We start from the raw sequence: 56,814 nt of genomic DNA on the forward strand, positions 1-56,814 counted from the left end.
AGCCGGACTTCGTGCACGTCTTCGTCGACGGCCGCATCGCCGAACAGGGCGGCCCCGAACTCGCCGACCGCCTCGAAGACGAGGGCTACGATCGCTTCCAGAGCGCCGTGGTCGCCCGATGAGCCTCGGGACAACTGCACTGCAACCGGCGGAATCGACCCTGGGCGCGGCGCGGTTCGATGCCATCCAGGAGGCCCTCAAGGATGTGATCGACCCGGAACTCGGCATCAACATCGTCGACCTCGGCCTGATCTACGACCTGGGCTGGGACGATGAGAACGACGCCCTGATCATCCACATGACCCTGACCTCGGCCGGCTGCCCGCTGACCGAGATGCTCGAGCAGGAGATCGGCGTCAACCTGGACGGCATCGTCGACCAGTTCCGCATCAACTGGGTCTGGATGCCGCCGTGGGGCATCGACAAGATCACCGACGACGGCCGGGAGATGATGAGCGCCCTTGGATTCAACGTCTAACCAGCCCGTTGCCACCCATCGGCTTCCTCTGACCGAGGTGCGCCGATGACCTATGTGATCGCCCTGCCCTGCGTCGACGTGAAGGACCGCGCCTGCGTAGACGAGTGCCCGGTCGACTGCATCTACGAGGGGGACCGCTCCCTCTATATCCACCCCGACGAGTGCATCGACTGCGGCGCCTGCGAACCCGTTTGCCCGGTCGAGGCCATCTACTACGAGGACGACCTGCCCGAGAAGTGGGCCGACTACTACAAGGCCAATGTCGAGTTCTTCGACGACATCGGCTCGCCCGGCGGGGCCGCGAAGTCCGGCGTGTTCCAGAAGGACCACCCTCTCATCGCCGCCCTGCCCCCGCAAGTGCGGCTCTGACCCTGCCGCGCTCCTCCAGGCCGAATTCGACGCCGAGCCCTGAGCCATGCCGCCCCGCGAACGGGGCGGCATCCTCGTCTGCGGAGAAGACCGTTCCTCCGAGGCCGAAGGCCGTGTTGTTGGCGATCCCGACGGCCTCCTCGACGCTGTCGTAGCGCAAAATCGACAGCACCGACCCGAAGATCTCCTCCCGGGCGATCCGCATGCCGGGCGTCACGTCGGCGAACACGGTCGGCGTGACGTAGAAGCCCCGGTCGAACCCGCTGGGCACGTCGCCGCCGGGCGTGGCGCGGGCACCCTCCGCCAGGCCCGACCGGATAAAGCCGCGCACCGTGTCCCGCTGCGCGGCGGTCGCGCTCGGCCCGAACACGGTCGCCGGATCCATCGGGTCACCTTGGGGCGCGGCCGCGATGGTGGCAGTGACCATGTCCACCAAGTCGTCGTAGCGGCCCCGCGGGGCGAGGATACGGGTCGAGACGCAACAGGTCTGCCCCGTGTTGCGCATGCAGGTGCGGATCAGCACTTTCGCCATCTGTGCCAGGTCGGCGTCGGGCAGCACCAGGGCCGACGACTTGCCGCCGAGCCCCAGGGCTGCCGGGCGCAACAGCTCGCCGCAGGCCGCACCGATCGAACGGCCCACCGGGGTGGCCCCGGTGAACGCCACCTTGTCGATGCCCGGGTGCCGCACGAGGGCGTCCCCGACGGCGCTGTTACCGGTGACAACGTTGACCACGCCCGCCGGAATACCGGCGGCGACGACGGCATCCGCGATCTGGCGGATCGAGAGGGGGGTCGGCGACGCCGGCTGGAAGTTCCACGGCGCGATCAGGGCACAGACCCCGACCGGGTCCTGGCGCACCACGGTCTCGGCGGAGCCGTCGGGGAACGGGCGCACATCGTGCGCCTCCAGGTGTGGCGCGAGGGTGGCGAAGTAGCGGAAGATGGCGGCCGCATTCGAGGCGGCACGGCCGGTCTCGTATACCGGCGACCCGTTCTCCCAGGTGTGGGTGTGCGAGATCGCCTCGCTGCGCTTCTCGACCTCGTCGGCCAGCCGCCTCAGGTAGACCGCTCGTTCGGAGGGGGCCAGGTCGCGCCAGCCGCTACCGGTGAAGGCCCGGCGGGCCGCGCCGTCGATGAACAGGTCGTCCGTGTGGGTGTACGGAACGGTCGCGAACGCCGTCTCCATCAGAGCACCGAAACCTTGAGCAGCGCCTCGGCCCGGTCGAGTTCGACCGTCACCATCTCGAGCCCGGCGGCGGTGATCAGCTCCGGCAGGATCTCCGCGCGCAGCCGGCGGCAGTAGAACGACGGCGTCTGGACGAACCAGCTCGAGGCCAGGGCGATGCCGGCCGGGGTGAAGCGCCAGAGCCGGTCGGCGTCCCGCACCAGCGAGTCTTCGATCGAGTGCGACACCGGGCGGGTGTCGTGCCCATCGATGATGTCGGTCACCCGGGTGATGAACGCGTCGTCGTAGCCGAGGCCGGGCAGCACCTCGCGGGCGATCTCGCAGCCCGTGATCTCGTGTTCGAACCGGATCTGCACCTGGCGCCAGTTCGTGCCGAAGCCCTCCGAGATGATCTTGATCTCGTCGACGCAGGCCCAGCCGGTGTCGTGCAGCAGGATGGCGACCCGCGCCACCAGGGAATCGGCCTCCGGGTAGGCGTCGCAGCGGCGCTCGGCGAAGGCGAACGACATCGGGATGTGGATGTCGTTGCCGCGCGTGCGCATCTCCCGTGCGACGGCCCGCCAGAGCAGGTCGAGGTCGGTCGGGGAGGTGTCGGTGACGCTGATCCGGGAGGTGTCGATCGGGTGTTCGGTCTACAGGATCATGGCGTTGTCACTTTCTCGGAGAGCGCCGGGGCACCGGTGGCGAGCTTTTTGAGGGGGAAGGAGGTATCGGAGGCGGCATCGGCCGGAACGGGCTGGCCCTTGTGCAGGGCGTCCCACACGGCCATGAAGTCGAGCGGGTTGTTGATGCAGTCCGCGGCGATCAGCGTGCCGCCGCGGTAGTAGAGCACGGAGAACTTCTCTGAGCCGGGGTCGCCGCGCAGCACGACCCGTTCATGGCCGCCGGAGAGCCCGGCGATCTGCAGTTCCAGATCGGCCTGGTCGGACCAGAACCACGGCACCGTCTTGTGCTCGGCGGGGATGCCCAGCAGGGTGGCGGCGGCGGCCTTGGCCTGCTCGACGGCGTTCTGCACGCTCTCGAGCCGCAGCCGGCCGTTGCCGAAGTCGACGATGGAGGGGTTGGGCATGTTGGCGCAGTCGCCGGCCGCCACGGTGACCCGTCGCTGGCGAGCGCGCGGGTGTCCACGACGATGCCATTGTCGACCAGGAGGCCAAGCTGCTCGGCGAGATCGGTGCGCGGGATGACGCCGACCCCGACCAGCACCACGTCGGCCGGAACGACGCTGCCGTCGCCGAGTTCCAAGCCAATCACCCGATCGTGTTCGCCGCGGAGGCGCACCCCGGTCGCGTTCAGCACGACGCTCAGGCCGCGTCGGCGGTGCGCCTGGAGGTAGAACGCGCTGGTTTGTTCGGAGACGGCCCGGCCGATCAGCCGCGGGGCGGCTTCCAGCACGGTGACGTTCTTGCCGGAGGCCCGGGCCCCGACTGCCACCTCGAGCCCGATGAACCCGCCGCCGATCACAACGACGTTCCGCGCCTGCCGCTGCTGCTCGAGTATCGCGGCCTCCGTCGCATTCCGCAGGTAGTGCACCCCCTCCAGTTCGGAGCCCTCGAACGGGATCGTGCGCGGCATCGCGCCGCCGGTGAGGGCAAGGCGGGCGAAGGGGAAGGTGCGCCCGGATTCGGCCACAGCCACCCCACCCCGCGCATCGCGGGTTGACTTCACGATGCGTTCCCGGGTGACGAGCTCGATCCGGTGGGTCTGGTAGAAGTCGTGGATACGGAATGCGAGGGAGTCCGCGGTGGCCGCTCCCTTGAGGAACGCTTTCGACAGCGGCGGCCGCTGGTAGGGCGCATGCGGTTCCTCGCCGACCAGGGTGATCGGTCCGGTGTCGCCCAGCTCAATGAGGAGGTCAAGAATGCCTGACGGATACAACGACCACGACGTGACCGCGGAGGATGACTATTGCGTTTCAGGACATCCGGTGCCAACCCCGTCGTCGCATCCATAATGGCCGCGCACGACCCGGCAAAAGTCAAGGACTCGAGCCGACAACTGGATTCGATAGTCCGGTGGTCGAAGTTATGCCACCGGGGAGTGGGCGTCCGCACAATGTGTTGAAACACAGGCGGAGTATGTCAGAAGTTCTGCGAAGGTGGCAGGAGGCGCAATATGACGGGGGCGTCGATGATCGATATGAGGCGCTTCAACAGCGCACGTTGAGCAGTCTGAGGAGCAATGATGCCCGAAAGAACCCCGTTCGTCCGTCGCCGTACCGCCGCCCTTGGGGCGGCCGCTATGGGAGCGGTTGTTGTGGCGAGTTTGCTCGTAGCCTCCCCCACCACCGCTGCTGACCGTGGTCGTGATCCGCTTGTTCAACCCTTCGCGTCGTCATCCATATGGAATACCCCGCTTGGTTCAGACGCCAATTACCAGCCGACATACCTGCAGGTCGAGCCGCGGGTAACGCTGGATCCGAACTACGTCGTGGCGACCGGCACCGATTACGACACGTACGCTCTCGGAAGCCCAGATGGACCTTCGTACACATCGAGCGGCGTGACTTTCGGTGGCCGGTGTTCGGGAACCTCCGATTTCGGCCCTATTCTTTTCCCGACTGATTTCATGTTGGGGGATGCGACCCTTTCGCCGCAGTTCAGTACCCCGAACAATGCAACTGCCGTTGTCTATCCTGATGGGCGGACGATCGCCCAATTGCAACCTGGTGCGAGGTGCCGGGCAGGCTCGAATCCCCACGGCTACCGGGCGACTGAGAGCGACCTTTACGATGATGGTACGTACGGCAGTCACTTCGGCTCCGGGCTGTCGAGCATCGGAGGCCAGATCGGTGTCGGCGAGATTGCCGGACCGGCTCCGATCCGGCATGCATTGCAACTCGAGTTGTGGGGCGCGAAATACTTGACTTATGACGCGGCAGATTCAACGCCGGGATTCCGGTGGCCGGCGGATCGTCATGATTATGTCGCCCCCGACCGCGTTAACGGGTACTGCACGCAGGATCCCTGCTCATCATCACCAGATCCGCAGATGCAGATGGGTGCCCTGCTGGCCATTCCACCGTCTACGACCGCGGCGTCGCTAAACATCACCAATCCAGCGGCGAAGAAGATCTTCCAGGCGTTAAAAGACTTCGGCGGATACATCGTTGACGACACCGCGTGGTCCACCGCGCAGATCGGTATCGACTCGCGTGCAGAATCTGAGGTGGACATCACTGACCCTGCTTGGACGGCCGATGTCACTCGGATCTTTGCCGCATTGAACGTGATTACCAATAGCGACGCGGAGCACATCGGTGGTGGCGGAGAACCGCGGGTTGCGCCCGTAGCCGAACTCGCTAAGCCGACAACCAAAGCAGCGAAGGCCCTGAAGCTGAAGGACGCGCGGGCAAGTGCGTCGGACGGATCGCTTTCCGCGCAACGTGCAAACGACGGCCGTGAGTCGTCGGGGTGGAGCGCCGGTGTTCCGCTGGCAAATGGCCAATGGTTCGCACTCGATCTGCTCAAGCCGCGAGACTTCAACCGCGTCAGTCTGAACTCCGACGCTTTTGCCTTTGGGTACGCGCAGGACTATGACGTTCAGGTTTCCGACGACGGCTCGGCGTGGACCACGATCACGCACGGGTCCGGAGCCCGGACGAGCGTGATCACCTTCCCGGTGCAGCACAAACGGTTTGTTCGTGTGTTTAGTAACGGTTCTGGTATCGACCCTGCTCACCAATCTTGGTCGATCGGTGAGTTTGAACTGTTCAATGCCCCCGGTATATCGTTCGGAACGCCAGCCCCCCTGCCAACACCGACCCCAACCCCCGAACCGGAGCCGGCGGCCTATGACGAAAGTTTCGACGGCGCCGCCCCAGGCTGGGACACCGGGGCTAGCGGCACCATCGCCAGTGGGCGGCTCGAGTTGCTCAACTTCGGGGGTGACGCACGGGCTGTGCTTACCGGTCATGAATTCGGTGGTGCCGGCAACCCCTATGCCCTGCATGCCGAGGTGAGCACCATCGCCGGCGACAACAGCAACAAAGCGCGCATCTTCTTTGCCGCCGCCGCGGATGGGTCCGAGTATGCAGTACAAATCGGTGGAGGGGCCTCGGGCAGCGTGGAGTTGCTGGAGCGCACCCCGGGCGGGGACACCGTAATCGCCACCGCTACGGCACCGTATTCAATCGGCGCATCGACCGAAATCACGATCGCGGTCGCCGCCGACGGACGTACGACGGTTACCGGGACCAGCGGCGGCCTATCCACTGTCCTGATCGAGGCGACACCGACTGCAACCAGGGCCGGACTGATCGGAATGGAGACCTTATACAGTCAGCTCGCCATCTACCGAGTACGCGTCACCATTCCCTGACACACAGGCTCGGGTGCCACTGATTCTGGCGGGGCACCCGAGCTTGCCGTGTTCTACCCACGGTAGTAGCGGCGGTAGCTGCCTGGGGATACCTCGCACGCCTCAGTGAAGCTGGCGTAGAAGCGACTGGTGGATCCGAAGCCTGATAAGGCCGCGACCTCCGAGACCGGCGCGTTGGTGGTCAGCAGCAGGCGCTGGGCCTCCGCGATTCGGCACGCGGTCAGATACGCCCCGATCGTCTGCCCGATCACCCGACGGAATAATGTCATCGCGTAATTCGGACTCAGATGCAGCGCACGCGCGACATCGTCGACGGTGATGGGGTCCCGGGAGTTATCCGCAACGTATTGTGCCATCAGGGTCGCACGCGAGACAGAGATGTGGTCTGCGCCGGTGGATCCTGATGCTGCCGCCAAACCTGAATGAGCTGCAATGGCTTCGCGGTGAGCAAGCCGCCGCATCATCGCTTCCATCTCGAGGACGGCGATCGCCCTCAGCTCAACGTCGTGAACGTCCGTCGCCCACTGGTGGAACATCCGGCTCTCGCGGCCCCCATGCTCGGCCAGGGCGAGGCTGCCATCGAGCTGTTCACCCACCAGGACAGGGCGGCCGTTGAGCAGAAGTTTCACGACGGGAGTGGGGAGCCGCCAGGCTAGCGCTGTACCGATTGGCAGATGCAGCCAGTGCATAGTCGTATTCGGCTCCGCGTTGATGAGCTGGTGCGGGATACTCGCCCAGAAGATTGCCATGGTACCGGCGGGGACATCGAATCTCCGTCCGCCAAGCAGATAGCTGATAGCGCCGCCGGTGGGCAGGTTCACTTCCAGGTGCTCGTGACGGTGTGCAACAGGCATGGGTCGTGGCTTTCCATGCCAGCATTCCAAGCCGAACTCATCATGCCGGGTCGATGTCGTATCCTTCGAACTGACTATCGACGGGCCCGGGACGGGCGCGGTGTGAGCCATGCCCATCAGCTACGTGGGCGGGCGCCCCGGATAACAGCCCGATAGGCAATCGAACTGTCTTTCGGTGTGCGCTCGAGTGTCTGATAGTCAACCCTGACAATGCCGAAACGCCTGCCATACCCCAGGGCCCACTCGAAATTGTCCATAAGCGACCATACAAAGTAGCCGCGCACGTCGGCACCGTCGGCAATGGCATCGGAAACCGCTTGAATGTGATCGAGCACGTATTTCGTGCGCTGCTCGTCGTGGATAGCCCCGTCCAGCGAAACGACGTCGTCGTAGGCGGCACCGTTCTCCGTGACGTAGAGGGGCGGCAGGTTGGGGTACTCCTCGCCGAGCCGCACAAGTAGCGTGCGGAGTCCCTTGGGATTCACCTCCCAGCCCATCGCCGTGCGGGGAAGGTCGCGTAACGGGAAGGTGATGTATTCCGAGCCCACGAACGGCGAGCCAAGCGGCTGGCCGGCGGTGTCGACGAAGAGCGGGTCGTTCGTCCCATCAAGCGGATGACCGCTCACAACGTCATCGTGGTAGTGGTTTACCCCCAGGAATTCGATCGGCTGCGAGATGATCTGAAGATCGTCGGGGCGCACGAGTCCGGTCTCACTTACCTCATCGAGGCCGAACTCAGCGAGATCCTTCCGGACGTCAGCTGGGTATTCGCCGCGCACGATCGGGTCGAGAAACATCCGGTTCTGCAGCCCGTCGAAGCGCCGCGCCGCCTCACGGTCGCTCAAATCGGATGCATCGAGTGGAATCGAGTTGGTGAGGTTGAGCGTGATGCCGAGGTTCTCGGCGCCCAACTCGCGGAGGCGCTGGACGGCGAGACCGTGAGCAAGGTGCTGGTGGTGCACCGCGGCGATGGCGGCAGCCGGCTCCTGACGACCAGGCGCGTGCACGCCTGCCGCATATCCGAGAAGCGACGAGCAGAAGGGCTCATTGAAAGTTGTCCAGTGTCGCACCCGGTCGCCCAGCGCCTGATGGACAATCTCGGCGTAGTCGCGAAAACGGTACGCGGTGTCGCGGTTCGTCCACCCTCCCTTATCCTCTACAGCCTGCGGAAGATCCCAGTGGTAGAGCGTCAGCCACGGCAGAATGTCGGCCCCGAGCAGTTCGTCAACGAGCCGAGAATAGAAGTCCAGTCCGACCGGGTTCACGTCGCGGTCGGCGGGACGGATGCGCGCCCAACTAGTGGAGAACCGGTAGGCCTGTAGGCCCAGCTCTTTCATCAGTGCAACGTCGGCCGGCATCCGGTGGTAATGGTCGACGGCGGTGTCGAGTGTATCGCCGTTGAGTACGGCGTGCGGCGCCCGGGCGAAGGTGTCCCAGATAGATGCTTCTTTACCGTCTTCGAATGCAGCACCTTCGATCTGGGCGGCAGCGGTGGCCGAACCCCAAATGAACGTGGGAGGGAATGAGGTCGTCATGACGGGGACTGCTCCTTGGGTGGTGGTCCTGCGGTACGTATGAATTTGGAGGCTGTCGAAAGTTAGATTGGCCGGCACTTACGGCACTTGATCTACCAAGCACCCGCAGGACGAACGGACTACAAGCTTTGCTGGAAACAAGCTTTGCCCAACGTTGCGCGAGGCGGGATCGAGTGCGGCCGCAACTGCAGCCTTGGCGAGTTCTTCGGTGGGCTGGCGAACAGTGGTGAGTGGGGGCCAGCTGAATTCAGTCTCGATCGTGCCGTCGAAAGACACCACGGCCATATCTCGGGGAACGGATAACCCGTTCTCGTGTATCGCGAGGAGAGCGCCGATCGCTTCGAGGTCGGAGCTGGCGAAGATTGCGGTGGGGCGGGGTGTGCGTTGGAGAAGCCGTTGTGTTGCTTCGTAGCCGCCGCGGCGCGAGTAGTCCGTCAACTCGATTGGGCCGAGTTCAAGGTTGGCCTCACGCAGGGCGTCCTGCCAGCCGAGTTGTCTGGCGTCGAGTGAGCGGCTGCCGCGCCGGCCACCGACCAGCATTCCGATGTTGTGGTGGCCATGTTCGACCAAATGCCGTACGCCGAGCTTTGCGCCGTCGCGGAAGGCCGTGCTGATCGTCGCGACGCCGTGCACGACTGTGGACTGGTCGATGAAAACGCGCGGAATGCCGTTGACACGCTGGGAAGCCAGCTCCTCATCGGCGAGGAGGCTCAGCGTTATGATCGCCTCCACACCCCGGCTAACGAGACTTTCGGTGTTGCGCACTTCACGCGCAGGGTCCGAGCGGGAGTTAGTAATGATGAGGTCGTACCCGTGGGCGCTCGCCGCACGCTCGATTGCGGAGGCCAGTTCGACGAAGTGAGGGTTGGAGGTGTCCGGGACGACGATACCGATCAGTTGGGATATACCGAGCTTCAAAGCCCTCGCAGTGTAGTTGGGTTGATATTGGAGAGTATCGATGGCTTCGCGAACGCGTTTTGCTGTCGCGGGGGCGACCCTCCCGGGAAGTCCATTGATGACATAGCTGACGACCGCCGTACTCACGCCCGCGTATTTGGCGACGTCGCTTCGGGTGACAGATTGTTTAGCCATAGTTCACTCCATTTGAGCCCGTCTTTGTTACTGCTGTAACCGAGTGTAGGGCGGCCCGCGCAACTGGCGGGTAAGGATGACCACAACTGTTTGCACAGTTGTTCGTTACTCGTGTAACATTACCTTACTTGCGGAGAGCACTTTGGCTAGCTGCAGCAATTCAAAGGAGAGTTTGATGAAGTGGACGAAGATGTCTGCCGCAGTAGCGACGGTCGCGATTACCATCGCCGGCCTGACGGCGTGCAGTGGCGCTGAAGGAAACGAAGCCGCCGAGATCGAGGTTCTGACCGGTTCCGCCGTCGGGAGCGCGCAGCACAGCGCACTTGAGTCAGCCGCAGATGCGTTCGAGAAAGATAATCCCGGGGTGAAGATTCGCCTGGTGCCAGGGGGCGGGTCTTTCGAGGGGGACCTCAAGGTGCGACTGGCAGCCAATAACGCGCCGGACGTATTCAATACGCACGGCTGGTCTCTCGACCGGTACAGCCCGTTTCTCGTCCCGCTCTCCGATGAGTCGTGGGCGAGTGATTTCAATCCGGTGCTCGACGCCGCGATGCGGGACGAAGCGGGTAAGTTTTATGCACTTCCGATTGACGTTGCCGTGTCCGGCATCGTCTACAGCGTTCCGGCGCTGGAGAAAGCCGGCGTCGACGCATCGACGATCACGACCTGGGACGCGTTCGAGCAGGCTGCCGACGCCGTCTTGGCAGCTGGCATCGTTCCGATCGCCGTGTCGGGTAAAGACAACTGGACGGCCGGCAACCTGTCTGACTGGGCGGCCCCCGGCTACTACTCCGAGAAAGACCTCACCGACCTGCAAGACGGTAAGTTCGATACGGGTGTGTATGCGGGAATGCTTGAGCGCCAAGCGGGATGGAGTTCCGCCGGATATTTCAATAAGGACTACAGCTCCGCGACGGGCGACGACGTCAACCGCCTGATAGCCACGGGAGAAGCCGCATTCGCATTCCAGGGAAACGGTCTTGCCCAAAACGCCACGGTGCTCAACCCGGATGTTCAGCTGGGATTCTTCCCGGTGCCGTCTGAGGTGTCGGACCCGTACCTGGTCGGCGGCGAGAGCATGGCTTACGGTGTCTCGAAGACTGGAGAACACAAAGAGATTGCTCTGGACTTCCTGGCGTACCTGGCTCAGCCTTCAGTGCTCGGGCCCATCGCGGAATCAATCGGCAATGGGCCGGGCCTCGTCAACGCTGAGTCCAGCCTGGGGATTATGCAGTCCAGCTACAACAAGTACGTGACCGAGGCAGCTACGACCGTGGTGCCATTCTTTGACCGGGTCCACCTGCCTAACGGGATGTGGAACAGCATGGTCATTGCTTCGGATGCGATCATCACCGGCCAGTCTTCATCAGGAGACGCCGCTACTCAGATGAAGACGGCGTTCGACAGTGTCTACGGTCAGGACTAGCACCGAGCGCGGCTCCCGCATGACGAGTCGATCAAGATTCGGCCAGACCGCCGGCGGGACGGCCGCACTGCGGTCGCCCCGCCGGCGCGGCGGCGGCGTGCAGAGCCGGAGCATCAATCTTTTCTATGTGCCAACGCTCCTGGTGCTGATCGTTTTCACGGTGTACCCGCTGGTGTCGGGTATCCAGCTGTCTCTCACCAGCTGGGATGGGTACAGCCCGGAGAAGGCCTTTACCGGCGTCGACAACTACGTACGCATGTTGACCGATTCAACGTTCCACCTCGTATTGCTGAATACCCTCGTTTACGGCGTCGGCAGCACCCTCATCCAACAGGTTCTCGGCCTTGGACTCGCGGTGCTGCTCGATCGACCGGTCCGAGGTCGCGCTGTGCTGCGTGCCATCATCTATCTGCCTGTGCTCGTGTCACCCGTCATTATGGGCACGATGTACTACTTCCTCTTCCAGTACAACAATGGCGCGTTGAACACAGTTGGGGCTGTATTCGGCGTTGAGAAGACGGCGTGGTTCGACGATGCCGGCATCGCCGTGGCAATCATCGTGATCGTCAACTCCGCACAGTTCGTGGGCATCTCCATGATCATTTACCTGGCCGGCCTCCAGTCCATCCCCGAAGACATCAAACAGGCCGCCAGCCTCGACGGCGCATCCGGATGGGCGCATTTCCGACACATCACGCTTCCGCTGCTTCAACCCGCGTTCGCAACCAGTATCGTACTCAACCTGATCGGCGGGCTGAAGCTCTTCGACATGATCAAGGTCCTCACGGGTGGCGGCCCCGGTTATGCCACGAACTCGGTGTCAACCTACATCAGCGTCGCTTACTTCAACAATCAAGCGGCCGGGTATGCGTCCGCGATGGGAGTAGTGCTCTTCGTGCTGATCCTTACGCTCACGCTTGCTCTTAACGCCGGGCTCAATCGCAACAAATTGGAGCTGTGACATGCACGAAAAGCTCGCCTTCCGTTCCAAATTGTTTATCGTTCTGTTTCTTGCCCTGGTCGCGCTGGCGCAGCTGGTGCCATTTTGGATGGCGATCACGACCGCAACGAAACCCGCTGACGACCTATCGTCCGTACTGCTGCCAACCGTCAATGGCATTGAGTGGTCGAACTTCAGCGATGCGCTACGGATCGGCAACATTCTTCGGGCGATTAGTAATACGGCATTCATCACTGTTGTATCGACCACGTTGGTGTGTGTGCTCGGCGCGACAAGTGCCTACCCTCTGGCGCGCAGGCTGACCCGTTTCAATGGGTTCGTCGCCGCCGGCATCCTCAGCCTCATTATGATTCCGCCGCTAAGTATCCTGGTTCCGCTGTACAGCCTTCTCAGTCAGATTGGCGGATTGAATACCTACTGGGGCCAGATCCTCGTGATGGTCGCGGGTGGCCTGCCACTCAGCATCTTCCTCTACACAGCATTCCTGCGCAGCATCCCAGAATCACTGGATGAAGCAGCGCGCATCGACGGGGCGAATATGATCCAGACGTTCTTCCATGTGATATTCCCGCTATTGAAGCCCGTCACTGCGACCGTCGTTATTCTCACGGGCGTGCAGATTTGGAACGACTACGCGATGTCCAACTACATCCTGACCGATCCGGTTAAACAGACGGTGGCTCCAGCAGTCGCCGCCTTCTTCGCCCAACAAGCAAGCAACCGGGGCGCTGGCGCGGCTGCGGCACTCATCTCAGTGGTGCCCATACTTATCGCCTATCTATTTTTACAGCGCTATTTCATGCGCGGGTTGGTCGCTGGAGCAGAGAAATGATTCACATGGATGACGTAATAACAATGGAACACGAAATCGCACAAATTGAAACCGAAGTCGATACCTGCCCGGATGCCACTATCCACCTGACGGCGGGCAGGGTGAGCCTTCTTGTCGATATAAGCAAAGGTCGGTTACCGTCGATTCTGCACTGGGGCGCAGCCCTAGCCGAGGTTGACGCCGAAGTTGCTGCGGTACTCGTCCGCGCGGTCATTCCGGTGATTGGCTCGAATAATGTCTCAGAGCCGCCGCGCCCCGCGATCCTGCCCGAGCATCACACTGGGTGGGTCGGCCGCCCGGGGCTGACCGGATCGTTCGATGGTACTGGCTGGTCTCCCCGCTTCCGTTCCGAGTCAGTCAGCCTGAACGGGGTGCCGGTCTCAGGATTTGTTGAGTCTGAACAGGGGCTGCTCCGTGTTGATGCCCAAGACGACTCCGGTCGGCTACAACTCAGGCTTGAAATTGAACTCGAGCAAAGTGGGCTGGTTCGTGCCCGAAGCACGATCAAAAATCTTGGAGAGGAGAAGTACTCGCTCGATGAACTCTCGCTGACATTTCCTATCCCCGGCGAGGCCACCGAAGTTCTCGACTTCACGGGCGTGCACAATTACGAGCGGGTACCCCAACGCACCACTATGACCACAGGAGTGCACCTTCGCGAGCAGCGCAAGGGGCGCACCGGTGCCGACAGCGCGTACGTGCTGCACGCCGGAACTCCCGGATTCGGATTCGGCCATGGCGAAGTGTGGGCGATCCATACTGCCTGGAGCGGCAACCACCGCCACTATGCCGAACGCGTATCCACCGGCGAACAGGTCTTAGGCGGCGGCGAGGTGCTCCTGCCGGGCGAGGTGAAGCTGTCCTCTGGCGAGAGCTACCAAACTCCGTGGGTATACGCATCCTTCGGGAACGGTCTCGACCAGGTCGCCCGGCGTTTTCATCGCCACCTGCGCGCGCGCGAGCCGTTTGTCGACCCGGATCGACCGGTCACGCTCAACGTGTGGGAGGCGGTGTACTTCCATCAGGATCTCGACCAACTGCTCGACCTCGCGGAGCGTGCCGCTACATTGGGAGTCGAGCGGTACGTACTCGACGATGGCTGGTTTGGCTGCAGGCGCGACGACTTTTCAGGACTTGGCGACTGGACCGTGTCCGCTGATGTATGGCCGGACGGCCTGCACCCTCTGATCAATCGGGTCCGCCAGCTCGGCATGCAGTTCGGTCTCTGGTTTGAGCCGGAAATGGTTAATCTCGATAGTGAACTTGCCCGGGCGCATCCCGCCTGGATCATGGCCGCACGTACGAGCCTACCGATCGAGTCTCGTAACCAGCACGTATTGAACCTGGCCCTTCCAGAAGCATACGAGCACATCAAAGCCCGGATGCTGGCTATTCTGGCCGAGTATCCGATCGACTACATCAAGTGGGATCACAATCGCGACCTCACGGAGGCGGGCGACCAGACCAACGGCGGCCGTCCGGTGGTGCACGCGCAAACCCTCGCGTTCTACCGTCTACTGGCAGAGTTGCGCGCTGCCCACCCGGGTCTGGAGATCGAGTCGTGCTCCTCCGGCGGGGCTCGCGTCGACCTCGGCGTGCTCGAACACGCTGACAGGGTGTGGGTTTCAGACAACATCGACCCGCACGACCGACAGGCGATGCTTCGCTGGACTGCGCAGCTGCTGCCTCCGGAATTCATGGGCTCGCACATCGCGTCTGGACGGTCCTATACGACGGGCCGCCAGCACGACCTGTCCTTCCGCGCGGGCACGGCCATCTTCGGGCACCTCGGTATCGAATGGGATCTCGCACAGGCGACCGTGCAAGAGACCGACGAGCTGCGCTCGTGGGTAGAGTTCTATAAACAGGAACGGCGCCTGCTTCTCGGTGGGGACATGGTTCGCATGGATACCCCACACGACGACATCCTCGTGCACGGCGTGATCAATAATGAAAAGTCGAGAGCGATCTTCGCGTCTGCCTGCACCGACAGCACGTACCCTGACCCAGCCGTGCGGCTCAAGTTCAGGGAACTAGATCCGGCCGCCCGGTATCGAGTGCGTCCAGTCTTTCCCGGGCGAACTCCCTCCGGACTACAGGCCCCTCGGTGGTGGGGTCGGGCGACCGCGAACGGTGTGCACATCGACGAACTGCGCCTGCGGGACCAGCCGCTCACATCGGTTCGTTTCGCCGGGGCGACGCTATCCGGTGAAATGCTCCACACCGTTGGTGTCGCCGCACCGCGGCTGCACCCCGACCAAGTCGTCATCTACGTCCTCGATCGCGTCGAAGCTCCCCACCTGAACCAGCCATCAACCCCTTAGAACCGAAAGAGATTCAATGACGACTCTGAGAGCAATTCCGACAGAACCGGTGCCGCGCGGCGGCATCCCGAAGCCGGAGCATCCGAGGCCGCAGCTGGTTCGTGACGACTGGCGGAACCTCAACGGTGAGTGGCAGTTCGAGATGGACCTGGGGGATAGCGGAGTCGAGCGTGGTTTGGTCGATCGGCCGCTCTCCGGAACGATCCTGGTTCCGTTCGCCCCCGAATCCGAGGCGAGCGGCATCGGCCACGTCGACTACATGACGGCGGTCTGGTACCGCCGCGAGGCCGATATCCCCGCGGAATGGGGCGATAAGAGGGTGCTGCTCCACTTCGGGGCGGTCGACCATGACGCGGTCGTGTGGGTCGACGGCGTGGAAGTCGTCCGCCATCGCGGCGGGTTCACTCCGTTTACCGCAAACCTCGGGCACGGTCACGCAGGAAAGTCCATCTCCATCGTGGTGCAGGCGCGGGACAGTCGGGACGCCGTCCAGGCACGTGGGAAGCAGTCCACCCTGTTCGAGAACAGTGGCTGCTCCTATACCCGCACGACTGGGATCTGGCAGACCGTGTGGCTGGAAGCAGTGCCGGATGTCGCCATCCTGCTGCCAAGGATCACGCCCATGCTGGCATCGCCGAGTTTCGACATCGTCGTTCCCCTCAGCCGCAACCTCCCGGGATCGGTCGTGCGCGTGACGATCTGCGACGCGGACGGCGAGATCGCCGTCCGCGAGGTCCGGGCCGATCTCGACCTGGCGCCGTCGGTGCGGATCCAGCTTCCCGCCGACCGCACGCGGCTATGGTCACCGGAGGATCCACACCTCTATGATCTGGCCATCGAGCTGACCGATTCCAGCGGAGCGATCCTCGACCGCGTTGTGACCTATAGCGGGCTGCGCTCCGTCTCGATCGACGGCAAGCGGATCTTGATCAACGGCCGGCCCGTCTTCCAGCGGCTGGTGCTCGACCAGGGCTATTACCCGGACACGCTGATGACAGCTCCCGACGATGCCGCGATGGTCCGCGACATACAACTGTCTCTGGCGGCCGGTTTCAACGGTGCCCGGCTGCACCAGAAGGTGTTCGAGGAGCGGTTCCTCTATCACGCCGACCGCATGGGCTACCTCGTCTGGGGCGAGTTCGGCGACTGGGCGAATCTGCCCGACCCGCACCCCACCCACAACGCCTCCTTCATCACGCAGTGGATCGAGGCGGTGCAACGCGATTACAACCACCCGTCAATCATCGGCTGGTGCCCCTTGAACGAGACGCGGGTCGTGATCGACGACCGGATCCAGGTGCTCGACGACGTGACGAGGGGCATGTTCCTCGCGACCAAGCTCGCCGACCCCACACGACCGGTGCTCGACGCATCCGGGTACTCGCACCGCGTTCCGGAATCCGATGTGTATGACTCGCACGACTACACGCAGGATCCGGCCGACTTCGCGCGCCTCATGGCCCCGCTCGACCTCGATAAGCCGTTCACGAACGCCGACGAAGCCGGCCACCGCCCCATCTCCATCCCCTACCGCGGCCAGCCATACTTCTGTTCCGAGTTCGGCGGGATCTGGTGGGATCCGGATACACCGGCGGTACGACCGCAAGATGACTCGGTCTCCTGGGGATACGGCGCCCGACCAGCGACGGAGACAGAGTTCCAACAGCGTTTCGCCGGCCTCGTCGGTGTGCTCCTCGACGACCCGGGAATGTTCGGATACTGCTACACGCAGCTCACCGACGTCTTTCAGGAGCAGAACGGCATCTACCGTTTCGACCGATCGGAGAAGCTTGACATCGGCGCCATCCGACAAGCGCAAATGCGCACGGCCGCGATCGAACGCACAGACCCCGTGACGGATGCGCTGGCAGAGCCATCGCGAAGCGATCAGACGCAAAACCGCAACCACCCAGTCGGCGGTGTCACGCCGCACGACCAAGGATTGAGCCGCACCCCATGATTCCAGTAATGTCGCTCCCCGTCAGGCGTGTCAATGATGGTCAAGGAGGAAATGGCGGGAACTGCGATCAAGTACGCGCCGGGATCTGTTGACATGACCGGCTCACTGAAAGCTGCCTGCAGCTCTGAACACCGGATGAACCACCCAACAACATAGTTCACCGGCACTTAGCTCCATCGGTATCTGGCAAGCTACCGCCCAACCGGCAAATACGACCACTATAAAATTTGGTGAGCGAACCGCAAGAAATTGACTCAGCCGATCTAGTGCGTGCTCAGCACCCGCACGGTGTTAAAAAACTCCACCGCTCAGCAGGACGTGACCCGTGAATAAGCTTCGGCATCTTCAAATCGTCGACCTCGTCGTACATCGGCGACTACGGCACAATGTATGTCCGCTGGGGGAAGTCCACGGCCGGCAGCTCCTTCAAGCCGAGTAATGATCTGACCGTATTCGACTGGTCGGCTGAGGTCATGGACGACTGGATCCACAACGGTTTCGCCCGGTTCGGTGAACCGGTCAGTGACCTAAATCCCGATCGGCCCGGAGACCTAGTCACCGAACCGCTACTCTGACGGCGATTGAACGTCTACCTTGACGGGTTGGGTTTTCCGGCGGGTCTGGAGTTGCACTCGTTTCGATGCCGTATCGGCCGCGTAGTTCCTCGCGCATGCGATCCGACGTACGCGCAAAGTCGGCATTAACGGTGCGCCATACGTCGGCCGTCTCGTAAGCCGTTGCGATGTCGTCGACGCCGGCTGTGTTCCACCACTCCTGATTCTTCGGCCATTGTGATGCACCCCGTTGTCTCTCGTGACCCTCGCGAACGCCTTGGAGTCGCGCTGGGCTTCCCACTGGATGGAACTCAGATCGCGACGGGGGGTCGATCACCGGGCTAGTTTGCGGGCGCGGGCCGCGGGCTGCAGCGCCGAGGGGGGAGGTGCGCTATTCCGGCCTGGATGCGCTCGGCCGTGCCGAGCAGGATCGGCAGCTTGGCCCCCCCCCCCCGTTCTGTCGCTCCCTGACGTCCCCCGACGTGCGGCAGATTGCGTTTCGGATAACGTGGAGGGTGTGACCCACACCGCCCGCGACGTCGGAACCTCCGCCACCCCAACCGCACGCCCCGGGCTGCACGCCTGGCGGAACGCCGTGTTCGCACTCTTCTTCATTTCCGGACTCGCACTGGCTACCTGGATGTCCCGCATCCCGGCCGTGCGAGACGGCCTCGAGCTCTCGACCGCGCAGGTGGGCATCGTCATCTTCGGTCTCTCGGCCGGGTCGGTGATCGGCCTGGTGGCGGCGGTCGGGCTGCTCGCCCGCCTCGGCGCCCGGCGCGCCGTGGTTCTCGGCGTAGCGATCTCCTCGGTCGGGCTCATCACGGCCGGGGTCGGCACGAGTCTGCTGGGGTCCACCGAGCTGGTCTTCGCCGGGCTGGCCCTGGTCGGTTTCGGGATGGGCTCGGTCGACGTCATGATGAACGTCGAGGGGGCGGCGGCCGAGCGGGCGATCGGCAAGACGCTGATGCCGCTGATGCACGCCTGCTTCAGCCTCGGCACCGTGGTCGGCGCGCTGGCGGGCGCGGGGGCATCCTTCGCCTCGCTGCCGGTGTTCTGGCACCTGGCCGGGGTTTCGCTTCTCGTGCTCGCCACCGCCGTCGCCGGGGTGCGGCATATCCCGGTGCGAGCGGAGCTCGGCGACAAGCCGGCGACGGCGTCGGCGTCGGGCGCGGAGCCGGGCGTCACGCCGGGAACGGCGGAGGCCGGGCCGCGCCCTGCGCCGCCGTGGCGGGAGCGCCTGCGCGTCGGCCTGTCCGCGTGGGGTGACACGAGGATCCTCCTGATCGGCACGATCGTGCTGGGCATGACCTTCGCCGAGGGCTCGGCCAACGACTGGCTGGCCCTGGCCGCCGTCGACGGGCACGGGCTGAGCAACACGGAGGGCGCCATCATCTTCGGCGTCTTCGTGACGGCGATGACCGTCGGCCGAGTGTTCGGCGGGCCGATCCTGGACCGGTTCGGGCGGGTACCGGTGCTGCGCGCCTGCGCCGCGCTGGGAATCCTGGGCCTGGTGTTGTTCATCCTCGCGCCGAACGAGGGGCTGCTCTACACCGGCACGGTGCTCTGGGGTCTCGGCGCGTCGCTCGGCTTCCCGGTGGGCATGTCGGCCGCCGCCGACGACACGCAGAACGCCGCCGCCCGAGTGAGCGCCGTCGCCATGATCGGCTACTTCGCGTTCCTCGTGGGCCCGCCCGTGCTCGGCCTGCTCGGGGAGGCCTGGGGCATCCTGAACGCCCTGTTCCTGATCCTGGCGCTGATGGTTCTGGCGGGCCTGGCCGCCCCCGCCGCGCGCGAGCGCACCAGCGCCCCCGCCGCCTAACGAATTCGACGGAGATTTTGGCGCTAGAGGCCGGTCTTGGGGCTGTTTCAAGCCGAAACGGCAAAATCTCCGTCGAATTGGTTCGGACCCGGGGCGCGGGAGGTTCGTCGAGGGTGGGCGAACGTATGCCGCGGCGCGGTTAGGCTCAAACCGTGCGCCTTGTGATTGCGAAATGTTCCGTCGACTACGCGGGGAGACTCAGCGCGCATCTGCCGCTGGCCACCCGCCTGCTCATGATCAAGTCGGACGGCAGCGTGCTCGTGCACTCCGACGGCGGCTCCTACAAGCCGCTCAACTGGATGAGCCCGCCGTGCAGCCTGGCGCTGTCCGAGCCCGATGACGACCAGACGGATGCCGGCGTCACGGCCGTGTGGACGGTCACCCACGCCAAGACCGCCGACCAGCTCTTCGTCAGCATCTACGAGGTGCTGCACGACTCCGCCCACGAGCTCGGCATCGACCCCGGACTGATCAAGGACGGCGTCGAGGCCCATCTGCAGAAGCTGCTGGCCGAGCACATCCACCTGCTCGGCGACGGCCATATCCTGGTGCGCCGGGAGTACATGACGGCGATCGGCCCGGTCGACATCCTGGCGCGCGACTCCACGGGCGGATCCGTCGCCGTGGAGCTGAAACGGCGCGGCGACATTGACGGGGTGGAACAGCTCACGCGCTACCTCGAACTCATGAATCGCGACCCGCATCTCGCACCGGTGATCGGGGTTTTCGCTGCACAGATCATCAAGCCGCAAGCGCGCACGCTGGCCGAGGACCGCGGCATCCGTTGCCTCGTTCTCGACTACGACGCCATGCGCGGACTCGACGACACACAATCGAAACTCTTTTAGGGCCTGGCGGCCCGAGTGAAAGCGTATCGTCCTCATGATCTTTGAATTCATGCGATAGATCGACTCCCGACCCCTAGTATTAGCCTGTGATTTCGACATCGACCCGCACGTGGAGTGCCATACTTTTTGACCTTGACGGAACAATCACCGATTCCGCCCCGGCCATTACCAATGCCCTCGCCCGCACCTTCGCCGTCCTGGGCCACCCGGTTCCCGCCGACGCGGAACTTCTGGCCTACGTGGGGCCGCCTCTGCTGGCCGCTTTCCGCGAGTACGCCGGCATGACACCGGAGGAGGCCGCCGAGGCTGTCGCCGTCTACCGCGCCGACGACCAAGGCAAGCATTTGCTGGACACCGCCATCTTCCCGGGCGTCGCCGGGCTCCTCGAGCGCATCCACGCGGCGAGGATCCCGATGGCCGTGGCCACCAGCAAAACCCAGCACAATGCGATCGCGGTGCTCGAGCACTTCGACCTGGCAAAGTACTTCACCGCCATCGTGGGCTCCACCGACAACGAGACGCGCAGTTCCAAGGCCGACGTCGTGGCGGAGGCCCTCGAGCGCCTCGCCGCCGCCGGTGCCGACCTCAGCCAGCCCGTCATGGTCGGCGACCGCCGCTACGACGCGGAAGGTGCGGCCGCCCACGGCGTTCCGGCCATTCTCGTGGAGTGGGGCTACGGCTCCCCGTCCGAGGCCGCCGAGGCGACCGCGACCGTCTACTCCGCTGACACGCTCGGCAAGATGCTCCTCGGCTGACACCCCTCTCCCTGCCCTCGCGAAAAAGCACCCCCGTCTCGAAACGAGGGTGCTTTTTCCGTATCCACGCGGACTCCCGCGGGGACTCCCGCGCGGACTCCGGGGCGGCTAGATGATGGCGCCGCGCAGGGCGGCCGCCGCGGCGGCCGGGTCCTCGGCGCCGTAGATGGCGCCGCCGGCGACGGCGACCCGGGCCCCGGCACGCTGCACGGAGGCAATGGTGGCGACGCTCACGCCGCCGGCCAGGGAGAACGGAACCCGGGCGGTCTCACCCTGGTTGAGTAAAGTCGAGAGCGAGAAGCCGGGCTCCGCCTGCTCGTCCAGGCCGGCGTGCATCTCGACGAAGACGGCGCCGAGCTTTGTCACTTCGCGGGCCCGCGTCACCTTGTCGGCGACGCCGATCAGGTCGACGACGACGCCTTTGCCGTGCTTCGTGGCCGCGGCGACGGCCCCGACGATGGTACTGTCCCCGGCCGTGCCGAGAACAGTCACCAGGTCGGCGCCGGCGGTGAACGCCAGGTCGGCCTCGAGCTCACCGGCATCCATTGTTTTGAGGTCGGCGAAGACCGTCTTGTCGGGGTGAGCGGCCTTGATGGCGGTCACGGCACGCAGGCCCTCCGCCTTGATCAGCGGGGTGCCGAGCTCGATGATGTCCACGTAGGGTGCAACCTTCGCGGCCAGCTCGAGGGCCGCATCCGTGGTGAGTACGTCCATGGCGACTTGCAGTTTCATGATGGTCTTCTTCCCGGTTCTGTGAGGTTCTGGTGAGGCCTGATAGGTCTGAAAGAGTGAAAAGCGTTATTCGAGGTTGGCGTGGCGCGGCCACAGCTCGTCGGCCGTGGCCCCGGATGCCTTCCACAGGCTGTGGAAGATCGCATCGCCGAGCACGACGACGGTCTGTTCGAAGAGCGCGCCCGAGTACTGCAGCGACCGGAGTTCGTCATGGTCCTGCTTCTGGGCGGCCGGCACGACCACTGTCACCGCGGCCAACGCGGCGAGCGGGGAGTCCGGTGCGGTGGTGATCGCGATCAGCCGGGCACCGGACGCCGCGGCGGTTTCGGCCGCGCGCACGACGGTGGCCGTCGCGCCGGACCCGCTCGCTACCAGCAGCACGTCGCCGGCCGCGATCGCCGGGGTGGTGACCTCGCCGACCACGTGCACGTCGAGCCCGAGGTGCATCAGCCGCATCGCGGTCATGCGCAGAGCCAGTCCGGACCGGCCCGCGCCGAACACAAACACGCGCCGGGCTCCCCGCAGGGCGGCCGCGGCCTGGTCGAGGGTCGGGAGGCCGGCCGTGTCGTCAGTGCTGTTCGTGCTGTTCGTGGTCGCCGTCGTCAGGAGCTGGCGCACGATCCCGGCGTTCTCGGCCGCGATGGCGGCGAGCGATTCGGTCACTGTCACGGGGGTGTCGGTGCGAGAAGGCATCCCCTTATGATCCACTCTTTTGGGCGGGCAGGAGGCCCACCGAACGGGCGGCGCACCTACCCGAACGGATGGCTGAACGCACCCCCGGTAGGCTGCTGAGGTGAATAGTCAGCGCCCAGCCCCCTCGATCGAGCCGTTCGACTCCCGTTCGGCCGCCGCCGAGCGCGCCCGGGTCGTCGCCGACCTGACCGACACGCAGGCGACCACGCTCGAGTCCTTGCTCGCCGTGCTCCGCTCCCGGGACACGAGCGACGCCTCGGCCCGGCAAACCGCGATCGACCTGGCCGCGACGGCGATGGTGGCGCTGCGCGCCGTCTCCGACCTCGACCGGTCCCTCACCGAGGAGCCCGTTGCTCAGGCCTTCGAACGCCTGCGCGACGACCTGCGCCCGCTCGTGCGCTTCGGCGACCTCGACGTGCAGTTCATCGAGCCGCCCGTGAACGGCCGGGCCCTGCCCGGCGAGGTGGCCCACGCCGCCCGGGCCATCGTGCGTGGCGCGGTCCTGGCTCTGGTCGAGCAGGCCGGGGTGGCCCGCGTGCGCGTGCACTGGGACTGCGACGGCAGCAACCTCTTGATCCACATCCGCGACGACGGCTCCGGCGACCTCACCCCGGACAGCCCGAGCGTCAGCCGGTTGACGAGCCGGGTGGCCGCACTGAACGGCACGCTGCGGCTGGAGGCGACGACCGGCTGGGGATCCGAAATGACCGTCAGCCTCCCCCTCGACGTGCCACTCGCACCGCTCACGGCCGCCGCCGCGTGGGGTCTCAGCCCGCGCGAGAAGGGCGTGCTCGAGCTGGTCGCCTCCGGCGCCCGCAACCGGGCGATCGCCGAAACGCTCTCGATCAGCGAGAACACGGTCAAGTTCCACGTCGCCAACCTGCTGCGCAAGGTGGGTGCCTCCACTCGGGCCGAGCTGGCAGCGCTCTCCCGCTGAGCCGCCGCTTCCGTGCAAAACTGGCCATCGCGCAGCATCCGTTCACACCGACGGATGCCCGCCGAGAGGACACACCATTGACGCCACCGAATGGGACACCCGCTACCGCCTCGCCCGTGAGGCCCAGGCCGGCCGGGCCGGACGCCTGTGGTCCGCGGTGCCGGCGCAGATCGTGCAGGACACCGTGAGCCCGTTCCCGCCGGGGCGTGCGCTGGACCTGGCCACCGGCGACGGTCGCAACGCGATCTGGCTGGCCGGCCACGGCTGGATGGTCACGGCGGTCGACTTCTCCGCCGAGGCCGTCGGCCAGGCCGAAGCGCACGCCGCCGAGGCAGGCGTGTCGGTGCACTGGCAGGTTGGCGACGCCACGACCTGGGATCCGGCAGGCGCAAGCTTCGACCTGGTCACCGTGATGTACCTGCACCTGCCCGAGCCCGCCTTGCGCGCCGTGCTGGCCCGCGCCGCCGGGTGGCTCTCCCCCGGCGGGCACCTGGTCGCGCTCGGGCACGACCAGGCCAACCTCGAGACCGGGGCTCCCGGACCCGGCGATCCGGCCATCCTCTACTCGCCCGAGCTGCTGCGTTCCTGCATCGACCCCGCAAGCCCGGGTGCCTCCCGGGTCGTGCGCTGCGAGACCATCCGCCGCGACCTCGCCACCGACCCGGAGGCCCCCGGCGACGGCGGCGCCGCCACGTTCGCCCTCGACACCCTGCTCGTCGTCGAAGCCTAATTACCCCCTGGGGTATACTGAAACCCCAGCGCACACGCCACGAGGGAGCCCGATGTCCACCAATTCGGATGCGCCCGCGCCCGTGACCCCGGACGCCCGCCCCATGCCCACGCCCGCCGACCACACGCCGCTGCAGCGCACGGTCGTGCGGGTGCTCATCGCAGGCCAGATCCTCGGTGGCATCGGCATGGGCGCCACGCTCTCCCTCGGCGCTCTGCTGGCCGCGCAGCTCTCCGGCTCCAGCGCCTGGTCGGGCATGGCCGCCACCATGAGCACCCTCGGCGCCGCCCTCGTAGCCGTACCGCTGGCCCGCCTGGCCCAGCGCCGCGGTCGCCGCCGCTCCCTCGCGACCGGCTCGCTCATCGCCGGCTCCGGCGCTGTTCTCGCCATCACCTCGGTCGCGGTCGACATCTTCCCGCTGCTCCTGCTGGCACTGATGCTCCTCGGCGCCGGATCGGCCACGAACCTGCAGGCCCGCTTCGCCGCCACCGACCTCGCGAGCACACAATTCCGGGCGCGCGACCTGTCCATCGTGGTCTGGTCGACGACCATCGGCGCCGTGCTCGGCCCGAACCTGTTCGGCCCCGGCGAGGTCGTGGGTAAGGCCCTCGGCCTGCCCCCGCTGACCGGTGCCTTCGCCTTCTCCCTGATCGCCACGGTCGGCGCGGCCGTCGTCTATACGGTCGGACTCCGCCCCGACCCGCTGCTCACCGCCCTTGCCGCACGCGAGGTCGACCCCGCCGGCGGCACGCGCCGCGGCGGCCTGGCCATCGTGCGCGTCAACCCGCAGGCCCGCTTCGCGGTGATCGTGATCGCCTGCAGCCACGCCACCATGGTCGCCCTGATGTCGATGGCCCCGGTGCACCTGCGCGACCACGGCGCCACCCTGACGCTGGTGGGGCTGACCATCAGCCTCCACGTCGCCGGCATGTACGCGCTCTCGCCCGTCTTCGGCTGGATGGCCGACCGGCTGGGACGGATGCCCGTCATTCTCATCGGTCAGGGCCTGTTGCTGGCCTCGCTGGCGATCTTCTGGCTGGCCGGGGAGTCACAAACGGCCATGACCGTGGGGCTGATCCTGCTCGGACTGGGCTGGTCGGCATCCGTCGTCGCCGGCTCGGCGCTGATCGCTGAGGCGGTGGACGTGCACGACCGCGCCGCCCTGCAGGGTTTCTCCGACCTGTCGATGAACGGGGCCGGTGCCCTCGGGGGAGCCCTGGCCGGCCTGATCCTGAGCGCGATCGGCTACTCCGGGCTCGGACTGGTCACCATGGTGCTCGCGGGCGCCATCGTGCTCTGGTCTGCCGTGCGCGGCACCACGGCCCGACCGGTCGGGCGCTGACCGGGTGAGTCCTGACGATTGGTTGATTCACTCTCGGCAGGTCCGAGTCGACCGCACCGCGTGGACGCTTTCCGCACAGCTGGCTTCAGACTCGGCCGACGCAGGCGCTGGAACACTGGCCGACCACCGCGCTGGCCGACCGGCCAGCTAGCGAACGGATGCCGGCGCGGGCTGCCTCCCCGCGGCGAGCGCGAGCAGCGCCGGAATGCCCACCGGCTCCTCCGCCAGCAGCGGCACCACCGCGAGCCGCGGGGCGCGTTTCTCGTGCACGTGCTCGAGCTCGGGGAGCTCGTTCCGGGCCCGCGCGAGCAGCAGTGGGTTGGTCGGCGCCGCCGCGGCGATCGAGTTGTTCACGATCCACGCCCACGGGGTGATGCCGGCCCGCTCCAGGTCGGCCTGTAGCTCCGCGGCCTCGAGCACGGGCGTGGTTTCGGCGAGGGTGACCAGGATCACCTTCGTCTGCTCCGGGTCCTGCAGCCGCATCATCGGCGTCGTCAGACGGATGCCGTCGCCCAGCTGCCGGGTGACCTCGCGGTGGTACGACCCGGTCGCATCCAGCAGCAGCAGGGTGTGGCCCGTGGGCGCGGTATCCATCACGACGAAGGTACCCTTCGCCTCCCGACTCACGCGGGAGAAGGCCTGGAACACGGCGATCTCCTCCGTGCACGGCGAACGCAGGTCCTCGCGGAGCATGGCTTGGCCCTGCGCGTCGAGGTGCGCGCCCTTCGTGCGCATGACCCGCTCGGTGTAGTTGGCGATTTCGACGGCCGGGTCGATCCGGGACACGGTCAGGTTCGCCAGCCCGCCGGCCAGGGTGTCGTCGAGGTGCGCGGCCGGGTCGGTCGTGGTGAGGTGCACGGGCAGCCCGCGTTCGGCGAGGCTGACGGCGATCGCCGCCGCGAGCGTGGTCTTGCCCACACCGCCCTTGCCCATCAGCATCACGAGGCCGTGGCCGCCGGCCTCGATCTCGTCGACGAGGGCCGAGAGCGGGGCCCCCGGAGCGACCGTGGCGATTCCGGTGCCCGGCGTCGGGACGACTTCAGGCTCGAGCAGGCTGCGGAGCGCGACCAAGCCGACCATGTTGGTGCTCTTCAGGCCCACGTAGTCGGTGGGCGCGGTGCGCAGCCCCGCGGGCATCGCGGCGAGCGCCTGCTGTTCGCGCGCCCGGATGGCGTCGAAGAGCGGGTCGGCCTCGGCGGGCGTGCCCGCATCGGCATCAGAATTCGTTGCCGGGCCGGCAGGCAGGATGCCGTTGACCACCAGGTGCTGACGCTTCATGCCGATGGCGGCGAGTTCTGCCTGGGTGCGGGCGGCCTCCCGCAGGGCGCCGCCCTGGGCGCGCGCCACGAGCACCAGCCGGGTCCGGGCAGGGTCGGCGAGGGCGGCCACGGCGTCGGCATAGACGGCGCGCTGCTTCTCGAGGCCGGAGAGCGGCCCGAGGCAGGACGCGTCGCCCGTGCCCTCGGTGAGGAAGTCGGTCCACGACCCGGGCAGCTGCAGCAGTCGGATGGTGTGCCCGGTGGGGGCCGTGTCGAAGAGGATGTGGTCGTACGCGGCCGTCCACGCGGCATCCGTCAGCAGGTCGGTGAACTCGTTGAACGAGGCGATCTCGGTGGTGCAGGCACCCGAGAGCTGCTCCTCGATCGAGGCCACCTCGGCGGGCGGCAGCAGGCCGCGCACCGGGCCGACGATGCGTTCGCGGTACTGCTCGGCCGCCTGCTCGGGGTCGATCTCAAGGGCCGACAGGCCGGGCACCGCCGCGATCGGCGTGACCGTGTTGCCGATGGTCACCCCGAAGACCTGGCCCACATTGGAGGCCGGATCGGTGCTGACCAGCAGCACGGATGCCCCAGACTCGGCCAGACGCACCGCGCTCGCGCACGCGATGGAGGTCTTGCCGACCCCGCCCTTGCCGGTGAAGAAGAGGAAACGTGGGGCGTCGTCGAGGAAGCGCAGGGTCGTCATGATCGGCCCTAGCAGCAGCCGCCGTTGCCGCAGCAGCCGGCATCGGCGCCCGCGGTATTTTCGGCGGTCTCGGTGGCCGTGGCGTCACCGGACCCGGCCATGGCTAGCAGCCGCACGGCTCCCTCCGGCTGCACGGCCGCACGGTGACTGGCCGCGCCGGTGTCCACAGCCGCCACGCCGGTCCAGTTCGCGAGCTCGGCGCGGGTCGGGTAGCGGCCGGTGAGCACGGTGGCTCCCCCTACGAGCGTGACGGGCAGGCCCTCCTGGCCGACGGTGTGCAGGAACTGGCGGGCCACCTCGTTCTCCACGAAGGCGAGGGGCTCCTGGGCCAGGTTGAATCGGGCAATGTCACCGCCGTTCGCGCGGGTGAAATCGAGGTCCGCGGAGAAGGTGACCAGCGCCTGGTCGACGTCGACTCCGCAGATGCCTGTGCCGCAGCACAGTCCCGGTTCGAAAATCTCGATGCGTGCCATGGGTGACCATCTCCTAGGCCGGCATCCAGCGGGGACGACTTGTCCGTGATGACGGTCCTCCCAGTATATCGACGCTTATCGATATTTGGCGACCCGTTTGCGTCAGCACCGGCTCCCGTTGCGCGCGCGGGAGTGGAAGACTGACTGCGGGCGCCTCTGCCCTGTCTCATCATTCAACCCGAAAGGCATGCGATGACCGACGCGCACGACGCCGCAGACCTTCTCCCGCTGCTTCTCGAGCAGGAACGTGTTATTCAGTTCGACTCCTTCGACGTGGGCGACGCCTGGGCCGTCGGGTCGCGGCTCGTGGAACTCGGCAACGCCCGGCGGCATCCGATCGCGGTGTCGATCATGTTCGGTGACCAGCGCGTCTTCCATGCCGCCCTGCCCGGTGCCTGCGCCGACAACGACGCCTGGCTCGAGAACAAGTTCCGGGTGGTGCGGCGCTTCGCCAACTCCTCCTACGCCGTGGGCACGCGCTTCCGAGCGAACTCCCGCGACTTCAGCACCGACTCGAACCTCGACCCGAACACACACGCCGCGCATGGCGGCGCCTTCCCCCTGCGCGTACGGGGCTCGCTCATCGGTGTCGTCGGCGTCTCCGGTCTGGCCCAGCGCGATGACCACGACCTTGTCGTCGAGGTTCTCGAGGAACACCGCCGCACGCACGGCTGACCCGCACCGCCCCCGGTCCAGATGTGAAAGTCTGGACCGAAGCCTCTGACCTGCTTCCGTTGGAGTATCCGTGACCGCCACACCTGTCCGTTCGATGCCGCAATTCGATGCGGGCATGCCCGACGACCGCATCACCCTACGGTTCATGGCCGTTCCCGCCGACGTCGCCGCTTCGGGCGCGACCGTGGCCGCCGGCAGCGTGCTGGAGTGGATTGACAAGGCCGCTTACGCCTGTGCGGTGGGCTGGAGCGCATCCGACACAGTCACCGCCTACGTCGGCAATGTGCACTTCACCCGGCCGATAGAGCCCGGCAACCTGGTCGAGGTGCACGCCCGCATCATTCACACCGGACGCACGAGCATGCATGTGCTTGTCACGGTCGAGACCACGGATGTACGCGCCCGGGAATACAGTCCGGCAACCCACTGCATCCTCGTATTCGTCGCCGTCGACGATGCCGGGAAGCCGCAAGAAGTCCCCTCGTGGGTGCCCCGCTCCGACGTCGACCGGGAGCTGCAAGAGAACGCGACGGCACGGCTCGAGCCGCGCAAGCGTATCCAGACTGTTATGCGCTCACAGGAATATACCGATGACAGCACCACGCCACGCACGGTGTTTCGGTTTTTGGCGGACCCCGCCGATGCGAACTGGGGCGGCAACGCCCACGGCGGTACCGTGATGCGCTGGATCGATGAGGCCGCCTTCGCGACGGCGGCGGCCTGGAGTTCCGTGGCGGCCGTGGCCGTCTACTCGGGCGGCATCCACTTCTACCGGCCGATCCACATCGGGCACATCGTCGAAGTGGATGCCCGGCTCATCCACACTGGCAAGCACAGCATGCACGTCAGCATCCGGGTGCGCTCGGGCAGTCCACGCACGCCGCACGATTTGCACCTCACGACGCAGTGCATGAGCATTTTCGTCGCACTCGGCGCGAACGGGCGCGCCGAGCCGGTAGAGCCGCTGACGCTGATCACCCCGGAAGACAAGCGCCTCGACCAGCACGCCCGGGACCTGATGGAATTGCGCGCGCCGCTCGTCACGATGCCCGTTGACCAGCTGCGCCTGCCGTGACCGGCGCGCCCTCACTGCCCGAACGAATTCGACACCGGTTCAGGGGAACCGCCGGGTCACTCCTGGGGTTCGTTCGCGTGCTCGGCGGCAGCGGCCAGTGCGGCGCGCTCGCTCTTCGAAAGCCGCGCGACGTAGGCGCGCTTGAGTTCGGCCCAGCGGGGCATCGAGACCTGGTTGGCAGGTACCTGCTCGTCTGAACCGGTGGGCGTGGTGCGGTCGGCCATGGTATTCAGCGACTCTCGCCGATGAGGGCGGCGCTCGGAGCGGACTGGCGGGACAGGAACGCCCGCTTCAGGGCCGCCCAACGCAGCAGGGAAACGTAATGGGTAGCGGTGGATCCGGATGTATCAGTCAATGGTTCTCTCAGTCTCAAACGTGGTTTGAACGGCACGCCGCTGAGCCTGGTCCAATAGAAGAGCGATCGAGATTGTCACGGTAGAACATCGGGATCTGTCACGGTTGAGCATCGAGATGAAGACCGACCCACCGCCATCAGTGGACGGGATCGCAATCCAACAATCATACCGCGTCGCCTCTCAGGTCCACTATCTCCAGCCCGGCATCCGCCCAGACGTTCGGGCTAGAGTCAGCCGGATGCAACCGCCTCGCCCTGACGCCGACACCGCCGCCTCGACCCGGAACGCTCCGTCGACCGCACCGGGGAACGCGCCGTTCGCGGGCTTCGTTCAGGTGCGCGGGGCTCGGGAGAACAACCTCCGGAACGTCGACGTCGACGTTCCCCGGGACGCCATCGTCGCCTTCACCGGGGTCTCCGGCTCCGGAAAGTCGTCGCTGGCGTTCGGCACCATCTTCGCGGAGGCCCAGCGCCGGTTCCTGGAATCCGTCGCGCCCTACGCGCGCCGGCTGATCCAACAGGGCCACACCCCGCAGGTTGACGAGATCACGGGGTTGCCGCCGGCCGTGGCCCTGCAGCAGCGCCGAGGTGCACCCAGCTCCCGCTCGAGCGTGGGCACCCTGACCACCCTGTCCAACTCGCTGCGGATGCTGTACTCCCGGGCCGGCATGTACCCGGCGGATGCCCCGCGCCTCGAGTCCGACTCCTTCTCCCCCAACACCGTGGCCGGCGCCTGCCCGCAGTGCCACGGCCTCGGCACGGCGCATACCGTGACCGAGGCAACCCTCGTGCCTGACCCTGCCCTGAGCATCCGTGACGGCGCCATCGCGGCCTGGCCGGGCGCCTGGCAGGGCAAGAACCTGCGGGACATCCTGATCACCCTTGGCTACGACGTGGACACTGCCTGGCAGGGCCTGCCGCGCTCTGCGCGGGACTGGATCCTCTTCACTGAGGAACAGCCCGTGGTGGAGGTCACCCCGCAGCGCGACCGCATCGCCAAGCCGTACCAGGGCCGGTTCTGGAGCGCGAAGAGCTATGTGCTGCACACCCTGGCCGACTCCAAAAGCCAGAGCCAGCGGGAGCGCGCGCTGCGTTTCGTCGAATCCGGCCCGTGTCCCCTGTGCGGGGGCAGCGGACTCACGCCCGCGGCCCTGGCGGTCACGGTGGCCGGCCGGTCGATCGCCCAGCTCAACCTGCTGCCGCTGACCGGGCTCGCCGAGCTGCTGCGCGCGACGCTCCGGGCGAGCGGCGCCGAGCACACCGCGGAGCCCACGGAGGCCGCCGTGACCCTCACCCGGGACCTGCTCGCCCGCATCGAGGTGCTGCTCGAACTGGGCCTCGGCTACCTGAGCCTCGGGCGCGCGACGCCCACCCTCTCCCCCGGCGAGATGCAGCGCCTGCGCATCGCCACCCAGCTGCGCTCGGGTCTGTTCGGTGTGATCTACGTGCTCGACGAACCGTCGGCCGGGCTGCACCCGGCCGACGCCGAACCACTGCTGCTCGTGCTGGAGCAGCTGAAGGCATCCGGCAACTCGGTCTTCGTCGTCGAGCACAACATGGACATCGTGCGCCGGGCCGACTGGGTCGTCGACGTGGGCCCGCTGGCCGGGGCGGGCGGCGGCGTCGTGCTCTACAGCGGACCCATCGCAGGTCTGGCCGATGTTCCGGAGTCGGTTACCCGGCAGTTCCTGTTCCCGGCCGCGCCGGAGCCTTCCGCGCCAGCCACGCCCCAGCCCGACGCGCCCCAGCCCGCGGCGCTGCGCACACCGGAACGCTGGCTGGGCCTGCACGGGGTCACCCGGCACAACCTCCGAGGCGTCGACGCCGGCTTCCCGCTCGGTGTGCTGACCGCGGTGACCGGCGTGTCCGGTTCCGGCAAGTCCACCCTGGTCAGCCAGGTTCTGGCGGATGCCGTGCGGCTCGCGCTGCATCCGGAGTCCGACGTCGCCGACGCCTCTGATCCGACGGCAGTTGCAGGCGCCGCCGCAGGCGCCGCTGACGACGACGGCGACGAACGCGGCGACTCCGAGCCGCGGGCGCGGGTCGACCGGATCACCGGCCTGGAGTCCGTGGACCGCCTGGTGCGCGTGGACCAGAAGCCGATCGGGCGCACTCCGCGCTCCAACCTGGCCACCTATACCGGGCTCTTCGACGCGGTGCGCGCGACCTTCGCGGCCACGGACGAGGCCCGGAAGCGCGGCTACGGCGCCGGACGGTTTTCCTTCAACGTGCCCGGCGGCCGCTGCGAGACCTGTCTCGGAGAGGGCTCGGTGAGCGTCGGGCTGCTCTTCCTGCCCGGCAGCTACACGCCCTGCCCGGCCTGCCTTGGCTCGCGCTACAACCCGGAGACCCTGCAGGTGACCTATCGGGGCAAGTCCATCGCCGACGTGCTCGGCCTGAGCGTCGAGGAGGCCGCCGGCTTCCTGGCCGACGTACCGGCCGCCGCCCGCAGCCTCGCCACCCTGCGTGAGGTCGGGCTCGGCTATCTCCGGCTCGGCCAGCCGGCCACCGAGCTCTCCGGTGGCGAGGCGCAGCGCATCAAGCTCGCCACCGAACTGCAGCGCGCCCGCCGCGGTCACACGATGTACCTCCTCGACGAGCCGACCACCGGACTGCACCCCGCGGATGTCCGCCTCCTCCTGGCCCAGCTGGGCCGCCTGGTCGACGCCGGCAACACGGTGATCGTGGTCGAGCACAACCTCGACGTGGTGGCCGCCGCCGACTGGGTGATCGACCTGGGTCCGGCCGGCGGCGATGCGGGCGGCGAGATCGTGGCGACCGGAACCCCGGCTGCCGTCGCACGGCATCCGCACAGCCGCACCGCGCCCTACCTTGCCCGCCGCCTGGCTGCTCGCTAGTTCGACGGGGCGCGTGCCATAGATTGAGAGCCGTACGTGTCGGCGCGAAGGAGCACTCATGACTGGTTGGCGGATCCGCGACTTTCACTCGGACGACCTCGACGGCATCCTTCGCCTCTGGGAAGAGATCACGGCCGCCAAGACGGAGCCCGTCTACGGCCTGTCCGAGGTGCTGGCCTCCTGCCAGAAGGATGACGCCGTGGTCGCCCTTGCCGGCGACGAGGTCGTCGGGGCCGCCGTGGGCCGCGCCGCCCATGCCCAGGGCTGGGTCGTCTTCCTCGCCACCGCGCAGCGCTACCAGGGCCGCGGCATCGGCACGGCCCTGCTGGCCGCCCTGGAGAAGAAGATGTCCCGGCACGCGTTGACCAAGCTGTCCGCGCTGATGCCCGAATCGGCCACGCGCGTCGACGCCTTCGTGAAGCGGGGTTTCGAGGTCAAGCAGCACCTGCGCTACTTCGAGCGCCACATCCCGGTGCAACGCGAGGAGCTGCGGTCGCTCAGCGAACTGGGCGGGCGCATCCTGCCGCGCGATCTCTGGGAGGGCGTCGGCGGCATGCGCACCGAAAAGGAGCTGCTCGAACGAAGGCTCGTCATGCCGCTGGCCAAACCCGACATGGCCGAACAGTACGGCGTCGTGCCACCGAAGGCTGTCGTGCTCTTCGGGCCTCCCGGAACGGGCAAGACCACCTTCGCAAAGGCCATCGCGTCGCGGCTGGAATGGCCCTTTGTCGAGGTCTTCCCCTCGCGGCTCGCGACCGACCCCAAGGGCCTTGCCGGTGCGCTCCGGGAGACCTTCCTGAAGATCTCCGAGCTGGAGCACGCGGTCGTCTTCATCGACGAGGTCGAGGAGATCGCGGCGCAACGCGGCGGCGAACCACCCTCGGCGCTGCAGGGCGTCACCAATGAACTGCTGAAGATCATTCCCGCCTTCCGCGAGCAGCCCGGCCGGCTCCTGGTCTGCGCCACGAACTTCATCCGCGCCCTCGATTCCGCCTTCCTCCGGCACGGACGCTTCGACTACGTCATCCCGATCGGGCTTCCGGATGTCGCCGCCCGCCAGGCCATCTGGGAGCGCTACATCCCCAAGGGCAGGAAAAGCACGGTCGACCTGAGCGCGCTCGTCACCGCGAGCGACGGGTTCTCACCAGCCGACATCGAGTACGCCGCCCGGCGCGCCTCCCAGCAGGCGCTGGAACGCGCACTGTTCGAGGGGGCGGACGAGTCGACGCCCGGCGGCCCGGGCACCGAGGACTACCTGGTCGCGATCCGGTCGACCCGCACCACCGTGTCGGCCCAGGTCGCCAGCGAATTCCTGGAGGACATCGAGCGGCTCGCCCGGCTCTGAGCACGAGGTGCCCGGCAACGGACACCGCGTCAGGCCGGCAGCCTCAGGCCCCGAGGCCCCGTTCGGCTCGGCCCGATTCCTGGATGAACTCGGTCAGGGTGGCCTCGATCGTGGCATACGACCAGCGGTACGCGGCATCCTCGTCGCGCGCGAACAGCGCCTCGGCCAGCTGATTGTGCCGGTGTGCCGACGGCGGCGTGTACTCGGTGATGGTGAAGCGCTTCTCCTCCTCGCGCGTGCGGAGGAGCGCCGCGACCGTGCCGGCGAAGTGCCCCATCACGCTGTTGCCGGAGGCGATCAGGATCAGGGAGTGGAACTCGATGTCGGCCTCGAGGAACCCGCGACCGTCGCCGGCAAGGTCAGCCACGACCATGCCCTCGGCCGCCGCCCGCACCGCGTCCAGCTGCTCGGCGGTCATCAGGCGCGCGCTCAGCCGGGCGGCCACAGGCTCGATGCCGAGGCGCAGTTCCAGCATCTCGCGCATCTGGGTGAGATAGTCGGTGCCGCGTCCGCGCCAGTAGATGATCTGCGGGTGCATCAGGTCCCAGGAGGCACGGGGCAGCACCTGGGTGCCCACCCGCTGCCGCGGCTCGACCATACCCAGCGACTGCAGCACCCGCAGTGCCTCGCGCAGCACGGAGCGAGAGACCGCGAATTCCTCGCTGATCACGTCCAGGTTCAGGATGTCGCCGGTCAGGTATCCGCCGTCGACGATCTGTTGGCCCAGCGAGTTCACCACCCGCGCATGCAGCCCTCGCTCACTCCACACTCCTGCGCCCGCCCCATGGTTCATCTCAGCTTCTCCCTGCGGACTGGCCGCGCGCGTCGTCGCGTCCGCGCGACGTCCCCCATCGTGATCGTACCGGCGCTGGTCCCGGAGTCGCGATTCGTGTGCCACACTCAAATATCTGATTAATCAGATTATTGGACGATGAGGTCGCAGTGAAGCAGCCTCGGAATGGAAATTCAGATGATTCTTCCCTACGCGGCTCCGGTGGTTCCGATTGAACCGGCCGGCAGCGACCTCCAGCTCATCCTCGCCGCCCTCGTCGGCGTCGCGGTGATCATCCTGCTCATCACCTGGCTCAAGGTGCATCCGTTCCTCGCCCTCTCGATCGGCGCCGTGGGCGTCGGGGTCGGGGCCGGCCTCGCTCCCGCCGCCGCCGTCACGAGCTTCAGCGCCGGCTTCGGCGCCACCATGGCCGGCGTCGGAATCCTGGTCGGCTTCGGCGCCATGTTCGGCAAGCTGCTGGCCGACTCCGGCGGAGCCGACCGCATCGTCGACTCGCTGGTGACGCGCTCGAGCGCCCGCACCCTGCCGTGGACGATGGCCCTGATCGGCGGGCTGATCGGCCTGCCGATGTTCTTCGAAGTCGGCCTCGTGCTGCTCATCCCGGTGATCATCCTGGTGGCCCGCCGCAGCGGGCTCTCGCTCATCCGCATCGCCATCCCTGCCCTCGCCGGCCTGTCCGTCATGCACGGCCTGGTGCCGCCGCACCCCGGTCCGCTCGTGGCCGTGACCACTCTCGATGCGAACCTCGGGCTCACTCTCGCGATCGGCGTGCTCATCGCCATTCCGACCGTCATCATCGCCGGCCCGATCTTCAGCAGGTTCGCGAGCCGTTGGGTCTCCGTGCCCGTGCCGGCCCTGTTCCTCACCAACGAGGAACAGGGTCTGGGCGAGAACAGTCGGCGCCCGAGCTTCCTGATCACCATCTCGGGCATCCTGCTCCCCGTCGTGCTGATGCTCGCCCGATCGATCGCCGACGCCATCGACCCGGGCTCCACCTCGCCTCTCAACGCCACGCTCGACTTCCTCGGCACGCCGATGATCGCCCTCGGCATCGCCGTGATCTACGCGATGATCGTCTTCGGTCGCGGTGGCGGCATGGACCGCGCCGGGGTCGCCAGGTCCCTCTCCGACTCCCTCCCGCCGATCGCGGGCATCCTGCTCATCGTGGGCGCGGGCGGCGGGTTCAAGCAGGTGCTCATCGACACCGGCATCGGCACCGTCATCGCCGACGCCGTGGCCGGCAGCAGCGTCTCGGTGCTCGTGCTGGCCTGGTTCGTCGCCGCCCTGATCCGAGTCGCTACCGGGTCGGCCACCGTCGCCACAGTGACGGCCGCCGGCATCCTCGCCCCCGTCGCGGCCAGCCTGGGCAGCACGGATGTCTCGCTGATGGTTCTCGCCATCGGCGCCGGTTCGCTCTTCCTCTCCCACGTCAACGATGCCGGGTTCTGGCTCGTCAAGGAGTACCTCGGCACGACCGTCGGGCAGAATCTGAAGACCTGGACCGTGATGGAGTGCCTGATCTCCGTGGTCGGCCTTGCCGGCGTCCTCCTGCTGAATATCGTGATCTAGCATGTTCGAGACTCAGCAGCCCGTGCTCGTGATCATGGGCATCTCCGGATCCGGCAAGTCCACCGTGGCAGGGCTCCTCGCCGGCCAGCTCGGCTGGGATCTCGAGGAGGGCGACGACCTGCACCCCCAGGCGAACATCGACAAGATGTCCGCCGGTCGGCCTCTGAACGACGAGGACCGCGCACCCTGGCTCGACACGGTCTCCTCGTGGATCATCGAGCACACCATGGCAGGGGTGCCAGGCATCATCACCTGCTCGGCGCTCAAGCGCCGCTACCGCGACGTGCTGCGCGAGCACAACGTGATCTTCGTGCACCTGACCGGGTCGACGGACCTGATCGGGCGCCGGCTTGCGACGCGCCACGACCACTACATGCCGACCTCCCTGCTCGATTCGCAGGTGGCCACACTCGAGGCGCCCGACGCCGACGAGCGCGCGATCTCCATCGACGCCGGCCGCGCTCCGGCCGAGGAGGCCGCCGAGATCGTGCGGCGGCTCGGGCTCACGCCCCGGTCCGGCTCGTCGAGCCTGGGCGCGCGAGAACCGGGCAAGTCCTCGGTGCCGGGGTCGCGAGCGATTTCCTGATCGGGTCTGGCGAGTGTCGGCGGCATGAACTACACTCGCAGAACCGAATGGATGTTCGAAAGTATCAAGGGAGCCACGCATGCCTCAGATCATTGACGCAGTCGTCGACGTGGAGCTGTCCGTCGACGGCGACCCGCGCGCGTTCATCTGGAACCGGTTCGAACACACCGTCATCGGCCAGCCGCAGGCGATCTTCACCCGCACTCGCTGGTGGGAGAACGCCGGCGGCGTGCCGTCCCGCATCGACACCGAGCTCTGGCGCCTCGATGCCTCGCGCGGCGACGAGGAACAACACCGCTACGACCTGCGCCGCGACACCGACGGGTCGTGGGTGCTCGCGCTCGACTGGGGGTGAGCCCACTCCCAGCCGGCACCGATCCGCCCGGGTATAGCCTGAGCGGGTATCCAGGCTCAACGACCGGCCAGACGGATGCCCAGACCACAGTTCGGACGGAGGCGGCATGCGGCACACGCGCGGTGCCATCTCCTTCCGTCGTAGCCGCCACGTCTTCCACTTCGCCGTGCTGGCCGTGCTCACACTGGCCGCGATGCTGCTCTGCCTGCTCGCCGTGCACTCGGCCGGAACCGGGCACGGCCTGGCTCACCCACCGGCCCACAGCCTGTCCGCAGCCCCGACATCGTCAACGCCAGTGACCGCGACCGCGATGGCGGTCGGCGCGCATTCCGCGACCGCCCACACCGCAACATCCCCCGACACCGTCGGCAACGCCGACACCCACTCGATGTCGGGCCTGGCCGCCCTCTCGATGACCTGTTCCCTGCTGCTGATCCTGGGCGCCCTGATTGTGCTGTCCCGGCGCCCGTCGTTCTACCGACGCCTGCTCGAGGCCGGCGGCTTCATCGTCAGCTCCTTCCGCGAGATCCCGCTGCACCTGCACCGGCCCAGCCTCACCCTGCTCTCCATCAGCCGCACCTAGGCCGAAACCCTCGCCAGCGCACCCCCACCGGACTGCGCGGCCCGGCCGCATCCCGGCCCCGGTTTCTCACGCTTTGCCGACGAATGGAACACCAATGCTCAGAACCACCCGCACGCTCCGCACCTCCATGATCGCCGCCGCCGTGCTGACCACGGCGCTCACCCTGAGCGGCTGCGGCAGCACGCCCCCGGCCGCGGGCACCCCGGCCGCCGGCGGCTCACGCGCCGCCGCCAACGCCGCGGATATCGACTTCGCCCAGATGATGATCCCCCACCACGAGCAGGCCGTCGAGATGAGCGAGAACCTGCTCGCCAAGCGCGGCACCGACCCGCGCGTCACCGCCCTGGCGACCGAGATCAAGGCAGCGCAGGAGCCCGAGATCACCCGGTTGACCGATTGGCTGGGCGAGTGGGGCGCCGACACGGGCGGCATGTCCGACATGGACCACGGCACCGACGGCATGATGAGCGAGGCAGACCTGATGACGATGGACGAGGCCTCGGGCTCCGGGGCCGACCAGGTGTTCCTCGAGCTCATGATCGCGCACCACGAGGGCGCCATCGCCATGGCGCAAACGCACCAGAACGAGGGAAGCAACGCCGACGCACAGGCCCTCTCAGCCACCATCGTCGACTCGCAGTCCGCCGAAATCGCCGTCATGACCGACCTCCTCACCGAGTTCTGACCCATGACGACGTCCAGAAGAACCATCCGCCTCGGCGGCGCCACCGTGATCACGGTCGGCCTCGCGGCCGCACTGGCCGCCTGCGCGCCCACCCCAGCGATTCCGTCAACCGGCACGCCCACCACCACCACAGCCTTCGAACACGTCCACGGCCTCGGCGCCGACCCGTCCACCGGCGCGACCTATGCCGGCACGCACCAGGGCGTGTGGCAAATCCCGACCGGCCTGCTCCCCGACAGCTACCTGGCCGGGGCGCCGGATGCCGAGATCACCCGGCCCACCCCGACCGACGGCCCGGCCTTCGACGCCATGGGCTTCACCGTGGCCGGGCCGGGCCTGCTGCTGGCGTCCGGGCATCCGGGCTCCGACACGTCCACGTTGTGGGCCCCGAATGTGGGGCTGATCAGCAGCGCGGATGCGGCGGCCACCTGGTCGAACGTCTCCCTCGCCGGCGAGACCGACTTCCACGACCTCGACGCGGTGACCCTGCCGACGGGCGCCCTGCGCGTCTACGGCTACGACGCCGCCGCCGGCACGGTCAGCATCAGCGACGACGACGGGGCCACCTGGTCGCCCGGAGCCGCGGTGGCGCTGCGCGACCTCGCCGCCGACCCGGCGACCCCGGACCGGGTCTTCGCGACCACCGAGAACGGCCTCGCCGTGAGCGAGGATGCCGGGCGCACGTTCGGGACGCTCTCCGGCGCACCGATGCTGTACCTGATCGACGTTCAGGATGCCGCTGCCGGCGGCGGCGTCGTCGGCATCGATCCCGACGGCGTGGTCTGGCACCAGGAGACCGGAGGTGGAACCTGGACCCGCGGCGGGCGAACCGAGGGTACCCCGGAGGCCTTTGCCGTCGTCGGCGGCAGCATGCCCTGGCTCCTCGCCGCCGACCAGCGAGGGGTTGTCGCGAGTGACGACTTCGGCCTTACCTGGACCGTGCTCGTTGCGGCCCAGGCCTAGACCGGTGCGACGGATGAAGCCATGACCACCACGCTCCCAGCCGGTTCCCAGCCACGCCGGGCAAAACCCGCTGCTCGCCTAGAATGAGCCGGAAAGAATTGAAGGACATGAAGCACACTGGGTTGTTCCGGCGCACACCACCGGTTGCGGTCGAAACCGGCCGTCTCGCCGATTTCGCCTACCTCGAACCCGGCGCGGTCTACCTCGACTCCGCCTGTCAAAGCCTCCGGCCGCAGCCGGTCCTCGATGCCCTGACCGAGTACTACACGGCGTACAACGCCTGCGGCGGGCGCGTGAAGTACGCCTGGGGCACCCGCGTCGACCGGGAGGTGCAGGACGCCCGCCGGGCCGTGCTCGAGCTGCTCGGCCTCTCCGGCCGGGGTCACGCGGTCTCCTTCACCCTCAACACGACCTTCGGCCTGAACCTGCTGTTGCAACAGCTGCCGCAGGGCCGGTTCGGGCAGATGGTCACGAGCCACATCGAGCACAATTCGGTCTTCCTGCCCACCATGACGGCGGCGACCCGACTGGGGGTGCCCCGCCTGGTGCTCGACCGCGCCCCCGACGGCGCCCTGATCTACCGGCCGGCCCAGCTCGAACGCGCGATCGTGGTCGTCAACGTGGCCTCCAACATCGACGGGCGTCTACTTACCAACCTCACCGACCTGGTGCGCGACACCCACGCCCGCGGCGGCATCGTCATCCTCGACGCCGCGCAGGCCATGGCGCACGAACGCACCCTGCTGGCCAAAACCGAGGCCGACGCGCTCTGCTTCTCCGCCCACAAGATGTACGGCGCCAGCCTCGGCGTGGTCGTCGCCACCCACGAGCTGCTCGGTTCCCTCGAACTCACCTTCGTGGGCGGCGGCATGGTCGCGGATGTCCGCGAAGACTCCTACGACCTTCTCGCCAACGACCCGGGCGCCCTGCTCGAACCCGGGCTGCAGGCCTGGGGCGAGATCATCGCCCTGCGCCGTGCGATCGAGTGGCTGGGACAGGTGCGCCCCGGCGGCCGGCCCGCTGCCGAGCACCTTCAGGGTCTCTCGCAGCGGCTCTTCGAGGGTCTCGGCGACATCCCCGGCCTCACTCTGGTAAACACCGCGGCCAGCCCGGTGATCAGCGTCTACGCCCCGAAACAGGATTCGCACCGGCTCGCAGTGTTCCTCTCCCAGTCCCACATCATGGTGCGCAGCGGCTACTTCTGCGCCCACCACTACCTGAAAGACCAGCTCGGGCTGCCGCCGCTGCTGCGCTTCTCGCTCGGACTGCACTCAACCACGGCCGATGTCGATCAGGCCGCACAGGCCCTCGCGCGCCTGATGAAAGGCCTCTCCTAAGTGTTCTGCATTGCCGCATTCATCGTTCTCGTTTTCATGGCGGCCGTGTCGGCACGATACCGCCGCTACCTCGGCAAGGCGTGGAACTGCACCCTCCGCCGGGTCACGTTCCGCCCCTGCGACACCACCTTCAAGCAGGACATCAAGGACCACCTGCTCGCGCCGCTGGCGGTGCGCCGTCCGAAGCTCGTCGGCCCGGCATCCGTCGCCCTCGAGGTGGTCGCGCTGCTCGTGGTGCTCACCACCGTCTGGAGCGCATACGTCGTCGTTAAGAGCGGTGTGAACCTGTACGTCTACGGCACCTGCAACAAGCAGGATTCCGCATCCTGCAGCCTGGGCGCCGAGGCCTGCTCGATCCCCGACCAGACGCCCACCTTCGGCGAGTCCCTGCTCTCCGGCGACGTGATCGGCGCCTTCGGCAACGACTTCGCCAGCCTCGGCGAGACGTTCTCGGCGATCCCCTCCCGCATGCAGAACTGGGAGGCCGAGGAATACCTGCCCGCCAACGCCAGCTACCTGGGCGTCTACGACGCGAAGAAGGAAACCGCGCTCGAGGTCATCGACCCCGGCTGCACCTACTGCCTGCAGCTGTTCAACAACATCGAGGAGGCCGGGTTCGACGACCGGATGAACCTCACCTACATCGCCTACCCGATCGCCGCCGACGACGGCTACAAGTTCCAGAACTCGCTGCTCGTCACCCAGTACCTCGAGGCGCTGCGGCTGAACCCTCTCGCCGACGCCGCCACGCCGGTCGACTGGGAGATCCTGCGCCGGATCTACACGGAAGACGATGACAAGGGCGTTTCCTGGCAGAGCGTGATCAACGGCGCCGAGCCGGCTGTCGCCACCACGCTGCTGCAGGACTGGTCGGCTGAATTCGGCCTGAGCCCGGAACAGGTCGCCGCCGTGGCATCCGTCGCCGCCTCCGACGAGGTCGCCGACATCATCGCCGCGAACACGCGGCTGGTCGAGGAGAGCATCCACACCGTGAAGATCCCGACGATCATCTTCGACGGCCGCCGTCACGACGGCCTGGTCTCGGTGGGCGACCTGGACTAGCCCGGCGAGACTGTGAACGGCTAGACCGGCTTGACGACCATCAGCACGACCACGACCACCAGGAGCAGCGAGACGATGCCCGAGCCCATGGCCACGCGCGAGTAGCCGGCGACCTTGGCGCCGACGACCCGAGTGCCGCTGGCGGACTGCTCGGCGAGGAGCTCCGAAACCGACTTCATGGCCGGAACCACCAGGAACAGGCTGAGTACGAGGGCCACCGCGTAGAGCACGATCGACAGCCAGATCCAGGTCGACGCGAGGGACGCGTTGTCCCTGAAGCTCACCGCGCCGAAACCGAGGAACACCACCAGCAGCGACAGCAGAGTGAAGAGATTGGTGGACTTCGCCAGTGAGGCCACCTGGCCGGCTTCCCCGGCCCGCATGGAGCGCATGGCGGTCATGGGGAGGATGGCCATGGGCCCGACGATGAAGACGCCGGTGACAATGTGCAGGGTGTTGAGGAGATCCATTTCTCCAGCGTAGGCCCCGCCGTCCGCTCGCCGGTGAACCGACGTGTTTGACGGGGTGCCCGCCAGGACCCCTCACGGGTGTCGTTTCGCGGCCCGCACCTCGGGGTGGTCGTCGGGTAGGGCGTGCCGGGAGCCGGCGCGCAGCAGCACGTGGTTCTTCCGCTCCCAGTCGAGCACGGCCTGCCGCTGCGGCTCGATCGCCCGACCTTCCGCGCAAACCGCGGCGGTGCGCCCGCAGACGCAGGCAAGCGGCATGCCCTCCACACTGTGGTGCAGCTGCCCGATCCGCCAGAGCACGGCCATGGCCCAGTCGAGCTGACGATGCGCAAGCTCGGTCTTCCGCTCGGCGCGCCGCACCAGGTCACTCTCGAGGAGCGCGCGGACCCCGGCGCTCTTCGTGCGGTCGGACTCGCCGGCCACGACGCCGCGCAGCTCCACCACCTGGGCCATGAGCCCGTCGATCACCGCCTGCTTCTCGGCATCAGCCCCCGCCGACTTCTCGGCGAACTGACGGTGGTTCTCCTGCTGGTCGGCGTATTGCCCGACCCACAGCTTGATGTGCTCCGCGTCCCGGCGGGTGGCCTTTTCCGCCCCCAGGTGGTGCAGGCAGGATGCGCAGACCACCTGGTCGGTCGCCGAGGTGAACGTGAACGGCTGCAGTGACTGGCAGCAGAAGCACTGCGCCCGGATGGCCACATACAACGGATACGGGTGGGTCACGGTTGGTCCTTCGTTAGCCTTCTTGAGCCCTATCGCCGAGCGTACCCAATCGGTGGGATTCCGGGGTCACCCGCGGATGGCGGCCATCCGTTCGGCCAGTTGCGCGGGCGTCAGCGGCGCGCCTCCCCCGATGAAGGACCTCCCTGGGCCGCGGGATTTCCTGCTGGGGATGAGGGCTCCGTCCCCGGCCTCCGGGCCGGGCCCTTCTCGCAGCATCCCACCGGGCACGCATCCGTCCACGGTCCGAGCGCGGTGAGCGCGCAGCGTTCCGTGGTCGACGCCGGCGTCAGTCGCTCGAGCAACAGGTCGACGAGCCCCGCCACGAACTCCCGGTGCAGGCCGGGGGTCGACACCCGGGCAAATCCCAGGTCGTGCGCGGCGGCAGTGGCCGCCGCCTCCGTGTCGAGGTCCCAGGAGACCTCCATGTGGTCGGAGATGAATCCGATCGGCACCACGACGACGGCTCGCGTGCCGGCCGCGGCGAGCACGACGATGACGTCGTTGACGTCAGGTTCGAGCCAAGGCATTTCGGGCGGACCCGACCGCGACTGGAATGCCAGAGACCAGGCCGGGGTGGCGTCGGCCGCTGTGCCGTCGCCCGCCACCGCTGAAACGGCGGCCATCACCACCTCCGCGACGGCCCGGTGCTGCGCCTCGTAGGCCCCGCCGGCACTGAAGGATCGCTCGCGTGGGCCACTCTGCTCGGCATCCGCCATCGGGATGGAGTGGGTTGTGAAGAGCACGTGAACGTCGTCCGGGGCCAGGCCCTGCCGGGCGAAGTCGGCGAGGGCGGAGCAGACGCCGAGCACGAACGGGGCGACGAAGCCGGGATGGTCGAAGTAGGGGCGAACCGCGTCGATGCGCACGGCGTCGCCGAGCCCGGTGGCGCACCGCGCCTCAACCAGGTCTTCCCGGTACTGCCGGCAGCTCGAGTAGGAGCTGTACGCGCTCGTCGTGAGCGCGAGCAATCGGGTGTGGCCGGCGTCGACGGCCGCAGTCACGGCGTCTCGCAGGTACGGAACCCAATTGCGGTTCCCCCAGTACACCGGCACGAAGGTGCCTCGGGCGGCCAGTTCGGTCTGGAGCGCGTCACGGAGCGCCCGGTTTTGTCCGTTGACCGGGCTCACACCACCCGAGGCGCGGTAGTGTGCGGCCACGGTTTCGAGGCGTGCCTCCGGAATTCCGCGGCCCCGGGTGACGTTCCGGAGGAACGGGATGACGTCGTCCTGGCCCTCGGGGCCTCCGAAGCCGAGGAGGACCACGGCGTCGTACCCGGCTGGCTCCGCGGCAGGCACGGGCACGAGGCCATCCACGGGCTGAGACTCAGGCACCGACGAGGGCACCGGCCACGCCCGGCTGGAACGGGCAGGCCGGGTCCTCCCCCAGCGGATCGCCGCTCGACGCGAACGCGCGGGCTCGAGAGCCCCCGCACAGGTCCGCGTACTCACAGCGGCCGCAGCGGCCGGTGAACTCCGTGGCCCGGATCTGTTTAAGTAGCGGGTTGTCCCGGTAGATCTCGGCCAACGGGGTCGTGCACACGTTCCCGAGGCCGAGTGGCAGAAACCCGGCCGGGTAGACCTCGCCGTCGTAGGCCACGAAGACGATGCCCTTGCCGTCGCGGGTCGACGCGGTCTGCGCCCGCGGCAGGCCCGCGGGCGGTCCCATCAGGGCTTCCAGCCTCGCGGACAGGGCGTTGTACGGAGCGCTCGTCGGTGCAGGGTCACCGGCGCGTCGGCGAGCGACGATCCGCCGGAAAAAGGGTGCCTCGACCGTGCGCACGATGAAGCCATGCTGGGAGGCGTCGAAGAGGAAGTGGCAGATGTCTTCGTGCTCCGCTGGGCTGACGGCCTCGGTCGCGACGCCGCGGCCGACCTGGACGAGGAAGAAGACCTCCCAGATAGCGGCGCCGGCGTTCTTGATCAGGGCCGCGACATCCGCGAGCTCGTCGACATTGGCGCGCATGACGGTCGTGTTGACCTGGACGGTCAACCCCACCGCGGCGAGAGCCCGGATCGCCGCCACGGTGTCGTCGAAGTGGCCCGGGATCCCGCGCACGCCCTCATGGGTCGCGGCGACGGCGCCGTCAAGGCTGATCGACACCGCCTTGACCCCGCTCGCCACGATCCGTTCGATCATCTGCGGAGTAAGTGTCGGCGTGACCGACGGGGACAGCGCCGTCGGCAGTCCAAGACCGGTGGCGTAGTCGACGAGTTCGAACAGGTCAGGGCGCATCAGGCAGTCGCCGCCGGTGAGCACCAGGATCGGGTACGGCCGGCCGAATCCGGCCACCTGGTCGATCAGGTCTTTACCTGCTGCCGTGGTCAGCTCGCCTGGCAGGGCTTGCATCGTGGCGCTGGCCCGGCAGTGTTTGCAGGCAAGCGCGCAGGCGCGGGTGGTTTCCCAGAACACCAGCATCGGGCGCTGCGCGTAGTCCGGGCCCTTTCCACGGCGGGCGGTCGGCAGCGTCGGCAACACGGCGGTCTCGCCGAGGGGGATGCTGAGCCCGCTCATGCGGGCACCTCGCTCGCGGGACGGGCATCGGTCAGAAGCTGCGCGAGCTTGTCGGCGGTGCGCTCGGCGTCGGCCACGCAGCTGGCCAGCCCGACCCCCCGGTAGGCGGAACCGGTCAGGTAGAGCCCCGGCAGCCGACCCAGAGCCACCTCCGCGGCGGCGAGCCGACCCTGATGGCCGACGATGTACTGCGGCATCGCCTGCAGCCAGCGCTCGATGTGCTGCTCGGTCGGGCGCCCGGTCAGACCCATGGCCTCGACGAGTTCGGCGTGCACCTGGCTGACCAGGGTGGCCTCATCGAGGTCCATCCAGCGCTGGTCGCGGCGCCTGCCCACCATGCAGCGGATGATCACGGTTGTGTCATCGGCGAGGTGCGGCCACTTGGCGCTGGACCAGGTGCAGCCGACAATGAGTTTGTCTTCCTCCGGCGGCACCAGGAAGCCCGTGCCGACGAGGTCGTGGGCGACGGCGGAGCGCGGGTAGGCCAGGCAGATCGTGGCAACATCGACGTAGGGGATACCCGCCAGCGCGGCGGCCAGGTCGGGGGCTTCCGTCTTCATCATGTCCGCCGCAGCGAACGCGGGAGTGGCGAGCACCACCGCGTCGGCCTCGAGCACCGTGCCGTCGCTCAGCTTCACCTCATAGCCGGCGGTGCCGCGCGACACGGACACGACCGCCGTACCGAGGCGCACATCGTCGCCCACGACGTGGACGGCCAGTGCGTCGATCAATCGGGCGAGCCCCCCACGAAGGGTGACGAGGACCGCGCCTCCTGCTCCGGCGGGCTGGGGTGGGGCATTCCGGCGTCGGCGCCGCAGTCCGAGGTAGAGGCTGCGATTGCCGCGGGCGAGAGCGTCGATGTCCGGCGCGGTGCTCCGAGCGCTGAGCTCGTCGGCCCTGCCGGCATGCACACCACCGAGCAGCGGATCGACGAGGCGGTCGAACACCTGCCCGCCCATCCTCGGGCGAACGATTTCTGCGATTGTGGGGTCGTCTGGCAATCCCGCCGGGGCCGCCTTCACGAGGTCCAGGGCCGCACGGGCCAGACCGAGAGGCGACAGCAGTCGGGATTTCAGCAGGGGCAGCAGTCGATCGGGGATGCCGAAGAGGGTGCCGGCCGGGAGCCGTCGCAGCTTCCCGCGCGACCAGATGCGTGCGCCGGACCCGGCGGGGGCCACGACGAGGTCGCTGACCCCGAGGTCCTCGATGAGGGCTGCCACCACGGGTGCCCGCACCATCAGTGCGTCAGGTCCGACGTCAACGAGGTGCCCGCCGAATCGTTCAGTGGAGATCTTGCCACCCAACCGCGCCCCACCCTCAACCAGGGTGAGATGCACCCCGTCGCCAAGCCGGCGGTGCAGGTAGTGTGCTGTCGCCAATCCGCTGATTCCGCCGCCGACGATGACGACCCGTGGTTGAGCGAGCATTCGACTTACCTCCAGTTGCCGGTGAATCCGGGGCAACCGGCAACCTGTGGCAATCCTTGTTACTTCGATCCTACGACCGTCGTCTCCAGCGGCACCTCGCGGGCCGGCGGCGGCGGGCGCCGATCGAAGCACGAATCGCCGCCCGGACCGGGCCCCGATCAGCCCCGGGATCAGCCCGAACCACGGCCGAATTCACGCCTTCTCATATTCCGTCGGACGGTTGCGCGCGACCGCCGCGCAGGCCCGTTCGACGGCAGCCACGGATGCGGCGACGTCGTCCGCATCCGTCGACCAGTTGCTCACGGAGATCCGCAGCACATCCCGGTCCTGCCAACGCGAACCCGACATCCACGCGGTTCCCTCCTTGAGTAGTTCTTCCGTCACCCGGCGGGTGCGCTCGTCGTCGCCGAAGCTGACGCAGACCTGGGTGAAGACCACGTCGTTGAGCACCTCGGCGCCGGGGATGCGACCCAGACCGTCGGCGATGGCCCGGGCGTGATCGGCCAGCCGCTCCACCAGCATCACGGTGCCCGAGCGGCCCAGGGAGCGCAGAGCCGCCCAGACCGGAACGCCGCGCGCCCGGCGCGACAGCTCGGGCACCTTTTCGTAGGGGTCACCCGGGCCGGTCTCGTCGGCGAACAGGTAGCTCGTGTGCACCCCGAAGGTGGACCGCAGCTCGGCGGGCCGGGCCACGATGGCCATGCCACAGTCGTAGGGCACTTGGAGTGTCTTGTGCGCGTCGGTGGCCCAGGAATCGGCGGTGTCGAGGCCTGCCAGCTGTTCGCGGTAGCGCGGGCTCACTGCGGCCCAGAGGCCGAAGGCGCCGTCGACGTGCACCCAGGCACCGTGCTGGTGGGCGAGGTCGGTGAGCTCACCGACCGGGTCGAAGGCGCCGGAGTGCACATTGCCGGCCTGCAGGCAGACGATCGCGGGGCCATTGCCCTGGTTGAGCGCGGCCGCCAGGGCCTCGGGGAGCATGCGGCCCTGATCGTCGGCCGGGACGACAATGGGGGCGCCGAGTCCCAGGTAGCGCAGGGCCAGGTCAATCACCGCGTGGCGCTCATCGCCCACGTAGACGGCGACGCGGGGCGCCCCGGCCAGACCGGCGGTCGCGACGTCCCAGCCGGCGTCGACGAGCACATGATCGCGTCCGGCTGCCAGACCCACGAAGTTCGCCATGGTGGCCCCGGTGGTGAAGCCCACGTCGGCGCCGTTCGGCAGACCCAGCAGATCGAGGATCCAGCCGCCGGCGGCCTCCTCGGCGGCGGCCGTGGCCGGGGTCGCGAAGCGCATCCCGGCGTTCTGGTCCCACGCGCTGACCAGCCAGTCGGCTGCCAGGGCTGCCGGCAACGTGCCGCCGATCACCCAGCCGAAAAAGCGGCCGGACGTCATCGCCATCAGCCCCGGTTCGGCCAGCCGGGCCAGCTCGTCGATCACCTCCGCCGGGTCCGTCGGCTGCAGCGGCAGCGGCGCCGCGAAGCCCGCGGCGAGGGTGTCGGCGTCGACGCGTGGCCCCACGGGCCGGGTGGGCAGGGAGGAGAGCCAATCCAGGGCATGGGCTTTCGCTCGCTCCAGGGCCTGACGATAGTCATCCGGGTCAGCAGACATGCCGAGATTTTATGCCTGCCCGGAGACCACCGAAAGAGCGCTGTTTTCCGGGCGCGAATCGTCCCTGGCGCTGATGACCCATCGGAGGCAATCGCGACCCCCATACCGGCTCCGATGGCGATGCCCACGTCGGCCTGCGTCGGCGAACACGCGGTCGATGCCCGGTTCGCGGCGACCGGCCGGTTTTGTTCCGACATGGGGGCTCGTCCAGCCGACATTCAGCCCATCCGCCGTACCGTGGTTAACGGAGTTCCCCCACTCCAAACGAATTGGCCCCGGCAGATTCCTCGCCTCCCCCAGGCGCGGTGAAGCCGGGGCTTTTTCGTGGCGGTCAGCGAACTCCGCTGAACAAATCACGGCCGATCGACCCTCGCGACCGCTCTGAGAATCAGAGTCGCACTTCCCCCGGTTGGGGCGGCTCTGGGGTGACGCGCAGACCGGCGGGTGTGTTCGAGATGCGGACGAGTTCCTCCACCCATGCCCGGTTCAGGAGTGGTTCTTTGCTGCCCTGAAAGTCGAACTGCAACGGGATGGTGGGGTGGATCCAGATGGAGCTGTGGCCGCTGCCAGGCGCCGCCATGTACTCCCAGGAGAACGTAACCGATGGTGAGGAGCGTGGCGTACAGCCAGACGGAGCTGGCCCCGAAACCCTGCCCGTCGTCCCCGTTATCGACCATGGCGGAAGCGATGAACATCGCGACGAGAATCAGAATTTAGGCGATGAATTCGGTCGTTTTAGAGGCAGCCTTCGTCTCGGTCGAAACGCGAGCGACGCGGCCAGTGTTGGGAGTGCTACTCATAATGTGTTCCTTTGTCCGGTGTGATCTCGGCGTCGGTGTACGCCGTGAACTATGGAATCAGCCGAATCCAGAATCGAGATATTCGGGGCGAGGGGCTTGCGGATCATCGCGTGAACACGCTTGCTCCCACGGGCTCAGATCACACCGCTGTCTGTGTTCGATGGAACACGGTTCCGACTCAGCGTCCCGCGTCCGCCTCCGGACGCAAACGGATGAGCCGATGCGGGCCATCTTCCTGCAGCTCGGCCACCTCGCTGCGCGAGGTAAGGAAGTCAGTGAAGGAACGGAAGCCGAGCGGTTTTTCGTTGAACGAGGGGTCCATCCGGCGCATCTGGTTCTTCACCGTGCCGGTGTTCAGCCACTCGTCGTCGTCGCCCTTTGCGTGCCCGATCTGCAGGGCACGCACGAGGAGTTCCGACGCGACCGTCTGAGGGTCGATGTCCTCGGCCGGTTCCGGCTCCGGCTCGTCGAATTGCGAACTGATGGTATGCGAGAACATCGGGATCGTCGTCACGGTGCGGGCTTTGACGGGCACCGTCTTGGGTGGCACGGTCGCGGGTTCTGCGGCCTTCCTGCCCGACGGGGGCTTCTGCACGAGCGCCACGGGGGCGGGCACGGCGGCGGCGACCTTCGCTATGCCGGGGAGCGAGTCATAGTCCTCGAATTCGTCGCACGCAGCCGCGAGGGAGGTGCTGGTCGACCCGGCGACTCCGATGCCCACCACGAAGCGACCGAGACGTTTCGACTTCTGGGCGAGGGCGATGTAATCCGAGTCACCGGCGACGATGATGACGTGGGTGAGGTCGGGCAGCCGGAAGAGGTCTTCGACCACGTCGACGGCGAGACGGATGTCCGCCCCGTTCTTCGTTCCCCGCGTCGTCGTGGTGAATAGCTGGGTGAGGTCAACCGCTCGGGACATGAGCTGGCGTTGGTAGCTCGCATTCACGGGAACGGACCAGTCGGCGTATGCGCGATTGACGACCAGCGTGCCGAACGACGCGGCAAAATCAATGATCGCGTTGAAGTCGACCGTCGCGGCGTTCAGCTTCGCGGCGACCTCGGGCTCGGCATCCGCGCTCGATCTGTCGAAATTACGGATGCCATCGCGCTGGAAGGCATTTCGTCCGTGTAGTTGCTGATAGCGAGAGACGACGATGTTGTCGAAGTCGATGTAGAGGCCGACACGTGCATCGTTCGGTTCAGTCATGGTGGGTTCCTTAGCTACCGGGCGGACGAATCAGTCGCAACCCCGAACTCAAGTCTGCTGCGCACGATGCGACGACGGCAACTCGCGGAATCGACTGCGGCACTCAGTACGCGCGCACCGATCCGCGCCGAGCCTGCCGGGAGGTACACAATGAGGTATGGCCACTGACGACCCATGCCCGGTTTTCTTCCTCTCGGATAGCACCGGAATCACGGCGGAAACGCTCGGGAGCACCCTCCTGTCCCAGTTCCCCACCGTGGAGTTCGACCGCACGACGATCCCGTTCATCCTGAATGTGGACCAGGCCCAGGCCGTGGTCGACCAGATCGACGCTCTGGTGGAGCGCGGCCAGAAGCCGATCGTGTTCTCCACGGCCGTGACCAGCGACATCCGCCGCACCCTCGGCACCTGCACGGCCACCCTGATCGACCTGCTCGGAACCTATCTCGGCGAGCTCGAGGAGGCCCTTGCGACGCAGGCCAGCAATGAACCAGGGCGCGCCCACGGCCTCGGCAACGCCGCCCGCTATCAGTCCCGCATGACGGCCGTCGAATACGCGATGGAGCACGATGACGGCCAGAGCCTGCGAGCGCTCGAGAAGGCGCAGCTGATCCTGGTGGCCCCGTCGCGCTGCGGCAAGACCCCCACCACGATGTACCTGGCGCTGCAGCACGGCATCTTCGCGGCGAACTTTCCCCTTGTCGACGAGGATTTCGAGCGGGAGGGTCTCCCCAAGCCACTGCGACCGTTCGTGGACAAGTGCTTCGGGCTCACCACCAATCCCCTGCGCCTGAGCCAGGTGCGCACCCAGCGCCGGGAAGGTTCGCCCTACGCGTCCCTGCGGCAGTGCGGGTTCGAGCTGCGCAGTGCGGAGCGACTCTATGCCTCCCACGGAATCCCGTTCCTCAACTCGGCGAGCATGTCCGTGGAGGAGATGTCGGCCATGATTCTGCAGCAAATGAACCTCAAACGCTGACTCACATTAAAAACGCAGACAAGTGAACATGTCAATCAAGTAAACAAATCGCGCTCAGGCCGGATAGACCTGTCACTATGGGAACAGGGCGCTTATCCACGAGGTGAGCCTCCTCACCTCGTGGCCTCACCTCTGGTCGCACACTGCAAGGGAGCAGAACACATGACGACAGACATCCTCTGGTTTTCCGAAATCGGACTCACGGACCTGGACCGGGTGGGCGGCAAGAACGCTTCCCTGGGCGAAATGGTGCAGAATCTGACGTCGGCCGGCGTCAAGGTGCCCGACGGGTTCGCCACCACCGCGGACTCCTACCGCCGATTCCTGTCCGATTCTGGTTTGGACCAGCGGATCATCGAGCGCCTGCGGGGCCTCGACATCGACGACGTCACCGCGCTGGCAGCGGCCGGCAAGGAAATCCGCGGCCTGATGCGTGACACGCCCTTCCTGCCCGAGTTCGAGTCCCAGATCCGGACCGCCTACGCGGCCCTGGTCCTGAAGCACGGCGGCTCCGACGACATTTCCTGGGCGGTGCGTTCCAGCGCCACCGCCGAGGACCTTCCGGATGCGTCCTTCGCCGGTCAGCAGGAGACGTTCCTGAATGTGCGCGGAATCGAGAACATCCTGCCGGCCATCAAGGATGTCTTCGCCTCCCTCTACAACGACCGGGCGATCGCCTACCGGGTGCACCACGATTTCGAGCACGCCGAGGTGGCGCTGTCGGCCGGGATCCAGCGCATGGTGCGCTCGGACATCGGCTCCTCCGGGGTCATGTTCACGATGGACACCGAATCCGGCTTCCGCGACGCGGTCTTCATCACCTCCTCCTACGGTCTGGGCGAGGCCGTCGTTCAGGGCGCCGTCAACCCCGACGAGTTCTACGTCTACAAGCCGGCGCTCGAGGCCGGCCGTCCCGCCATCCTCAAGCGCACTCTCGGCGAGAAGGCGCTGCAGATGACCTTCACGAAGAACCGTGAAATCGGCCGCACGATCGACTTCGTTCCCGTGGACGTCGGCCTGCGCAACCTGTTCAGCATCACGGATGCCGAGGTGGAGGAGCTGGCCCGCCACGCCCTCTCGATCGAGGCGCACTACGGACGTCCGATGGACATTGAGTGGGGCAAAGACGGCATCGACGGCGGCATCTACATCTTGCAGGCCCGCCCGGAGACGGTGCAGTCGCGAGCGACCGCGGTGTCCCAGAGCCGGTTCAAGATGAACGAGACCGGTAAGATCCTGGTCGAGGGCCGCGCCATCGGCCAGCGGATCGGTGCCGGAAGCGTGCGCATCCTCTCGTCCATCGACCAGATGGCGAGCTTTGCCACCGGCGACGTGCTCGTCGCGGACATGACCGACCCGGACTGGGAACCGATCATGAAGCGCGCCAGCGCCATCGTGACCAACCGCGGCGGCCGCACCTGCCACGCCGCGATCATCGCCCGCGAACTCGGCATTCCCGCGGTAGTCGGCACCGGGACCGCCACCGACATCCTCTCCGACGGCCTCGAAGTCACGGTGTCCTGCGCCGAGGGTGAGGCGGGACTGATCTACGAAGGGCTGCTCGACTTCGGCATCGAGGAGACCGCGCTCACCACCCTGCCGCCGGCCCCGGTGAAGGTCATGATGAATGTCGGCACCCCGGAGCAGGCGTTCACGTTCGCCCAGCTGCCCCACCACGGCGTGGGTCTCGCCCGGCTCGAATTCATCATCAACCGTCAGATCGGCATCCACCCCAAGGCTCTGCTCAACCTGGCCGACCAGCCCGCCGACGTGGCCCGCGAGATCAACACCCGCATCGCCGCCTACGGCAACCCGCGCGACTACTACATCAAGCGCCTGGCCGAGGGCGTGTCCACGATCGCGGCCGCCTTCGCGCCGGAGACCGTGATCGTGCGGATGAGCGATTTCAAGTCCAACGAGTACGCCAACCTCATCGGCGGACCGGCCTACGAGCCGCACGAAGAGAACCCGATGCTCGGGTTCCGCGGGGCGTCCCGCTACCTCGAGCCCTCGTTCCGGGACTGCTTCGACCTCGAATGCGAGGCGCTCTCATTCGTGCGAAACGAGATGGGGCTGACCAACGTCAAGCTGATGATCCCCTTCGTGCGCACCCTGGACGAGGCCGCGGGCGTTATTGAACTGCTCGCCGAGAACGGGCTGCGCCGTGGGGAGAACGACCTCGAGATCGTCATGATGTGCGAGTTGCCGGCCAACGCGCTGCTCGCCGACGAGTTCCTGGACTACTTCGACGGGTTCTCCATCGGATCCAACGACATGACGCAGCTGACGCTCGGCCTCGACCGCGACTCGGCGATCGTCGCCGGCGGCTTCGACGAGCGCGACCCGGCCGTGAAGAAGCTGCTCAGCATGGCGATCGCGGCCTGCAAGGCCCGCGGCAAGTATGTGGGCATCTGCGGCCAGGGCCCCAGCGACCACCCGGATTTTGCCGAGTGGCTCGTCGCCGAGGGCATCGACTCCGTGTCGCTGAACCCCGACACCGTGGTCGACACCTGGCTGCGGCTGGCCGGCGTGACCGCGGGCAGCAACCACTTCGGCACGGATGACGCCGCCACCGACCCCAAGGAGGCCTCGGCTGCCTGATCGGCGATCGAGCTCGCCCCGCGGGCGACGCCCGAATCACCCGGGAACGTGCCACGCAGCTCGGCGCGCTGCGGGCGTCAGGGCGGCCCGATCAGTGTGCCGGCGTCAGTAGTCGTACGGCTGGGCGGGCTGGTCCGTGGGCGTGACCTCGCTCGGAACAAGGGCGATGGCCTCCTCGCTGCGGATGCTCGGGTTGGTGTCGAAACCGCTCTCGATGGCAACCCAGCTGTCGGTCGGGAATTCGTCCTGCCAGCCGGGGTAGTAGACGGGGATGCCGACCGGCTGCGCGTCGACCGCGCAGCAGGACACGACGAAGCGGGCCACGAAGAACACGTTCTCGGGGTCGCTCGTGTCGGGCGTGACGAACCCGGTCACGGTCGCGGTCTTGTCGGCGAAGAAGTCCTCGCCGGCGCCCTGGCGCAGCAGCGAGGACCAGTCCCGCACGGTGAAGGTCGAGTAGTCGCCGCCGACGAGGTCGCTCGCCTCTTTCTGCGTGATGAGCGAGGTCGAGCCGTTCAGGTCGCGCTTGGCGACCGTGGCCGTGGTCAGGGTCGCCGGCGGTAACACCAGGAGGCCCACGGTGGCCGCGACGATGATCAGGATGCTGCCGGCCGACCAGAGCCACGCCCAGCGTCCTCCGTCGTCCTCTGGCGGCTCGTGCTCGTCTTCGGCTGCGGGCAGGAGAGCGAATGCGGCCACCACCAGCGCTGCGGCGATCACGGCCATCACCATGGTGAACACGAAGTACCGCGGGTGGATGTAGAGCCCGAGCTGCCCGCTGACCCCCAGCCAGACCGTGGCCACAATGCCCACGACGCTGAGGAGCGCGCCCTGCCAGCGCCGCAGGAGCCGTCTAAACGACATAGTTGATCGCCAATCCGAGAACCGCGGAGCAGAGAGCCACAATCAGGGTGAGTTGCATCAGGGTCTTTGCCCTGAAGGTCGTGCGCAGCAGGGCCAGCATCTTGATGTCGATCATCGGGCCGAAGACCAGGAAGGCCACGATGGCGCCGGGCATGAACGTCGCACCGAACGAGAGGATGAAGAAGGCGTCGACGTTGGAGCAGATCGAAACCACGAAGGCCAGGGCCATCAGCGCCAGCACGGACCAGACCGGGTGGCTGCCGAGCGTCACGAGCACCTCCCGGGAGACGGCGGTCTGGATCAGCCCGGCCAGTCCGGCGCCGATAAAGAGCGCCGGCAACATCGCGCTGGTCTCCTTCGTGAACAGGCCGGCGCTGCGCTTGATCTTGCCGTCGCCCGCGTCATGGTGGTCACCGAGCGCACAGGCGTCCTGAAACCGGGGAGCGAGCAGGGACTCGGGTTTCGGATGCCGGCTGTAGATGTAGCCGATCAGGTTGGCGATCAGGAATCCGCCGGCGATGCGCCAGACCAGGATGCCACTGTCCCAGCCGAATGCCTGCTGGGTGGTGATGATGGTCACCGGGTTGAGGATCGGGGCCGCGAAGAGGAACGTCATCGATTCGCCGACCGTCAGCCCCTTGGCGATCAGGCCGCGCGCCAGAGGCACATTGCCGCACTCGCAAACCGGCAGCAGCATGCCCAGCAGCGAGAGCACGACCCGCCGGGCAACCGGGTTCCTCGGCAGGCGCCGCAGCAGGAACCCCTCCGGCAGCCAGGTCTGCACCACGATCGACAGCACGATGCCGAGGAAGACGAACGGCAGCGACTCGATCACCACGCTGATCGACAGGGTGACGAAGTCGCGGAAGGTGTCCGCCAGGGTATCGGCAGGGGCCGACGGCGCAAACACGCGCAGCACGATCACCAGCCCGACGATGAGGAGGCCGACGAAGAGGCCGCGGCCGGGCCTCCGGCGCGCGGTGAAGGGCCGCGCGGCGATGGTCTGACTCATGGGTATATCTTGTCCTGTTTCGACTCGGTCGCGCTCGGGACAGGAAGCCATCGGCAGAAGGTTGGCGGGGGCATCCGTCGGTTAGCCGCACCAGTCAGGGAGAAAACCGGACACGCTGCGGCTGCTGGTGCCGCGGTCGAGGTCTACCAGGGTGGTCGTCATGCCCGAGAACGCGGGAAGGGTCGGGTA

At 67.1% G+C, this 56,814-nt stretch carries 52 protein-coding genes and 2 pseudogenes (1 of these 54 only partly in view); 30 read left to right on the forward strand and 24 right to left on the reverse strand.

Annotated features, from left to right (window positions below; all coding sequences use genetic code 11):
- The 3 genes and pseudogenes from sufC to fdxA all read left to right on the forward strand — a co-directional run.
- Positions 1-122, forward strand: a pseudogene (gene sufC / locus E3O62_RS17195) (Fe-S cluster assembly ATPase SufC); the annotation flags it as partial.
- Positions 119-478 (forward strand): metal-sulfur cluster assembly factor, encoded by a 360-nt coding sequence (locus E3O62_RS13605; RefSeq protein ID WP_134394324.1) that lies wholly within the window; start codon positions 119-121, stop codon positions 476-478. The pseudogene sufC and the gene E3O62_RS13605, both read left to right, overlap by 4 nt.
- Before the next feature lie 45 nt (positions 479-523).
- Complete coding sequence (gene fdxA, locus E3O62_RS13610) at positions 524-847, forward strand: ferredoxin (RefSeq protein WP_134394323.1); 324 nt, start codon at positions 524-526, stop codon at positions 845-847.
- Here fdxA and E3O62_RS13615 read toward each other — a convergent pair.
- From E3O62_RS13615 to E3O62_RS17585, 4 genes and pseudogenes are all read right to left on the reverse strand, one after another.
- A complete protein-coding gene (locus E3O62_RS13615; RefSeq protein WP_134398863.1) occupies positions 813-2,033 on the reverse strand; it encodes an aldehyde dehydrogenase family protein in 1,221 nt (406 codons plus the stop codon). The genes fdxA and E3O62_RS13615 overlap by 35 nt on opposite strands.
- Positions 2,033-2,575: an HD domain-containing protein gene (locus E3O62_RS13620; protein WP_134398864.1), complete on the reverse strand. Its 543-nt coding sequence runs from the start codon at positions 2,573-2,575 to the stop codon at positions 2,033-2,035. Before E3O62_RS13620 ends, E3O62_RS13615 begins: the two co-directional genes overlap by 1 nt.
- A 98-nt stretch (positions 2,576-2,673) precedes the next feature.
- Positions 2,674-3,102: an oxidoreductase C-terminal domain-containing protein gene (locus E3O62_RS17200; RefSeq protein ID WP_241973501.1), complete on the reverse strand. Its 429-nt coding sequence runs from the start codon at positions 3,100-3,102 to the stop codon at positions 2,674-2,676.
- A gap of 107 nt (positions 3,103-3,209) precedes the next feature.
- Positions 3,210-3,911: pseudogene (locus tag E3O62_RS17585) on the reverse strand (NAD(P)/FAD-dependent oxidoreductase); the annotation flags it as partial.
- A gap of 363 nt (positions 3,912-4,274) precedes the next feature.
- Between E3O62_RS17585 and E3O62_RS13630 the strand changes: the two are divergent.
- Entirely contained in the window at positions 4,275-6,353 is a 2,079-nt protein-coding gene (locus E3O62_RS13630; RefSeq protein WP_166786490.1) for a discoidin domain-containing protein, read from the forward strand.
- A 53-nt stretch (positions 6,354-6,406) separates the two neighbouring features.
- Here the strand turns inward: E3O62_RS13630 and E3O62_RS13635 are convergent, their stop codons facing one another.
- The 3 genes from E3O62_RS13635 to E3O62_RS13645 all read right to left on the reverse strand — a co-directional run bounded on the left by E3O62_RS13635 (position 6,407) and on the right by E3O62_RS13645 (position 9,834).
- Complete coding sequence (locus E3O62_RS13635; protein ID WP_166786491.1) at positions 6,407-7,207, reverse strand: helix-turn-helix domain-containing protein; 801 nt, start codon at positions 7,205-7,207, stop codon at positions 6,407-6,409.
- Positions 7,208-7,323: 116 nt separating this feature from the next.
- A complete protein-coding gene (locus E3O62_RS13640) occupies positions 7,324-8,742 on the reverse strand; it encodes a glycoside hydrolase family 1 protein (protein WP_134398867.1) in 1,419 nt (472 codons plus the stop codon).
- Between the two features lie 78 nt (positions 8,743-8,820).
- The gene (locus E3O62_RS13645) at positions 8,821-9,834 is read right to left on the reverse strand and encodes a LacI family DNA-binding transcriptional regulator (protein ID WP_134398868.1); all 1,014 of its coding nucleotides are present in this window, start codon (positions 9,832-9,834) and stop codon (positions 8,821-8,823) included.
- A 175-nt stretch (positions 9,835-10,009) separates the two neighbouring features.
- Here E3O62_RS13645 and E3O62_RS13650 point away from each other — a divergent pair, with 175 nt between their 5' ends.
- From E3O62_RS13650 to E3O62_RS13690, 9 genes are all read left to right on the forward strand, one after another.
- Positions 10,010-11,260, forward strand: a complete 1,251-nt coding sequence (locus tag E3O62_RS13650) for an ABC transporter substrate-binding protein (RefSeq protein WP_166786492.1) — start codon at positions 10,010-10,012, stop codon at positions 11,258-11,260.
- A 19-nt stretch (positions 11,261-11,279) separates the two neighbouring features.
- Positions 11,280-12,221 (forward strand): carbohydrate ABC transporter permease, encoded by a 942-nt coding sequence (locus E3O62_RS13655; RefSeq protein WP_134398870.1) that lies wholly within the window; start codon positions 11,280-11,282, stop codon positions 12,219-12,221.
- A gap of 1 nt (position 12,222) precedes the next feature.
- Entirely contained in the window at positions 12,223-13,053 is an 831-nt protein-coding gene (locus tag E3O62_RS13660; protein WP_134398871.1) for a carbohydrate ABC transporter permease, read from the forward strand.
- A gap of 23 nt (positions 13,054-13,076) precedes the next feature.
- A complete protein-coding gene (locus E3O62_RS13665) occupies positions 13,077-15,377 on the forward strand; it encodes an alpha-galactosidase (protein WP_134398872.1) in 2,301 nt (766 codons plus the stop codon).
- A gap of 16 nt (positions 15,378-15,393) precedes the next feature.
- On the forward strand, positions 15,394-17,337 hold the full coding sequence (locus E3O62_RS13670) for a glycoside hydrolase family 2 protein (protein ID WP_134398873.1): 1,944 nt from the start codon (positions 15,394-15,396) through the stop codon (positions 17,335-17,337).
- 386 nt (positions 17,338-17,723) lie between these two features.
- A complete protein-coding gene (locus tag E3O62_RS13675; protein ID WP_134398874.1) occupies positions 17,724-17,912 on the forward strand; it encodes a hypothetical protein in 189 nt (62 codons plus the stop codon).
- A 496-nt stretch (positions 17,913-18,408) separates the two neighbouring features.
- Positions 18,409-19,713 carry an MFS transporter gene (locus tag E3O62_RS13680; protein WP_241973503.1) on the forward strand — a complete coding sequence of 435 codons (1,305 nt, stop codon included), beginning with the start codon at positions 18,409-18,411 and terminating at the stop codon, positions 19,711-19,713.
- Positions 19,714-19,865: 152 nt separating this feature from the next.
- Complete coding sequence (gene nucS / locus E3O62_RS13685) at positions 19,866-20,561, forward strand: endonuclease NucS (RefSeq protein ID WP_134398875.1); 696 nt, start codon at positions 19,866-19,868, stop codon at positions 20,559-20,561.
- Between the two features lie 86 nt (positions 20,562-20,647).
- Positions 20,648-21,316: an HAD hydrolase-like protein gene (locus E3O62_RS13690; protein ID WP_134394318.1), complete on the forward strand. Its 669-nt coding sequence runs from the start codon at positions 20,648-20,650 to the stop codon at positions 21,314-21,316.
- A gap of 108 nt (positions 21,317-21,424) precedes the next feature.
- Here the strand turns inward: E3O62_RS13690 and hxlA are convergent, their stop codons facing one another.
- On the reverse strand, positions 21,425-22,048 hold the full coding sequence (gene hxlA, locus E3O62_RS13695) for a 3-hexulose-6-phosphate synthase (RefSeq protein WP_134394317.1): 624 nt from the start codon (positions 22,046-22,048) through the stop codon (positions 21,425-21,427).
- Positions 22,049-22,114: 66 nt separating this feature from the next.
- Positions 22,115-22,741, reverse strand: a complete 627-nt coding sequence (hxlB, locus tag E3O62_RS13700; protein WP_134398876.1) for a 6-phospho-3-hexuloisomerase — start codon at positions 22,739-22,741, stop codon at positions 22,115-22,117.
- A gap of 100 nt (positions 22,742-22,841) precedes the next feature.
- Between hxlB and E3O62_RS13705 the strand changes: the two genes are divergently transcribed.
- From E3O62_RS13705 to E3O62_RS13715, 3 genes are read left to right on the forward strand one after another with little or no spacing between them, the layout of a single operon-like run.
- Positions 22,842-23,678, forward strand: a complete 837-nt coding sequence (locus E3O62_RS13705; protein ID WP_134394315.1) for a LuxR C-terminal-related transcriptional regulator — start codon at positions 22,842-22,844, stop codon at positions 23,676-23,678.
- Positions 23,638-24,408 (forward strand): bifunctional 2-polyprenyl-6-hydroxyphenol methylase/3-demethylubiquinol 3-O-methyltransferase UbiG, encoded by a 771-nt coding sequence (locus E3O62_RS13710; RefSeq protein ID WP_134394314.1) that lies wholly within the window; start codon positions 23,638-23,640, stop codon positions 24,406-24,408. The genes E3O62_RS13705 and E3O62_RS13710 overlap by 41 nt, the downstream gene beginning before the upstream one ends.
- A gap of 52 nt (positions 24,409-24,460) precedes the next feature.
- Positions 24,461-25,750 carry an MFS transporter gene (locus E3O62_RS13715; RefSeq protein ID WP_134398877.1) on the forward strand — a complete coding sequence of 430 codons (1,290 nt, stop codon included), beginning with the start codon at positions 24,461-24,463 and terminating at the stop codon, positions 25,748-25,750.
- A 147-nt stretch (positions 25,751-25,897) separates the two neighbouring features.
- On the opposite strand, the gene arsA is transcribed toward E3O62_RS13715, so the two are convergent.
- Positions 25,898-27,706 (reverse strand): arsenical pump-driving ATPase, encoded by a 1,809-nt coding sequence (gene arsA, locus E3O62_RS13720; protein WP_134398904.1) that lies wholly within the window; start codon positions 27,704-27,706, stop codon positions 25,898-25,900.
- 17 nt (positions 27,707-27,723) lie between these two features.
- Positions 27,724-28,188 (reverse strand): arsenite efflux transporter metallochaperone ArsD, encoded by a 465-nt coding sequence (gene arsD, locus E3O62_RS13725; protein WP_134394312.1) that lies wholly within the window; start codon positions 28,186-28,188, stop codon positions 27,724-27,726.
- Between the two features lie 192 nt (positions 28,189-28,380).
- Between arsD and E3O62_RS13730 the strand changes: the two genes are divergently transcribed.
- On the forward strand, positions 28,381-28,863 hold the full coding sequence (locus E3O62_RS13730) for a heme-degrading domain-containing protein (protein ID WP_134394311.1): 483 nt from the start codon (positions 28,381-28,383) through the stop codon (positions 28,861-28,863).
- Between the two features lie 70 nt (positions 28,864-28,933).
- Positions 28,934-29,938, forward strand: a complete 1,005-nt coding sequence (locus tag E3O62_RS13735) for an acyl-CoA thioesterase (protein WP_241973504.1) — start codon at positions 28,934-28,936, stop codon at positions 29,936-29,938.
- A gap of 56 nt (positions 29,939-29,994) precedes the next feature.
- On the opposite strand, the gene E3O62_RS16650 is transcribed toward E3O62_RS13735, so the two are convergent.
- Positions 29,995-30,162: a hypothetical protein gene (locus E3O62_RS16650; RefSeq protein WP_166784566.1), complete on the reverse strand. Its 168-nt coding sequence runs from the start codon at positions 30,160-30,162 to the stop codon at positions 29,995-29,997.
- A 5-nt stretch (positions 30,163-30,167) separates the two neighbouring features.
- Positions 30,168-30,293, reverse strand: a complete 126-nt coding sequence (locus E3O62_RS17355; RefSeq protein ID WP_255570041.1) for a hypothetical protein — start codon at positions 30,291-30,293, stop codon at positions 30,168-30,170.
- 239 nt (positions 30,294-30,532) lie between these two features.
- On the opposite strand from E3O62_RS17355, the gene E3O62_RS13740 reads away from it, so the two are divergent.
- Entirely contained in the window at positions 30,533-33,151 is a 2,619-nt protein-coding gene (locus tag E3O62_RS13740; RefSeq protein WP_134398878.1) for an excinuclease ABC subunit UvrA, read from the forward strand.
- 58 nt (positions 33,152-33,209) lie between these two features.
- On the forward strand, positions 33,210-34,496 hold the full coding sequence (locus E3O62_RS13745) for an ATP-binding protein (RefSeq protein WP_134394309.1): 1,287 nt from the start codon (positions 33,210-33,212) through the stop codon (positions 34,494-34,496).
- Between the two features lie 43 nt (positions 34,497-34,539).
- Here the strand turns inward: E3O62_RS13745 and E3O62_RS13750 are convergent, their stop codons facing one another.
- Positions 34,540-35,235 carry a FadR/GntR family transcriptional regulator gene (locus E3O62_RS13750; RefSeq protein ID WP_166784567.1) on the reverse strand — a complete coding sequence of 232 codons (696 nt, stop codon included), beginning with the start codon at positions 35,233-35,235 and terminating at the stop codon, positions 34,540-34,542.
- A gap of 219 nt (positions 35,236-35,454) precedes the next feature.
- On the opposite strand from E3O62_RS13750, the gene E3O62_RS13755 reads away from it, so the two are divergent.
- From E3O62_RS13755 to E3O62_RS13790, 8 genes are all read left to right on the forward strand, one after another.
- Positions 35,455-36,858 carry a GntP family permease gene (locus E3O62_RS13755; protein ID WP_241973505.1) on the forward strand — a complete coding sequence of 468 codons (1,404 nt, stop codon included), beginning with the start codon at positions 35,455-35,457 and terminating at the stop codon, positions 36,856-36,858.
- A 1-nt stretch (position 36,859) separates the two neighbouring features.
- Positions 36,860-37,444, forward strand: a complete 585-nt coding sequence (locus E3O62_RS13760; RefSeq protein WP_134398879.1) for a gluconokinase — start codon at positions 36,860-36,862, stop codon at positions 37,442-37,444.
- 79 nt (positions 37,445-37,523) lie between these two features.
- Complete coding sequence (locus E3O62_RS13765) at positions 37,524-37,799, forward strand: hypothetical protein (protein WP_104100589.1); 276 nt, start codon at positions 37,524-37,526, stop codon at positions 37,797-37,799.
- Positions 37,800-37,905: 106 nt separating this feature from the next.
- A complete protein-coding gene (locus E3O62_RS13770) occupies positions 37,906-38,382 on the forward strand; it encodes a hypothetical protein (protein WP_134394306.1) in 477 nt (158 codons plus the stop codon).
- A 94-nt stretch (positions 38,383-38,476) separates the two neighbouring features.
- Complete coding sequence (locus E3O62_RS13775) at positions 38,477-39,067, forward strand: DUF305 domain-containing protein (RefSeq protein WP_134398880.1); 591 nt, start codon at positions 38,477-38,479, stop codon at positions 39,065-39,067.
- Between the two features lie 3 nt (positions 39,068-39,070).
- Complete coding sequence (locus E3O62_RS13780) at positions 39,071-40,030, forward strand: F510_1955 family glycosylhydrolase (RefSeq protein ID WP_134398881.1); 960 nt, start codon at positions 39,071-39,073, stop codon at positions 40,028-40,030.
- A 107-nt stretch (positions 40,031-40,137) separates the two neighbouring features.
- Positions 40,138-41,367: an aminotransferase class V-fold PLP-dependent enzyme gene (locus tag E3O62_RS13785; RefSeq protein WP_166786493.1), complete on the forward strand. Its 1,230-nt coding sequence runs from the start codon at positions 40,138-40,140 to the stop codon at positions 41,365-41,367.
- A complete protein-coding gene (locus E3O62_RS13790) occupies positions 41,368-42,429 on the forward strand; it encodes a hypothetical protein (protein ID WP_134394302.1) in 1,062 nt (353 codons plus the stop codon). It begins immediately after the preceding gene.
- Positions 42,430-42,449: 20 nt separating this feature from the next.
- On the opposite strand, the gene E3O62_RS13795 is transcribed toward E3O62_RS13790, so the two are convergent.
- From E3O62_RS13795 to E3O62_RS13825, 7 genes are all read right to left on the reverse strand, one after another.
- The gene (locus tag E3O62_RS13795; RefSeq protein ID WP_134395241.1) at positions 42,450-42,899 is read right to left on the reverse strand and encodes a DUF2269 family protein; all 450 of its coding nucleotides are present in this window, start codon (positions 42,897-42,899) and stop codon (positions 42,450-42,452) included.
- A 72-nt stretch (positions 42,900-42,971) separates the two neighbouring features.
- Positions 42,972-43,619, reverse strand: a complete 648-nt coding sequence (locus E3O62_RS13800) for a hypothetical protein (RefSeq protein WP_134398883.1) — start codon at positions 43,617-43,619, stop codon at positions 42,972-42,974.
- Positions 43,620-43,729: 110 nt separating this feature from the next.
- Entirely contained in the window at positions 43,730-44,932 is a 1,203-nt protein-coding gene (locus E3O62_RS13805; protein WP_241973506.1) for a ferrochelatase, read from the reverse strand.
- A 10-nt stretch (positions 44,933-44,942) separates the two neighbouring features.
- Positions 44,943-46,130, reverse strand: coding sequence for a TIGR04053 family radical SAM/SPASM domain-containing protein (locus tag E3O62_RS13810; protein WP_134395238.1), 1,188 nt, complete (start codon positions 46,128-46,130; stop codon positions 44,943-44,945).
- Entirely contained in the window at positions 46,127-47,557 is a 1,431-nt protein-coding gene (gene hemG / locus E3O62_RS13815; RefSeq protein ID WP_134398884.1) for a protoporphyrinogen oxidase, read from the reverse strand. The genes E3O62_RS13810 and hemG overlap by 4 nt, the downstream gene beginning before the upstream one ends.
- A gap of 192 nt (positions 47,558-47,749) precedes the next feature.
- Positions 47,750-49,165 (reverse strand): aminotransferase class V-fold PLP-dependent enzyme, encoded by a 1,416-nt coding sequence (locus tag E3O62_RS13820; protein ID WP_134398885.1) that lies wholly within the window; start codon positions 49,163-49,165, stop codon positions 47,750-47,752.
- A 978-nt stretch (positions 49,166-50,143) separates the two neighbouring features.
- Positions 50,144-51,172, reverse strand: coding sequence for an NYN domain-containing protein (locus tag E3O62_RS13825; RefSeq protein ID WP_134395234.1), 1,029 nt, complete (start codon positions 51,170-51,172; stop codon positions 50,144-50,146).
- A 157-nt stretch (positions 51,173-51,329) separates the two neighbouring features.
- Between E3O62_RS13825 and E3O62_RS13830 the strand changes: the two genes are divergently transcribed.
- Positions 51,330-52,148, forward strand: a complete 819-nt coding sequence (locus E3O62_RS13830; protein ID WP_134395233.1) for a pyruvate, water dikinase regulatory protein — start codon at positions 51,330-51,332, stop codon at positions 52,146-52,148.
- 162 nt (positions 52,149-52,310) lie between these two features.
- Complete coding sequence (gene ppsA / locus E3O62_RS13835) at positions 52,311-54,749, forward strand: phosphoenolpyruvate synthase (RefSeq protein WP_134398886.1); 2,439 nt, start codon at positions 52,311-52,313, stop codon at positions 54,747-54,749.
- Positions 54,750-54,854: 105 nt separating this feature from the next.
- Here the strand turns inward: ppsA and E3O62_RS13840 are convergent, their stop codons facing one another.
- The 3 genes from E3O62_RS13840 to E3O62_RS13850 form a co-directional block, all read right to left on the reverse strand.
- Positions 54,855-55,613, reverse strand: a complete 759-nt coding sequence (locus E3O62_RS13840) for a TIGR03943 family protein (RefSeq protein ID WP_134395231.1) — start codon at positions 55,611-55,613, stop codon at positions 54,855-54,857.
- On the reverse strand, positions 55,603-56,625 hold the full coding sequence (locus tag E3O62_RS13845) for a permease (RefSeq protein WP_134398887.1): 1,023 nt from the start codon (positions 56,623-56,625) through the stop codon (positions 55,603-55,605). The genes E3O62_RS13840 and E3O62_RS13845 overlap by 11 nt, the downstream gene beginning before the upstream one ends.
- 81 nt (positions 56,626-56,706) lie before the next feature.
- A protein-coding gene (locus tag E3O62_RS13850; RefSeq protein ID WP_134395229.1) for a hypothetical protein crosses the window boundary here: on the reverse strand, positions 56,707-56,814 show its 3' portion. 1,356 nt of this gene lie beyond the right edge of the window; only the last 108 of its 1,464 coding nucleotides appear in the window; the start codon falls outside the window, past its right edge; the stop codon is at positions 56,707-56,709.

This window comes from Cryobacterium sp. TMT2-15-1 (assembly GCF_004402345.1).
GTDB lineage: Bacteria > Actinomycetota > Actinomycetes > Actinomycetales > Microbacteriaceae > Cryobacterium > Cryobacterium sandaracinum.

What these genes read in the sequence shown, in the direction of transcription:
- E3O62_RS13605 (WP_134394324.1), top strand. Translation starts at nt 119, where the DNA reads ATGAGCCTCGGGACAACTGCACTGCAACCGGCGGAATCGACCCTGGGC.
- fdxA (WP_134394323.1), top strand. Translation starts at nt 524, where the DNA reads ATGACCTATGTGATCGCCCTGCCCTGCGTCGACGTGAAGGACCGCGCC.
- E3O62_RS13615 (WP_134398863.1), bottom strand. Translation starts at nt 2,033, where the DNA reads ATGGAGACGGCGTTCGCGACCGTTCCGTACACCCACACGGACGACCTG.
- E3O62_RS13620 (WP_134398864.1), bottom strand. Translation starts at nt 2,575, where the DNA reads ATGCGCACGCGCGGCAACGACATCCACATCCCGATGTCGTTCGCCTTC.
- E3O62_RS17200 (WP_241973501.1), bottom strand. Translation starts at nt 3,102, where the DNA reads ATGCCCAACCCCTCCATCGTCGACTTCGGCAACGGCCGGCTGCGGCTC.
- E3O62_RS13630 (WP_166786490.1), top strand. Translation starts at nt 4,275, where the DNA reads ATGGGAGCGGTTGTTGTGGCGAGTTTGCTCGTAGCCTCCCCCACCACC.
- E3O62_RS13635 (WP_166786491.1), bottom strand. Translation starts at nt 7,207, where the DNA reads ATGCCTGTTGCACACCGTCACGAGCACCTGGAAGTGAACCTGCCCACC.
- E3O62_RS13640 (WP_134398867.1), bottom strand. Translation starts at nt 8,742, where the DNA reads ATGACGACCTCATTCCCTCCCACGTTCATTTGGGGTTCGGCCACCGCT.
- E3O62_RS13645 (WP_134398868.1), bottom strand. Translation starts at nt 9,834, where the DNA reads ATGGCTAAACAATCTGTCACCCGAAGCGACGTCGCCAAATACGCGGGC.
- E3O62_RS13650 (WP_166786492.1), top strand. Translation starts at nt 10,010, where the DNA reads ATGAAGTGGACGAAGATGTCTGCCGCAGTAGCGACGGTCGCGATTACC.
- E3O62_RS13655 (WP_134398870.1), top strand. Translation starts at nt 11,280, where the DNA reads ATGACGAGTCGATCAAGATTCGGCCAGACCGCCGGCGGGACGGCCGCA.
- E3O62_RS13660 (WP_134398871.1), top strand. Translation starts at nt 12,223, where the DNA reads ATGCACGAAAAGCTCGCCTTCCGTTCCAAATTGTTTATCGTTCTGTTT.
- E3O62_RS13665 (WP_134398872.1), top strand. Translation starts at nt 13,077, where the DNA reads ATGGAACACGAAATCGCACAAATTGAAACCGAAGTCGATACCTGCCCG.
- E3O62_RS13670 (WP_134398873.1), top strand. Translation starts at nt 15,394, where the DNA reads ATGACGACTCTGAGAGCAATTCCGACAGAACCGGTGCCGCGCGGCGGC.
- E3O62_RS13675 (WP_134398874.1), top strand. Translation starts at nt 17,724, where the DNA reads ATGTATGTCCGCTGGGGGAAGTCCACGGCCGGCAGCTCCTTCAAGCCG.
- hxlA (WP_134394317.1), bottom strand. Translation starts at nt 22,048, where the DNA reads ATGAAACTGCAAGTCGCCATGGACGTACTCACCACGGATGCGGCCCTC.
- hxlB (WP_134398876.1), bottom strand. Translation starts at nt 22,741, where the DNA reads ATGCCTTCTCGCACCGACACCCCCGTGACAGTGACCGAATCGCTCGCC.
- E3O62_RS13715 (WP_134398877.1), top strand. Translation starts at nt 24,461, where the DNA reads ATGTCCACCAATTCGGATGCGCCCGCGCCCGTGACCCCGGACGCCCGC.
- arsD (WP_134394312.1), bottom strand. Translation starts at nt 28,188, where the DNA reads ATGGCACGCATCGAGATTTTCGAACCGGGACTGTGCTGCGGCACAGGC.
- E3O62_RS13730 (WP_134394311.1), top strand. Translation starts at nt 28,381, where the DNA reads ATGACCGACGCGCACGACGCCGCAGACCTTCTCCCGCTGCTTCTCGAG.
- E3O62_RS16650 (WP_166784566.1), bottom strand. Translation starts at nt 30,162, where the DNA reads ATGGCCGACCGCACCACGCCCACCGGTTCAGACGAGCAGGTACCTGCC.
- E3O62_RS13740 (WP_134398878.1), top strand. Translation starts at nt 30,533, where the DNA reads ATGCAACCGCCTCGCCCTGACGCCGACACCGCCGCCTCGACCCGGAAC.
- E3O62_RS13745 (WP_134394309.1), top strand. Translation starts at nt 33,210, where the DNA reads ATGACTGGTTGGCGGATCCGCGACTTTCACTCGGACGACCTCGACGGC.
- E3O62_RS13755 (WP_241973505.1), top strand. Translation starts at nt 35,455, where the DNA reads ATGGAAATTCAGATGATTCTTCCCTACGCGGCTCCGGTGGTTCCGATT.
- E3O62_RS13760 (WP_134398879.1), top strand. Translation starts at nt 36,860, where the DNA reads ATGTTCGAGACTCAGCAGCCCGTGCTCGTGATCATGGGCATCTCCGGA.
- E3O62_RS13765 (WP_104100589.1), top strand. Translation starts at nt 37,524, where the DNA reads ATGCCTCAGATCATTGACGCAGTCGTCGACGTGGAGCTGTCCGTCGAC.
- E3O62_RS13770 (WP_134394306.1), top strand. Translation starts at nt 37,906, where the DNA reads ATGCGGCACACGCGCGGTGCCATCTCCTTCCGTCGTAGCCGCCACGTC.
- E3O62_RS13775 (WP_134398880.1), top strand. Translation starts at nt 38,477, where the DNA reads ATGCTCAGAACCACCCGCACGCTCCGCACCTCCATGATCGCCGCCGCC.
- E3O62_RS13780 (WP_134398881.1), top strand. Translation starts at nt 39,071, where the DNA reads ATGACGACGTCCAGAAGAACCATCCGCCTCGGCGGCGCCACCGTGATC.
- E3O62_RS13785 (WP_166786493.1), top strand. Translation starts at nt 40,138, where the DNA reads ATGAAGCACACTGGGTTGTTCCGGCGCACACCACCGGTTGCGGTCGAA.
- E3O62_RS13795 (WP_134395241.1), bottom strand. Translation starts at nt 42,899, where the DNA reads ATGGATCTCCTCAACACCCTGCACATTGTCACCGGCGTCTTCATCGTC.
- E3O62_RS13810 (WP_134395238.1), bottom strand. Translation starts at nt 46,130, where the DNA reads ATGAGCGGGCTCAGCATCCCCCTCGGCGAGACCGCCGTGTTGCCGACG.
- hemG (WP_134398884.1), bottom strand. Translation starts at nt 47,557, where the DNA reads ATGCTCGCTCAACCACGGGTCGTCATCGTCGGCGGCGGAATCAGCGGA.
- E3O62_RS13820 (WP_134398885.1), bottom strand. Translation starts at nt 49,165, where the DNA reads ATGTCTGCTGACCCGGATGACTATCGTCAGGCCCTGGAGCGAGCGAAA.
- E3O62_RS13825 (WP_134395234.1), bottom strand. Translation starts at nt 51,172, where the DNA reads ATGACTGAACCGAACGATGCACGTGTCGGCCTCTACATCGACTTCGAC.
- E3O62_RS13830 (WP_134395233.1), top strand. Translation starts at nt 51,330, where the DNA reads ATGGCCACTGACGACCCATGCCCGGTTTTCTTCCTCTCGGATAGCACC.
- ppsA (WP_134398886.1), top strand. Translation starts at nt 52,311, where the DNA reads ATGACGACAGACATCCTCTGGTTTTCCGAAATCGGACTCACGGACCTG.
- E3O62_RS13840 (WP_134395231.1), bottom strand. Translation starts at nt 55,613, where the DNA reads ATGTCGTTTAGACGGCTCCTGCGGCGCTGGCAGGGCGCGCTCCTCAGC.
- E3O62_RS13845 (WP_134398887.1), bottom strand. Translation starts at nt 56,625, where the DNA reads ATGAGTCAGACCATCGCCGCGCGGCCCTTCACCGCGCGCCGGAGGCCC.